Origin of the sequence: Mycolicibacterium nivoides (assembly GCF_003855255.1) — a bacterium.
GTDB classification, from domain to species: Bacteria; Actinomycetota; Actinomycetes; order Mycobacteriales; family Mycobacteriaceae; genus Mycobacterium; species Mycobacterium nivoides.
In genome coordinates, this window is sequence record NZ_CP034072.1 from 5,980,956 (window position 1) to 6,038,626 (window position 57,671).

The 57,671-nt window shown below is 63.6% G+C and carries 53 protein-coding genes (2 of these 53 cut by a window edge); 14 read left to right on the forward strand and 39 right to left on the reverse strand.

The annotated features are described in order from the left end of the window. The 9 genes from EH231_RS29235 to EH231_RS29275 all read right to left on the reverse strand — a co-directional run. Positions 1-1,552 carry the 5' portion of an AMP-dependent synthetase/ligase gene (locus EH231_RS29235; protein WP_241177828.1) on the reverse strand. Its footprint begins 296 nt before the window's first position, so only the first 1,552 of its 1,848 coding nucleotides appear in the window; the start codon lies at positions 1,550-1,552; the stop codon falls past the left edge of the window. A gap of 62 nt (positions 1,553-1,614) precedes the next feature. Continuing rightward, positions 1,615-2,835, reverse strand: coding sequence for an ABC transporter substrate-binding protein (locus EH231_RS29240; protein ID WP_164481060.1), 1,221 nt, complete (start codon positions 2,833-2,835; stop codon positions 1,615-1,617). Between the two features lie 67 nt (positions 2,836-2,902). Continuing rightward, complete coding sequence (locus tag EH231_RS29245; protein WP_164481061.1) at positions 2,903-3,622, reverse strand: ABC transporter ATP-binding protein; 720 nt, start codon at positions 3,620-3,622, stop codon at positions 2,903-2,905. Next, positions 3,609-4,391 carry an ABC transporter ATP-binding protein gene (locus EH231_RS29250; protein ID WP_164481062.1) on the reverse strand — a complete coding sequence of 261 codons (783 nt, stop codon included), beginning with the start codon at positions 4,389-4,391 and terminating at the stop codon, positions 3,609-3,611. The genes EH231_RS29245 and EH231_RS29250 overlap by 14 nt, the downstream gene beginning before the upstream one ends. Continuing rightward, complete coding sequence (locus EH231_RS29255; RefSeq protein WP_124713859.1) at positions 4,391-5,380, reverse strand: branched-chain amino acid ABC transporter permease; 990 nt, start codon at positions 5,378-5,380, stop codon at positions 4,391-4,393. The genes EH231_RS29250 and EH231_RS29255 overlap by 1 nt, the downstream gene beginning before the upstream one ends. Further along, positions 5,377-6,243 carry a branched-chain amino acid ABC transporter permease gene (locus tag EH231_RS29260; RefSeq protein WP_164481063.1) on the reverse strand — a complete coding sequence of 289 codons (867 nt, stop codon included), beginning with the start codon at positions 6,241-6,243 and terminating at the stop codon, positions 5,377-5,379. The genes EH231_RS29255 and EH231_RS29260 overlap by 4 nt, the downstream gene beginning before the upstream one ends. After that, positions 6,237-7,043, reverse strand: a complete 807-nt coding sequence (locus EH231_RS29265; RefSeq protein WP_090423860.1) for an enoyl-CoA hydratase/isomerase family protein — start codon at positions 7,041-7,043, stop codon at positions 6,237-6,239. Before EH231_RS29265 ends, EH231_RS29260 begins: the two co-directional genes overlap by 7 nt. A gap of 3 nt (positions 7,044-7,046) precedes the next feature. Then, positions 7,047-7,910, reverse strand: coding sequence for an enoyl-CoA hydratase/isomerase family protein (locus EH231_RS29270; protein ID WP_090423859.1), 864 nt, complete (start codon positions 7,908-7,910; stop codon positions 7,047-7,049). Further along, positions 7,907-9,106 carry an LLM class flavin-dependent oxidoreductase gene (locus EH231_RS29275; RefSeq protein ID WP_124713860.1) on the reverse strand — a complete coding sequence of 400 codons (1,200 nt, stop codon included), beginning with the start codon at positions 9,104-9,106 and terminating at the stop codon, positions 7,907-7,909. The genes EH231_RS29270 and EH231_RS29275 overlap by 4 nt, the downstream gene beginning before the upstream one ends. Before the next feature lie 331 nt (positions 9,107-9,437). On the opposite strand from EH231_RS29275, the gene EH231_RS29280 reads away from it, so the two are divergent. After that, positions 9,438-10,037 (forward strand): TetR/AcrR family transcriptional regulator, encoded by a 600-nt coding sequence (locus EH231_RS29280; RefSeq protein WP_124713861.1) that lies wholly within the window; start codon positions 9,438-9,440, stop codon positions 10,035-10,037. 91 nt (positions 10,038-10,128) lie between these two features. Here EH231_RS29280 and EH231_RS29285 read toward each other — a convergent pair whose 3' ends face one another. Then, the gene (locus EH231_RS29285; protein ID WP_124713862.1) at positions 10,129-10,878 is read right to left on the reverse strand and encodes a sulfite exporter TauE/SafE family protein; all 750 of its coding nucleotides are present in this window, start codon (positions 10,876-10,878) and stop codon (positions 10,129-10,131) included. An 83-nt stretch (positions 10,879-10,961) separates the two neighbouring features. Here EH231_RS29285 and EH231_RS29290 point away from each other — a divergent pair, with 83 nt between their 5' ends. Then, positions 10,962-11,759, forward strand: coding sequence for an AraC family transcriptional regulator (locus EH231_RS29290; protein ID WP_124713863.1), 798 nt, complete (start codon positions 10,962-10,964; stop codon positions 11,757-11,759). 34 nt (positions 11,760-11,793) lie between these two features. Here EH231_RS29290 and EH231_RS29295 read toward each other — a convergent pair whose 3' ends face one another. Further along, positions 11,794-12,525, reverse strand: a complete 732-nt coding sequence (locus EH231_RS29295) for a helix-turn-helix domain-containing protein (RefSeq protein WP_124713864.1) — start codon at positions 12,523-12,525, stop codon at positions 11,794-11,796. 69 nt (positions 12,526-12,594) lie between these two features. On the opposite strand from EH231_RS29295, the gene EH231_RS29300 reads away from it, so the two are divergent. Both EH231_RS29300 and EH231_RS29305 read left to right on the forward strand, forming a co-directional pair. Beyond that, positions 12,595-14,481, forward strand: a complete 1,887-nt coding sequence (locus tag EH231_RS29300; RefSeq protein WP_124713865.1) for a S9 family peptidase — start codon at positions 12,595-12,597, stop codon at positions 14,479-14,481. After that, positions 14,478-15,164: a DUF3159 domain-containing protein gene (locus EH231_RS29305; RefSeq protein ID WP_241177829.1), complete on the forward strand. Its 687-nt coding sequence runs from the start codon at positions 14,478-14,480 to the stop codon at positions 15,162-15,164. The genes EH231_RS29300 and EH231_RS29305 overlap by 4 nt, the downstream gene beginning before the upstream one ends. Before the next feature lie 726 nt (positions 15,165-15,890). On the opposite strand, the gene EH231_RS29310 is transcribed toward EH231_RS29305, so the two are convergent. Genes EH231_RS29310 through EH231_RS29330 form a run of 5 tightly spaced genes read right to left on the reverse strand, consistent with a single transcriptional unit; the run spans position 15,891 to position 19,832 of the window. Then, positions 15,891-16,091, reverse strand: coding sequence for an alanine racemase C-terminal domain-containing protein (locus tag EH231_RS29310; protein WP_090423851.1), 201 nt, complete (start codon positions 16,089-16,091; stop codon positions 15,891-15,893). Between the two features lie 40 nt (positions 16,092-16,131). Further along, complete coding sequence (locus EH231_RS29315; RefSeq protein WP_090423850.1) at positions 16,132-16,932, reverse strand: ABC transporter ATP-binding protein; 801 nt, start codon at positions 16,930-16,932, stop codon at positions 16,132-16,134. Beyond that, positions 16,925-17,953, reverse strand: a complete 1,029-nt coding sequence (locus EH231_RS29320) for an ABC transporter ATP-binding protein (protein ID WP_164481064.1) — start codon at positions 17,951-17,953, stop codon at positions 16,925-16,927. Before EH231_RS29320 ends, EH231_RS29315 begins: the two co-directional genes overlap by 8 nt. Further along, positions 17,950-18,831 carry an ABC transporter permease gene (locus EH231_RS29325; protein WP_090423848.1) on the reverse strand — a complete coding sequence of 294 codons (882 nt, stop codon included), beginning with the start codon at positions 18,829-18,831 and terminating at the stop codon, positions 17,950-17,952. The genes EH231_RS29320 and EH231_RS29325 overlap by 4 nt, the downstream gene beginning before the upstream one ends. After that, entirely contained in the window at positions 18,828-19,832 is a 1,005-nt protein-coding gene (locus tag EH231_RS29330) for an ABC transporter permease (RefSeq protein ID WP_124713867.1), read from the reverse strand. Before EH231_RS29330 ends, EH231_RS29325 begins: the two co-directional genes overlap by 4 nt. Before the next feature lie 609 nt (positions 19,833-20,441). Between EH231_RS29330 and EH231_RS29335 the strand changes: the two genes are divergently transcribed. After that, positions 20,442-21,536 (forward strand): type III PLP-dependent enzyme domain-containing protein, encoded by a 1,095-nt coding sequence (locus EH231_RS29335; RefSeq protein WP_164481066.1) that lies wholly within the window; start codon positions 20,442-20,444, stop codon positions 21,534-21,536. Between the two features lie 82 nt (positions 21,537-21,618). Here EH231_RS29335 and EH231_RS29340 read toward each other — a convergent pair whose 3' ends face one another. From EH231_RS29340 to EH231_RS29365, 6 genes are all read right to left on the reverse strand, one after another. Beyond that, entirely contained in the window at positions 21,619-23,193 is a 1,575-nt protein-coding gene (locus EH231_RS29340) for an ABC transporter substrate-binding protein (protein ID WP_124713869.1), read from the reverse strand. Positions 23,194-23,278: 85 nt separating this feature from the next. Beyond that, the gene (locus tag EH231_RS29345) at positions 23,279-24,694 is read right to left on the reverse strand and encodes a serine hydrolase domain-containing protein (protein WP_124713870.1); all 1,416 of its coding nucleotides are present in this window, start codon (positions 24,692-24,694) and stop codon (positions 23,279-23,281) included. A 9-nt stretch (positions 24,695-24,703) separates the two neighbouring features. Further along, positions 24,704-26,167, reverse strand: coding sequence for an aldehyde dehydrogenase family protein (locus tag EH231_RS29350; protein ID WP_164481067.1), 1,464 nt, complete (start codon positions 26,165-26,167; stop codon positions 24,704-24,706). Between the two features lie 49 nt (positions 26,168-26,216). Next, entirely contained in the window at positions 26,217-27,125 is a 909-nt protein-coding gene (locus EH231_RS29355) for an SMP-30/gluconolactonase/LRE family protein (protein ID WP_124713872.1), read from the reverse strand. Next, positions 27,122-28,084: a U32 family peptidase gene (locus tag EH231_RS29360; protein ID WP_205265409.1), complete on the reverse strand. Its 963-nt coding sequence runs from the start codon at positions 28,082-28,084 to the stop codon at positions 27,122-27,124. The genes EH231_RS29355 and EH231_RS29360 overlap by 4 nt, the downstream gene beginning before the upstream one ends. A 2-nt stretch (positions 28,085-28,086) precedes the next feature. After that, positions 28,087-28,839: an SDR family NAD(P)-dependent oxidoreductase gene (locus EH231_RS29365; RefSeq protein WP_124713873.1), complete on the reverse strand. Its 753-nt coding sequence runs from the start codon at positions 28,837-28,839 to the stop codon at positions 28,087-28,089. Positions 28,840-28,938: 99 nt separating this feature from the next. On the opposite strand from EH231_RS29365, the gene EH231_RS29370 reads away from it, so the two are divergent. Both EH231_RS29370 and EH231_RS29375 read left to right on the forward strand, forming a co-directional pair. After that, entirely contained in the window at positions 28,939-30,207 is a 1,269-nt protein-coding gene (locus EH231_RS29370; protein ID WP_124713874.1) for an alanine racemase, read from the forward strand. A 28-nt stretch (positions 30,208-30,235) separates the two neighbouring features. Then, complete coding sequence (locus tag EH231_RS29375) at positions 30,236-30,610, forward strand: RidA family protein (RefSeq protein ID WP_124713875.1); 375 nt, start codon at positions 30,236-30,238, stop codon at positions 30,608-30,610. 37 nt (positions 30,611-30,647) lie between these two features. Here EH231_RS29375 and EH231_RS29380 read toward each other — a convergent pair whose 3' ends face one another. Next, positions 30,648-31,463: a FadR/GntR family transcriptional regulator gene (locus EH231_RS29380; protein WP_090423838.1), complete on the reverse strand. Its 816-nt coding sequence runs from the start codon at positions 31,461-31,463 to the stop codon at positions 30,648-30,650. A 44-nt stretch (positions 31,464-31,507) separates the two neighbouring features. On the opposite strand from EH231_RS29380, the gene EH231_RS29385 reads away from it, so the two are divergent. Further along, positions 31,508-32,272, forward strand: a complete 765-nt coding sequence (locus EH231_RS29385) for an SDR family NAD(P)-dependent oxidoreductase (RefSeq protein WP_124713876.1) — start codon at positions 31,508-31,510, stop codon at positions 32,270-32,272. A 611-nt stretch (positions 32,273-32,883) separates the two neighbouring features. Here the strand turns inward: EH231_RS29385 and EH231_RS34670 are convergent. The 4 genes from EH231_RS34670 to EH231_RS29405 all read right to left on the reverse strand — a co-directional run bounded on the left by EH231_RS34670 (position 32,884) and on the right by EH231_RS29405 (position 38,334). After that, positions 32,884-35,121, reverse strand: coding sequence for a carboxymuconolactone decarboxylase family protein (locus EH231_RS34670; protein ID WP_124713877.1), 2,238 nt, complete (start codon positions 35,119-35,121; stop codon positions 32,884-32,886). 860 nt (positions 35,122-35,981) lie between these two features. After that, positions 35,982-36,521 (reverse strand): DoxX family protein, encoded by a 540-nt coding sequence (locus EH231_RS29395; RefSeq protein ID WP_090423835.1) that lies wholly within the window; start codon positions 36,519-36,521, stop codon positions 35,982-35,984. Positions 36,522-36,533: 12 nt separating this feature from the next. Further along, complete coding sequence (locus EH231_RS29400) at positions 36,534-36,833, reverse strand: hypothetical protein (protein WP_090423834.1); 300 nt, start codon at positions 36,831-36,833, stop codon at positions 36,534-36,536. A 166-nt stretch (positions 36,834-36,999) separates the two neighbouring features. Next, positions 37,000-38,334 carry a mandelate racemase/muconate lactonizing enzyme family protein gene (locus EH231_RS29405; RefSeq protein WP_124713878.1) on the reverse strand — a complete coding sequence of 445 codons (1,335 nt, stop codon included), beginning with the start codon at positions 38,332-38,334 and terminating at the stop codon, positions 37,000-37,002. A gap of 139 nt (positions 38,335-38,473) precedes the next feature. Between EH231_RS29405 and EH231_RS29410 the strand changes: the two genes are divergently transcribed. Further along, positions 38,474-39,931 carry an aldehyde dehydrogenase gene (locus tag EH231_RS29410; RefSeq protein ID WP_090423832.1) on the forward strand — a complete coding sequence of 486 codons (1,458 nt, stop codon included), beginning with the start codon at positions 38,474-38,476 and terminating at the stop codon, positions 39,929-39,931. A 52-nt stretch (positions 39,932-39,983) separates the two neighbouring features. Then, on the forward strand, positions 39,984-41,249 hold the full coding sequence (locus EH231_RS29415) for an amidohydrolase family protein (protein ID WP_090423831.1): 1,266 nt from the start codon (positions 39,984-39,986) through the stop codon (positions 41,247-41,249). A gap of 88 nt (positions 41,250-41,337) precedes the next feature. On the opposite strand, the gene EH231_RS29420 is transcribed toward EH231_RS29415, so the two are convergent. From EH231_RS29420 to EH231_RS29440, 5 genes are all read right to left on the reverse strand, one after another. Further along, entirely contained in the window at positions 41,338-41,904 is a 567-nt protein-coding gene (locus tag EH231_RS29420; protein ID WP_241177830.1) for an NADPH-dependent FMN reductase, read from the reverse strand. A gap of 97 nt (positions 41,905-42,001) precedes the next feature. Beyond that, positions 42,002-42,487 (reverse strand): cupin domain-containing protein, encoded by a 486-nt coding sequence (locus EH231_RS29425; protein WP_090423829.1) that lies wholly within the window; start codon positions 42,485-42,487, stop codon positions 42,002-42,004. A 107-nt stretch (positions 42,488-42,594) separates the two neighbouring features. Beyond that, positions 42,595-43,683 carry a zinc-binding dehydrogenase gene (locus tag EH231_RS29430; RefSeq protein ID WP_164481069.1) on the reverse strand — a complete coding sequence of 363 codons (1,089 nt, stop codon included), beginning with the start codon at positions 43,681-43,683 and terminating at the stop codon, positions 42,595-42,597. After that, complete coding sequence (locus EH231_RS29435; protein WP_090423827.1) at positions 43,683-44,909, reverse strand: cytochrome P450; 1,227 nt, start codon at positions 44,907-44,909, stop codon at positions 43,683-43,685. The genes EH231_RS29430 and EH231_RS29435 overlap by 1 nt, the downstream gene beginning before the upstream one ends. A 43-nt stretch (positions 44,910-44,952) precedes the next feature. After that, positions 44,953-46,137, reverse strand: a complete 1,185-nt coding sequence (locus EH231_RS29440; protein WP_124713879.1) for an amidohydrolase family protein — start codon at positions 46,135-46,137, stop codon at positions 44,953-44,955. A gap of 163 nt (positions 46,138-46,300) precedes the next feature. Here EH231_RS29440 and EH231_RS29445 point away from each other — a divergent pair, with 163 nt between their 5' ends. Next, positions 46,301-47,923, forward strand: coding sequence for a thiamine pyrophosphate-binding protein (locus EH231_RS29445; RefSeq protein WP_090423825.1), 1,623 nt, complete (start codon positions 46,301-46,303; stop codon positions 47,921-47,923). A 42-nt stretch (positions 47,924-47,965) separates the two neighbouring features. Here EH231_RS29445 and EH231_RS29450 read toward each other — a convergent pair whose 3' ends face one another. Genes EH231_RS29450 through EH231_RS29475 form a run of 6 tightly spaced genes read right to left on the reverse strand, consistent with a single transcriptional unit; the run spans position 47,966 to position 54,491 of the window. Next, complete coding sequence (locus tag EH231_RS29450) at positions 47,966-49,588, reverse strand: AMP-binding protein (protein WP_090424758.1); 1,623 nt, start codon at positions 49,586-49,588, stop codon at positions 47,966-47,968. Beyond that, positions 49,581-50,360 carry an enoyl-CoA hydratase/isomerase family protein gene (locus tag EH231_RS29455; protein ID WP_164481070.1) on the reverse strand — a complete coding sequence of 260 codons (780 nt, stop codon included), beginning with the start codon at positions 50,358-50,360 and terminating at the stop codon, positions 49,581-49,583. Before EH231_RS29455 ends, EH231_RS29450 begins: the two co-directional genes overlap by 8 nt. Beyond that, positions 50,360-51,514: an acyl-CoA dehydrogenase family protein gene (locus EH231_RS29460; protein ID WP_124713880.1), complete on the reverse strand. Its 1,155-nt coding sequence runs from the start codon at positions 51,512-51,514 to the stop codon at positions 50,360-50,362. The genes EH231_RS29455 and EH231_RS29460 overlap by 1 nt, the downstream gene beginning before the upstream one ends. Positions 51,515-51,526: 12 nt before the next feature. Continuing rightward, positions 51,527-52,405, reverse strand: coding sequence for a TIGR03619 family F420-dependent LLM class oxidoreductase (locus tag EH231_RS29465; protein ID WP_090423822.1), 879 nt, complete (start codon positions 52,403-52,405; stop codon positions 51,527-51,529). Positions 52,406-52,425: 20 nt separating this feature from the next. After that, a complete protein-coding gene (locus EH231_RS29470; protein WP_090423821.1) occupies positions 52,426-53,652 on the reverse strand; it encodes an amidohydrolase family protein in 1,227 nt (408 codons plus the stop codon). Positions 53,653-53,678: 26 nt separating this feature from the next. Beyond that, positions 53,679-54,491 (reverse strand): enoyl-CoA hydratase/isomerase family protein, encoded by an 813-nt coding sequence (locus EH231_RS29475; protein ID WP_090423820.1) that lies wholly within the window; start codon positions 54,489-54,491, stop codon positions 53,679-53,681. 281 nt (positions 54,492-54,772) lie between these two features. Here EH231_RS29475 and EH231_RS29480 point away from each other — a divergent pair, with 281 nt between their 5' ends. Both EH231_RS29480 and EH231_RS29485 read left to right on the forward strand, forming a co-directional pair. Beyond that, positions 54,773-55,939, forward strand: a complete 1,167-nt coding sequence (locus EH231_RS29480; protein WP_124713881.1) for a thiolase family protein — start codon at positions 54,773-54,775, stop codon at positions 55,937-55,939. Positions 55,940-56,007: 68 nt separating this feature from the next. After that, positions 56,008-56,199: a ferredoxin gene (locus EH231_RS29485; protein ID WP_064934066.1), complete on the forward strand. Its 192-nt coding sequence runs from the start codon at positions 56,008-56,010 to the stop codon at positions 56,197-56,199. 20 nt (positions 56,200-56,219) lie between these two features. Here the strand turns inward: EH231_RS29485 and EH231_RS29490 are convergent, their stop codons facing one another. Then, positions 56,220-56,840: a TetR/AcrR family transcriptional regulator gene (locus EH231_RS29490; RefSeq protein WP_090423818.1), complete on the reverse strand. Its 621-nt coding sequence runs from the start codon at positions 56,838-56,840 to the stop codon at positions 56,220-56,222. A gap of 264 nt (positions 56,841-57,104) precedes the next feature. Between EH231_RS29490 and EH231_RS29495 the strand changes: the two genes are divergently transcribed. Continuing rightward, on the forward strand, positions 57,105-57,671 hold the 5' portion of the coding sequence (locus EH231_RS29495; RefSeq protein ID WP_164481071.1) for a helix-turn-helix transcriptional regulator. Its footprint extends 357 nt past the window's final position; the window shows 567 of its 924 coding nt (coding positions 1-567); its start codon is at positions 57,105-57,107; its stop codon lies off the right edge, out of view.

Below are 57,671 nucleotides of genomic sequence, written 5' to 3' on the forward strand. Positions count from 1 at the left end.
CGGTCAGATACTTGCGTCCTTCACCGACGACAATCGCCTCATCAATGAGTGGGCTGGCCTTGAGTCGGAGCTCGATCGGCTGAGGGCTGACAGTTTTTCCGCCGCTGGTCTTGAGGACATCTTTGATTCTGCCGATGATCCGCACTTCCCCATCGGAGTCCACCTCCACCAGATCGCCTGTGCGATACCAGCCGTGGTCCATCGCAGCGGCCGTCGCCTCAGAGTCGTCGAGGTAACCGCTGAAGAGGCAGGGGCTGCGCAGCTGCAGCTCCCCCTCTCCAGACACGCGCGCCTTCCACCGTGGGTCGGGCATGGTTTTCCCGATTGTTCCGGGCGGCGGGAATGCGCGATCCCACTGGGCAAGAACCGATCCGCAGGTTTCTGTCGTTCCGTAAAGCTCACGAAGGTCGAGTCCCCACATCTGCCACAGCGCTGTCACCTCGGGGGACATGCTGCCTGAGGCAGTCCAGGCGACCCTGATGCGGTCCATGCCAACTTTTGCGCGCAGGGGAAGGAACACCCGACGGAGGCACACGTTGTACAGATAGTTGAAATACCACGGGGCGTCCTGATCTCTCCAGCGCATCTCGCTTACTTTGCGAGCAATCCGCATCGCTATCGCGTACCGCAGTCGGAAGGCGGCGCCAGACTCCGAAAGCTGCTGTAACACCTCGCCGGCCAACTTCTCGTGCATTCGTGGTGGCCACAGGACCGCTGTCGGTCGCACGCCGACGAGCGCGTCCAGACGTTGATCCATGGTGCAGTAGGTAATGACGAGGCGAGTCATGATCGGGGTGAATACGCCGATCAGCGCGGGTGCAACATGCGAGAGGCCGAGAAATGCAACGAGGTCGTGCCTGATTCTACCGACCTCTGGGTACGACATGACGAAGGCGAGCACCGAGTACTGCAGGGTGCGGTGCGTGTGGATCACACCTTTCGGCGCACCGGTCGATCCCGACGTGTAGAACAGTGCTGCGGGCTGATCGATATCGCCCTCCTCAACCAGCGTCGCAAACAGCTCGGGTTCGGTCACCCCGCGGGATCGACCGCGATGGCGCAGTTCTCCCCAGTGCACCGCGCGCACAGAATCCGAAAAGCCCTGCGGTTTGGTGTCGAACCCGATCGTTGCACGCAGTCGTGGCAGCTCGGCCGATACCGCGGCAACTTTCGCGACATCTGCCACGTTCTCCGCGAAAACGACTGTGGCCTCGGAACTCTCCAGTGCCTGTTTGACTTCGGCGACCGAGCTCGTGGGGTACACGCCCACGGGAACACCGCCGAGACTGAGTATCGCCAGTGCGGCCACGACCCACTCGTGGCGAGTAGACGACACGATGGCTACCCGGTCGCCTGGCACGGCACCCAGATCATGCAGACCGAGCGCAACCTCCCGGACCTGCTCAAGATATTCGCTCCACGTGGTCGGGTGGGCTGCCCCGTTCCTCCAGCTGCAATACGCGATCACGTCGGGTTCACGCTCAGCGCGGTCGCAGAGCATCTGAGCGAAAGTTCGATTTACGGCATCGAACTCCGTCAGGGTGCCCAACACCGGCACCTCCGCACATCCCGTCGACGACGAGGTCGCTGCCCGTGTGTTCTGCCTCTTCATGGTCAGTCCAGTTCCTCAGCCAAGTCGTAGAGTTCGGTCCCCGCGTAACGCTCCATGACCTTCCACTTGCCATCGACCACCTGGAAGATGCCGTAGTCAGGCGTCGCTGTGTTCGTCGGCGTGTAGTCGACGGGACCAGATGCTCCCTGGTAATCGATTTTCTCACCTTTGCCCAATAGCTCCAGTCCTTCATCGAGCGTGTAGACCGGCTTTCCGCCAGGATCTGTTACTTTGTGCAAGTTTTCGGCGATCGCGACTCCTGTCGCTTGTCCCCCGGCCGCCATCGCCAGAACAGCCGAGACGATCGCGTCGTAGGTCAGGCCGGCGGTGGGCTGTTCAGCGATCTCATTGCCGTTCTGCTCTCCGTACGCCTCGGTCAGAAGCTTCCGCATGCCCGCGATGGCCGGGGAATCAGCGGCCATGGCGGACTGACCATATGCGCCTTCGAGGTACTGAGCGCCAACTTCCTTGAGCAAGACCGGATAAGACAGCTCGGCGATGAGAGACCATTTGCCGGGCAGACCCAATCGCGCCCACTCGCGCAAGATCGGCACAGCCGGCTCAACAGAGCCGGCGAGGAAAACGATGTCGGGCTCGGGCTCGAAGGCGCTGCGGACCTCTGGGAGATAAGAAGTTTGACCGCCGTTGAACGCGACCTTCGCCACGACCTCGCCGCCGAGCTTTGTGTAGAAGCTGTCGACCCAGTTGGACGTACTGCGCGCGGAGTCCACGTTCTCGTACAGGATGGACACGGTCTTGAAGCCTCGGTCCCAGAGGTTCTTCGCCACCGTCAAACCGTCGAAAGTATCTGGCCCGACAGTGCGGAAGGTGTAGGGATTGGATCGGGCGTCGAATTCCACCATGCCCGCGTACGGCGATGCAATCGCCACTTCGTTGCGCTCGGCCTGGTTGAGCGTCGCCATGAAGGTCGCCGATGTCGGACCGACGATAAACTGTGCGTTGTCGCTGTTGATGAGCTTGGTCACCGCACGGACTCCGTCCTCGGCGTTGAACTTCTCATCCTCGCTCACCACTTTGAGCTTGGTTCCGTTGATGCCGCCAAGCTTGTTGACGTGCTCCACAACCGCGCGGGTCATCGAATCGACCGGGCCACCCCATACCGCGGCTTCTCCGGACAACGGTGCGGCAACACCGATGACTGCCGCTCCGTCGCCGTCGCCGCACCCCATCAGGGCTGTCCCGGAAGCCACGACGACGGCCATCACCGATAGCTTTCGCGCCGAAATCCCGACTCTGTCCATCTCTCAAATCTCCTGTACCAGAACCAATTCAGGCGGTCGGAATCCGGGCGCCCAGGAATATCTCGGTGAAATTCGGGTCGGCCAGCAGCTCCGGCCCGCTCGCCTCGTGTCGCATCTGACCCGAGTCCATAAGAAACACTCGCTCGCACAAGGGAAGAATCTGCTTAGGGTGCTCCTCGATGACCCAGAGCACGCCGGTCCCCCCGCGTTCGATGCGGCAGATCTGTTCGATGAGCGAATCGACGATCTGGGGAGCGAGACCCGTCGTGGGCTCGTCGAGGATCAACATCTTTGGTCTCATCAGTAAGGACGAGGCAATCGCGAGCTGCTGGCGCTGACCACCCGAAAGAGTTCCCGCTCGTTGCTTGCGTCGCTCGGCAAGGATCGGAAAAGTGTCGAAGGCCTCGTCGAGGCGTTCGCGCGGCAGTCCCATCGCGCGGGTGACGACCTCGAGGTTGTCCTCTACTGACAATGCCCCAAAGACGTTGCGCAACTGCGGTGTATAGCCCAGTCCGCGGCGTGCCCGGTCACGCGCCGGCAGCTGTTCGAGCATCTCTCCGTCGAGTTTGACCGTCCCACCACGTGCATTGACTACGCCCGCGATGGTCTGGACGAGTGTCGTCTTACCGGCCCCGTTCGGGCCGATGATGGCGGTGATGGACCCGTGCCCGGCAGTGAGGGTGACGCCTCGGATGATGTTGTTGCGACCATAGCCACTGGTCACATTGTCCACCTCAAGCAGTGCCATGGTGCGCCCCCAGATAGGTCTCGACAACGACAGGATTGCTGATGACCTGGGCCGGTGGACCGTTCGCGATGACTCGGCCGTCGTACATGACATACAGCGCATCGGAGATCGCGTTGATGAACGACATGTTGTGCTCGATCACCAGGACGGTCATGTTCTCTGTGGTGCACAGATCCCGCACCGTCAACGACAGCCGATGCTGGTCCTCAGGGTTGAGCCCAGACGACGGCTCATCCAGCATCAGCAACGACGGCGGCTCCATGAGCAGACGTGCGATCTGGAGCAAACGTCCTTGCCCGATCGATAGATCTGCTGCGCGGGTATTCGCCAGCTCAGTCAGCGCCATCCGATCCAGCAACTGCCAGGCGCGATCGATAAGGGCACGTTCCCCGACTGCCACGTCGCGTGGTGACGTGAACAGGCGCCAGAGGCGCTCACCGGGCGCCGAGCGGGCCGAGGTCAGCAGATTCTGCAGAACTGACATGTCGGTGAAATCGGCAGTGTTCTGGAAAGTCCGCTTGAGTCCCATCCGCGCGAGCTGATGCGTCGGCATGCCCGTGATGTCACGGCCGTGGAACATCACCGCCCCTGTGTCAGGTCGGAGGAACCCGGAGATCGCGTTGAACAGCGTCGTTTTCCCGGAGCCGTTTGGTCCGATCAGGCCGGTAACCGCGCTGGGGCTGATCTTCATCGCCACACTGTCGAGGGCCCGTAACTGGCCGAAAGCTTTTACCAGCCCGACTACTTCGAGCGCCGGCTGCGTGGCCATCATCGGTCTCCTGCCGCGACCGTGGCCAGCACAGGATGGGAGAGGTTCGCCGTGCCGGGTCTCGGATAGCTGGCCAATCGCGGCCGGAACAGACCCCCGGGCCAGAACAGCAGTATCACGATCAAGACGAGGCCTTGCAGGGCATCTTGCAGACTGGCCATTACTTCAGAGGTGAGAAAGTCCGCCTCGATATAGGTGAGCCCTTCCCGTAGGCCGAGAAGCACCACCGCACCGAGCACTGCACCCGTATTGCTGCCGATCCCCCCGATGATCAACGCGATGAAGACGGTGAAGGTGATGTTCACGTTGAAGAAGGACGGAGTCAATATCGACAGATACCAGACGTACATGACCCCAGCCAGGCCCATGAAGAACGACGCGAACACAAAGGCTTTGAGTTTGACCGTGTAGACGTTGACCCCCAGCGAGCGAGCAACGGCCTCGTTCTGGTTCACCGCAAGCAGACTTCGGCCGTACGCCGACCGCGTCACGCGACGGAAGACCAGGAAGCTAATTCCTAATACCACCAACACAAGTGCCGCGACATACAGCGACTGGGCTCGTCCCGGGATGCCGTCAAGTTCCGGCACCGGCGCGTCCAGGAGGCCGCGCGCGCCATTGGCGATCGCCGGCTGGTTGATGAAGAGCTGACGTATCACCTCGGCCAACGCCAGGGCCACCACCGCCAGGTACTCCCCGCTGACCCTCAGCAGACCGCATCCCACCAGCAGGGCGAGAAGTGCGGCAGACAGGCCGCCTATGATGGTGCCGGCCCACCACGGCAGGCCCAGCCCGAGAATGTAGGTGTACGAGCCGGACTGGGCCGGCATCACAGCGAGCGCGTAGGAGTACGCTCCGATTCCGAAAAACGCTGCGACACCGAAATTGACCATGCCTCCAACACCGAACTGCAGGTTCAACGCCAGGGCCGCGACGGCGTAGATGCCCATCAGGATGGCCAGTCCACCGGCAATCAGCAGAGTGCTCATGCCACACGCTCCTTCGGACCGCTGAAGAGACCCTCAGGGCGGACAAAGACGACCAGCGCGATGACGGCGAAAACCACCATCTGGGTGTATTCGGAAGGAATCGCCAAGGTGGCCAGGCTCGATGTGAGCCCGACAACGACCGCCGCGACCATCACGCCGTAGATACTCCCGAGCCCACCGATGATCGCAGCGGCGGAGATGACCAGCACTTGATCCCAGCCAAGCTCGGGATAGATCCGCGCCGTGAGCGCGATCAGAGTTCCCGCCAGTGCCGCCAGTGCGCTGGCCACCGCCCAGGTGAGGTACTGCAGATGCGAGGTGTTGACCCCCCGAATCTGGGCAAGCGCCGGGTTGTTCGACATCGCTCGCAACGCCCTGCCGCTGTACGACCTGGCGAGCCAAAAGTGCAATGCCACGACGACCAAGGCAGCCGTGCCGATGACGGCGATCTGGTCGGCGCCCGCGACCGCGACCCCGCCGATGCTGATGGTCTTCTGCAACGGCACATCCAGCGTCTTCACGCCGAACCCCGTGAAGAGCTCGATCATCGCGTGCAGGAAGAAGGCGAGTCCCACGGACGCGATCATCGGAATGTAATGGGGGCGCTGGCGCATCGGCCAGAAGATCATTCTCGCGCTCACCAGTCCGACCAGCGTCGTGACGACGATGGCCAGGACACACGACACGATCCAGTGCAACCCGACCAACACGTTGAACCCGTATGCGCTGAACCCGCTGAGCACGATGAGCTGTGGATGCGCGATGTTCAGGAAACCTTCGACGCGGCGTAGGAGTTCGAAGCCCACTGTCGCGAGCAGCAGAACGGCGCCGCTGACCAATCCGGCGACAACGACGGTCAACACGACTGCGCCTTGGCCGCGGGAGCCTTCCTGCCACTCCACCGTTGCCGCAACTCTCGTGCGGCCGGGTCGTCGAAATAGTCGGCAGCGGCCTTCAGCGTGCGTTGCAGGGACGCCTCATCGTGCACGTCGTCCGCAGCGTTGACGCTGCCCTTCAAGGCACCATAGAGCACCGGAGCCTTCGAGCCGGCGGCGCGCGCCGTTGCGACGGCCGCGGGGATCAGCTCCTTGGGACCGGAGACGAGTTCGTCGATTAGGCCGATGTCGAGAGCGTGCTGCGCGTCGAAAAGCTGACCCGACAGGATGATTCGCCGGGTAACGCGCACCCCGAGCACCCGGTTGGCTCGTTGGATTCCCTTGTCCGCCGGTAGCAGTCCGTGATTGATCTCGGGAAACCCGAACCGCGCCGAATTGACTGCCAACACACTGTCCGAAAAGAGCGCGACCTCCATACCGCCGCCAACACAGTGCCCATTGATCGCGCTGACCACCGGACGCGGGTAGCGATCCATCGCCACGAGTAGTGCGTGGAATTCCCGCATTCGGATCTCTATCTCGCCGGCGAGCGCACCCTCCAGCTCCTTGATGTCGCCTCCGCCGCTGAAGAACCGCTCTCCCTTACCGGTGAGGACGATCGGTGGTGCGTCCGGCCTGGCGCGGAGCTGCTCGAACAGGCCGGCAAGATCGTGGATGAGCTGGCGGTTCATCGCATTTGCCGGTGGCCTGTCCAGCGCGACCACCAGAACGCCATCGTGGTCAGCGGTGTCGAGAGTGGCGGACTGGCCGGTCGCGAGTGCGCTCATAGGTCACCTGGCTACGTTCGCCGGTTGCGGTCCCAGGACAGAGCGCCCTTCGCCGCGTGCGGACGGATACTCCGGCGGACGGCCTTCTCGGAAGGCCTGTCGGGCCTCGAAGTAGTCTGCACTCGCGAATCCGATGACCTCCAGTGCCGCGGAAAGCTCGTGCTGCGGAAGGGCATTGGTGAGCCATCCGGTGTTCAGGGACCGCTTTGTCCAGCGGATCGCCTGCTGCGAGCCCTGCGCAAGTTCGTCGGCGATCTCGAGGGCGCGATCCAGCACATTCTCCCTCGGTACAGCGAGACTCACCAAGCCGATTCGTTCAGCTTCGATGCCGGTCATACTCGCCGAAGTCAACTGGTAGTACTTTGTCTTGGCCATCCCCACGAGCAACGGCCAGATGAGCGAGGAATGGTCACCGGCGACCACACCGACACGGGTGTGCCCGTCTCGAAGCAGTGCGTCCTCGGCAGCGACGCTGATGTCAGCCAGAAGCGCCATCGACAACCCCCAGCCAACCGCGGGACCGTTGATCGCCGAGATGAGCGGCTTGTCCATGTTGAGGATGGCCGTAATCCGCTTGCGCTCGCCCTCCATGAGCGCCACCGCTTCGTCCAGCGTGGGCTCTGGCTGGCGTACGTCCATGCCCGTGCAGAAGCCACGGCCTGCGCCGGTGATGACGGCAACTCGCGTTTCCGGGTCTCGGTCGACGTCCACCCAGATGTCCGAAAGATGATCGAACATCGGCATCGTCAAGGCATTGAGCCGGTCGGGTCTGTTGATCGTGATGAGCAGAACACCATTGGGCCTGCGTTCGATCAGGATCTCCTCGGGGTAGCGGCTGAAGATGTCATCAGCGGCCAATTTGCTCATCGTGTCTCTCCTACCTTGACAACATTCCTATGGGAATTCGACTGGGATTTAGACTCTTCGAACGCTTCGAGCTCCGCATAATGCGCGGGCCGGGCCGTGCGGATGTCGGCCAGAATCGCGTCAGCGGGGCGCACCACGGCCCGTGGGTTCTTGAACCTGGGGATGACGTACTTGCCGAAGAGCTCGATCGACTTCATCAGCTCTCTGTGTGGGAGTCCATCGATTCTCATGACGATGGCGTCTGCGCCAAGGTCGGCGAATCGCTGCACTTGTGCCGCACAGTCATCCGGATCGCCCACGATGAATCCGGACGATTCCTCGAACATGTATCGCTCATCGTTGAAGTCGACGTTCCGTACCGCGCCCATGTACTGATAGTCGGCCGACAACTTGGACAGGCGCTCATACGCGTCAGTCGAAAGAGCCACCGTCTCTTTCAGATTCCGCGCCCACTTGAGGGCTTCCTCACGGGTCTCGGCACAGTGCATTCCGCCTCCGACCGCGACGAGCTTCTGCGCTTGGAGCGGATAGGCATGCGTAGCTCCGTCGAGGGCATCGTCGTAGATGCGCAACATGCTCTCGACAAACTCGAAGCCGAGGTAAAACCCACCGACGATAGCCCCGATGCCGAGCTCGGCGGCCTTGCGAACCGAATCAGGACTGCCGGCGGCCATCGAGATGGGGGGATATGGCTGTTGAATTGCCTTGGGCACCAGGCTTCGCGGCGGAATCTTGTAGTGCTCGCCAACATAGGAGAACACGTCATTGTGCAGAGCCCGGCGGATGACCTCCAGCCCTTCTATCAGCTGAGCCTTGTTCTCGCTTGGTTCAACTTCGAAGGCGCGCAGCGCAAGTGTCGTGTTCCCGCGCCCAACTCCGAGTTCCACGCGGCCGCTGGACAGGATGTCCTCGGTTGCCAACCGTTCGGCAACGCGAAGGGCATGGTTGATGCGCGTGGGCAAGAGAGTGACCAAGTGCATGAACCGGATGCGCTTGGTCAGCGCCATCAGGTACGGATAGATGACCTCAGGTGCGGAGGTTGTCGCCGTGCCGATCGCGACGTGCTGCTCGGACGTTCCGAACGCGTCGAACCCGACCTCCTCCGCCAGTAGGACCTCGTCCACGAGCTCGCGGTAGCGGTGCTCATGGGTATGCCCCGGGACCGTCTCGCCTTCGCTCATGAAAATGAACCGCATATTCACACCACTTTCCACTAGGTGAACGATCCTTAACGTAAGACGCGGCGCCTTCGTTGTCAACGCGGAACTTCGATCGAGTTTCAAGTCTGTCCCAGGCGGCCATTGAAACCCTGTTTAACTGGTCATATGAGGTGACCTGGCGGCGCGGCCACGGTTCTGTGGGCCCATAACGCCTAGCCGACGCTAGTTACGAGATATTAATGCTTGTTAATTTCGCCCTGCCCAGCCGTCCGGCCAGCGGAGGTGCAACGCGGCATCAACCTCGTGCGCGCCCCTCGATCGCTCCCGGACTCGGCGGCGCCTGGCACCGTGGCTATCGTTGTTTGCCATGACCACTGACGCTGCCGCGCACGAGCCGTCCACCGGCACTTCACGCCGAGATGTCTTGCTCAAGGTGGCCGCCGACCTGTTCTTGCGAAACTCCTACGACGGAGTGACTGTGGACATGATCTGCACAGCGGCCGGAATTTCCGGGCCGGGCCTCTACAACCACTTCGAGAACAAGCAGGCCCTCTTGATCGCCGTCGTGGAGAGTCCCTTGGCGGCTCTGCACCGGTTCGCCAGGGAAACGGCGGAAGCGGAGCCCGATCCGCGGGCGGCACTGGCGATCTTGGTCGACTTCCACATCAGGAGCGTGGTGACCTCAGCTCCGACGACACTTGTCTTCATGAAGAACGAACACGCCTTACCGGAGAAGGACCGGCGGCGAATCCGGCGCGAGATGAATCTCTATGCCGAGGAATGGATTTCCATCGTCGCAGCATTGCGGCCTGACCTGTCCGAGCCAGAGGTTCGGCTACTCACCCATGCGGTGTTCTCAATGCTCAATTCAGTGGCAACTCTCAACAAGGGCCTGGACCAGGAATCCATCGTCAAGACGATGTCGACCGCAGCGATCAAGGCACTCACCTCGCCTCGCGACGAATGACACGCTGGGCGGGCCCAGCCAGATACTCGCGTAGGGATTCCACTTCGGCACCGTCAGGGATGGCTCACGGAACCGTTCGACTCTTGGTGCGTTAGTACAGCGCAGCCAGTGTCATCGCTACGCATACTGTGCCGATCAGCCCAACATAGGCACGGGCGTGGACGATGTCGGGGATCGTGATCCCATAGCGCCGCAGCACAACCACCACGGGTGTCGCACCCAACAGCAGCGCGGCCGCAGAGGTGACATCCACCGATGCGATCAGCGGCACAACGGCGGGTGCCGTGATGGCCAGCGTCATCGGATTCGCAAGAGCTGTCGCCGATTCCATGGAATGGCCGGCTCGACGCAGCAACGGGACGGTAAGCACGCTGCCACCCACTCCGAGGAACGCGGCAACAGCGCCAACCGGGAGCCCGAATCCGGCTCGAATAGTGCGGCGTTGAGTGGCCACCCCGACGGGGCGGACGAAACCCGGCCGGACGACGGCATCCATGAGGGTTATACCCAGGTACGCCACGAACGCCCACTGCCCGAGTTCGGCCGGCGCGAATCGCGCGGCCAGGCCGCCCACTATCCCGCCCATCGCCAGCAGTGCCAGCAGGGCACGCTTCCCGCGCAGGCTCGCAAGGATCTCGCGGCGGGTCGACGCGGTGGCAATAGCTGAAGCGGCGAAGACTACGACGGCCGATGTGGCCACTGCGGTTCGCATCGCTTCAGCGCCGAGTTCGGCGTCCGCCCACACGATCACCGGGACGGTGACGAACCCGCCGCCAAAACCGAACAACACCGTCGTGACGCCCGAAAGCGCACCAATTACGACCAGGATCTCGAAGGTCACGCTCTCATCGAATCGTCCCTGGGGGTCTGCCGACAAGCGAAAGCCGGACGACTATCTTCGCGTTTCGGACATAGGATGGGCAGGTGCGCAATGTCGCGGCAGATGACTTCGACGAGGTACCGCGGGTGGTATTGCCCGTAGGAACCGACTATCCCGACGGCTTCGTACTGGACTGGCATTCGCACCGACGTGCGCAATTTCTGCACAGCTTGACCGGAGTGATGGTGGTCGAAACGCGCGACGGCACCTGGACAGTTCCCACGGACCTCGCGGTACTGATCCCGCCGGGCGTTCAGCACCTGATGCGAACTCAGGAGGTGAGCACTCGCAGCCTCTACATAGAACCCCAGGCCGTGCCCTGGTGGCCCCACCGCTGCATCGTGGTGGAAGTGACCCCGCTGCTGCGTGAACTCCTGCTTGTCGCAGTAGATTTCGACGCCGACTACGATCCGTCCGGTCGCGAGGGCGCAGTTACTACGTTGCTGTTGCATGAGATCGCCGCGCTGACTCCCGTGTCACTTCATGTCGCACTGCCCAGCGCCTCGGACCTAGGCGCACTATGTCGCGACTACCTCACCGAACCGGACGTTCGAATTGATAACGCGCAGTGGGCCGCCCGGGTGAACCTCGGCGAGAGAGCATTCAGCCGCCGGTTCCGCGCCGAAATGGGCGTCAGCCCGGCCGCATGGCGTCGCCGCGCGCGACTGCTCGCCTCAGTTCCACTCCTACGCCACGCCACTGTCACCGAGGTGGCAGGCCGCCTCGGGTACGCAAGCCCGGCTGCGTTCACGGCCGCCTTCTCCGCCGAGTTCGGAACATCGCCATCGCGTATGACGGGCGCCCCGGGCAGGCTGACAGGCCGAGCACATCCTGATCGGTAGCCAGCACCACTTCGTGCGGCGCACATGGGATTACCTAGGTGGCCAGCCGCCGCACAATCTGACCGGCCCGGCGCAGCACGTCCATCTGCGCCGGGTTGTACAGATCGGCCATCGCGTCATCGATAGCCTTCTCGGCAAAGTTCGCACCGCGCGGGGCGTCGGCGCGGGCCTCGGTGAGTCCGGGATGGGCCTGCCGGACCGACCAGATGTAGGGCGCCAGCCGCTCGGCGAGGTCCTGGCGTGTCGCCTCGTCGGCGTCGGCGGAAAGTGTGTCCAGCTCCGATGCGGCCGGATCCTCGCGGGTGTCCCTGATCAGGTCGGCATAGACCTGTCGGCCGCGGGGGCCCAGCACCCGGCTCAGGACCACCATCAGTTTGCGATCCGCGTCGGTCATCTTGGCGACGGCGTCCACGGGCGCGAACTCGGGCGGCAGATCCGTCGGCGCGGAGTTCTCCAGCAGCTCACCGAGCTCCTCGCGGGCCCGTTGCAGCCGATCGATGGTCGCCGCCAGCTCGGCGTCCAGTTCCCGCAACGCCTGTTCGGGATGCTCGTCGGTGTCACCCAACGCCGCGATCTGCGGGAGCGAGAACCCCAGGTCGACGAGCCGTTTGATGCGGACCAACCGGACCAGGTGCGCCACGCCGTACTGCTTGTACCCATTTGACCGGCGTTCAGGCTCCGGGAGCAGGCCGACCTGGTGGTAATGGCGGACGGCTCGCAGACTGGTTCCGGCCAGTTCGGCGATCTCCCGAGTACTCCACGCCACCCGTCCATCATGCCCATGCCCATGCCCGGGACTTGACTGTGCCGCTACGTCCGAGTGTGCGATGGAGGCATGCCAACACCCGAGTTGCTCTCCGTCGACGATCTGTTCGCGCCGCCCGCCCGCGCGCAGGCATCGATCTCACCCGACGGCACCCGTATCGCCTACCTCGCGCCGTGGCGTGACCGCCTCAACATCTGGATCCAGGACGTGGACAACCTCGACGGCGAGCCGCAGCGCGTTACCGCCGACAGCACCCGCAGCATCATTCACTACGAGTGGACCAGGGACTCCCGCTGGCTGCTCTACCTGCAGGACACCGGCGGCGACGAGAACTGGCACGTCTTCCGAGCCGACCCGCAGGACCCCGAGTCCGGTGGGGTCGATCTGACCCCGTTCCCGGGAGCGATGGCCGCCCACGAACTGCTCGGCGACCCGGCCAAGGCGATGGTGTACTCCAACAAGCGCACACCGACCCTGATGGACGCCTATGAGCTGGACATCGCCACCGGTGAACTCACCATGGTGGCGGAGAACCCCGGCAAGGGAGCAGGCTGGCGGGCCAGTAGCAACGGCGACTTGTTCTCCACCGCACTGACTGCCGACGGTGACGTGGAGCTGTTGCAGTGGGAGCCGCGGACCGAGACGCTGCGCTCCATCGTCACCTTCGACGGCCGTGACTACACGATGGGGCTGTACCCGATCACCGTCACCCCGGACGGCACCGGCATCTGGATCGGCTCCAACGAGGGCACCGACCGGACCCGCATCGTGCGCGTCGACGTCATCACCGGCGAGCAGACCCACGTCGACAGCCATCCCGTCTACGACGTGGACACCCGGGCCAGCGTGTTCACCACACTGGCCGAGCCGCTGATCCTGGACCGGCGCACCGGCGATCTGCTCGGGGTGCGGTACCTGTTGGAGCGTCAGGTGATTCAGCCGCTGGATCCGCACTTCGCCGCGGTGCTGGCGAACCTGGAGAAGCTGTCCGACGGCGACGTGAACGCCCTGAGCTCCGACCTGACCGGCCGACGCTGGGTGGTCAACTTCACCCATGACCGCGAAGCGGGGATGACCTACCTCTACGACCACGACACCGGGGACAGTCGGCTGCTGTTCGGCTCGCATCCGCAGCTGGATCCCGAGATCCTGGCATCGATGGAGCCGGTCACCATCCGCTCGCGCGACGGGCTGGATCTGCACGGGTATCTGACTCTGCCGGTCGGGTTGCCGGCGAACAATCTGCCGATGGTGCTGCTGGTGCACGGCGGGCCGTGGACGCGGGACGGTTGGATGTTCACCCCACCGGTGCAACTGCTGGCCAACCGCGGATATGCGGTGCTGCAAGTCAACTTCCGCGGGTCGGCGGGCTTCGGCAAGGCCTTCACCAAGGCCGCGGTCGGTGAGTTCGCCGGCAAGATGCATGACGATCTGATCGACAGTGTGGACTGGGCCGTCGAGCAGGGATATGCGGATCCGAAGCGGATCGCCATCTTCGGCGGCTCCTACGGCGGCTACGCGACGCTGGTTGGTATCACCTTCACACCCGATGTGTTCGCCGCCGCAGTCGATTACGTCGGTATCTCCGATCTGAGCAACTTCATGCGGACGCTGCCTGAGATCGCACGCCCGCACCTGGCCAACAACTGGCACCTGTTCGTCGGCGACCCCGACGACCCAGACCAGTTGGCCGATATGCTGTCGCGTTCACCGATCACGAAGGTTGACCAGATCCGCACGCCGCTGCTGGTCATCCAGGGCGCCAACGATGTTCGCGTGGTGCAGGCCGAATCCGACAACCTGGTCGAGGCGTTGCGCGACCGCGGAGTCAAGGTGGAGTACATGATCAAACACGACGAGGGGCACGGATTCATCAATCCGGACAACGTGATCGACATGTACAAAACGGTCGACCGCTTCCTCGCCGAGCATCTCGGTGATGGAAGGAAATCGTGACCGACAAACTGGAGCAGGGACATTCACCAACCTTGCTCGAACGCACGGGCGGGGTGTCCGGTCTGGTGTACGCCAGCCTGCCCACGTTTGCCTACGTCATCACGAACGCGATAGCGGGCCTGAACGCGGCAGTCGTGATATCTATGGGCTTCAGCGTCGGTCTGATCGTGATCCGACTGTCGCGCAAGCAACCCATTCAGCCGGCGGTATCAGGACTGCTCGGGGTCGTCGTCGCCGCGCTGATCGCCTACTACACCGGGTCGGCCGAAGACTACTTCCTGCCTGGAATCTGGCTCAGTCTGGCGATGGCGACCGTGTTCTCCGTATCCCTCTTGGTACGGCGCCCTTTGGTCGGAGTGATATGGAACCTGCTGCGTAGTACCGGGCCCGATCGATCATGGCGCACCGACACCGTGGCGCTGCACGCGTTCGACGTCGCCACGCTGGCATTCGTGGCGTTGTTCTCCGCGCGATTCGTTGTGCAGCAATGGCTTTACGATGGTGGCTTCACCGGCTGGCTAGCGTTCGCCCGGATCGCCATGGGCTATCCACTGCTCGGCGCGGTGTCCGTGATCGTGTACTGGGCGATCCGCCGGGCAAACCGACGAATAGACCCAGATACCCATCGGCTCAGCACCGGGACCGATGCGAGCGACTCTCCCGAGCCCGCTGCTCGCGCCTGATTCGCTGCCGGGGCAGCTCCCGGCTACACCCGGGTCGGATAGCAGGGCGCGGCGGCATTGTCGAGATCCCGACATCCACGCGGCATCAACTTGAGAATTCCGACGCGGAGACCTGAAAACGACGGCACTGCCGGTTGCCATTCTCGATGGCGGACGGCACCTTTCTGCCCTGCATGTTTTCTCGACGTTGCCACGGCGCTGGCGGATTCTGTTGCCATATAGATGGCAGATCCTGAAACGAGACGATTGTGCAGAACTGCAGAAAGCGTTTCTGGGACTCGTTCGTTGATTTCTCGGGCGGCTTTGTGAGGTTGCACCGGCGGGCAGATGTGCCCCGGTATCTCGGTTGTCGTTGAGCGCCTTTGGTCACGGCGTTGCGCTGGTAAGGGATTCGCGCTCAGCTTCCAGGCCGGACACCGCTCGAATAGCGCTGATGGTCGGCGGTGCAAGGAACTGTTTACACGCGACTACAGGCCATGTTCGCTTCGGAATACCTCATATGTGGCGGCGATGATTTCGCAGGTTGCCTCCGGATGATCCGCGGCGACGCGCGCGATGGCGGCTCGTGTGAACGGTCCAAGGTCGGTGGCGCCACCCAAGTCTTTTCCTTGGGTGAGAGCAGCGTTGAAAGTCGTTCGGAACTGTTCGGGTAGATGCCTTTCGCATAGCTTATCGATGACCGCAGTGTGCGCGGAAATCCTAGCGGCAGAACGGTGCAACGGGTTGTCAGTCGGCATTGGTGTCTCCCTGGTCGTGGCAGCGAGGCATCCGCGTGCCTATTCCGGTGAGGATCTCGCAGGCGATAGTGCCGGGGGCGCCGGCGAGATCGGTGGCGCTGGGTACAGCGGTAGCGGGGTCACCGAAGATAGTCACGGTATCCGCCACTTCGATGCCCAGGCCGGTGACGTCGACGACGAATTGGTCCATGCACCCCTATGCATCCGCCGGTGAAGCCACGAACCCGCTCCTAGGTGTCAGTCGTACTGCATGCATCGCCGTCAGCCGTCCCGCTGGGCCCTTTTCCGGGGATGGAGTCCAGCAGCAGCTGGGTGTAGGGGTGGCGCGGATGTGTGAAGAGATCGTTGCTGGGTCCGTGCTCGACGATGACGCCACCGTGCATGACCGCGGCACGTTCGGTCATGTAGCGGACGACGGCGAGATCGTGGCTGATCAGCAGCATGGACAGTCCGCGCTCCTCCTTGAGGGTTAGGAGCAGGTTGAGGATCTGTGCTTGCACGGAAACGTCCAGTGAGGATGTTGGCTCGTCGGCAACCAGGAGATCAGGCCCACAGGCCAGGGCCCGCGCGATACCGACCCGTTGGCATTGGCCGCCGCTCAGGCGTGCAGTTCGCGAGCCGAGCGCCCGGGAGGGTAAGCCGACCTCCTCCAGGAGCTTGCGCGCCTGGTCGATGGCATTGCGCCGAGACCCGGCGTTCCAGCGGTGGAATGAGTCGGCGACGATTTCCTCGGCGCTGAGCTTCGGGTTGAGCGCACCATAGGGGTCTTGGAAGACCATCTGGACTCTGCGGCGCATCGCGTCCTTGGCCGGCCGCTTACCCCAAGCTTGTCCGCAGATAAGGACCGTACCCGCCTGCGGGGCCACCAAACCGATGATCACCTTTGCCAAAGTGGTTTTCCCGCAGCCACTCTCACCGACAAGACCGACGGATTCACCAGCTTCGACAGCGAGGGAAACCCCCTTGAGCGTGAGTTCGCGGGCATCGTATCCCGCAGTCACGCCCGACACTTCGACCAGTAGTTCAGACATCGAATTCCTCTTCAGCACGTATACACCGGACGAAATGCCCTGCTTCGACCTCGTCGACCGGCGGGGGGCTGCTCCTGCATTGGTCCACGGCGAGCGGACAGCGGTCTGCGAATCGGCAACCCGATGGCCAGGCACCCACCGCAGGTGGGCGCCCCGGCAAGCCTTTCAACCGTGCCCCCAAATCGTCGGTCATCGATGGACGCGCTTGCATCAGCGCGGCCGTGTAGGGATGCCGAGACCTCCCGAAAATTGTTTCGGTGCTGCCTGATTCCATTGACTGCCCGGCATACATCACCAGGACGCTGTCGCAGACATCGCTGACAACGCCGAGATCGTGTGTCACCAGAATGAGTGCCATGCCGGTCGAAGTACACAGCTCGGTCAACAATTCCAGAAGCCGACGTTGCACAGTCACATCTAGAGCTGTGGTCGGCTCGTCTGCGACCAACAGTCGCGGCTCGCCGGCAATACCGAGTGCGAACATGACACGCTGGCGCATGCCACCGGACAGCTCGTGCGGATACTTGGTGAGTACTCCTTTGGGGTCGGGCATATGCACCGCTGCCATCAGCTCCTCGGCGCGCCGCGTTGCGTTCTTCTTGCTCACCCCGAAATGCCGAACCGCCTCGGTAAGCTGTTGGCCGATCTTCATTACGGGGTTCAGCGAGTTCAGCGAACTCTGTGGGATGAAACCGATTTCGCTTCCCCGGATCTGCCGCCACTGCCGGTCGTCCAAGGTAAGCAGATCCATATCGCGATACCGTAACTCGCCGGAGGCCTCCAAGCCCCTCCGCTGCAGGGCACCGAGCACCGCTCGACAGGTGATCGATTTGCCGGATCCGGTCTCCCCCACGATGCCCAGGCGTTCGCCCTGGGAGAGCGTGAAACTCACTGAGTCCACGATAGGTACCTGACCGGCGCGGACGACAAGGTCCCGGGCGCTCAGGAGGATGTCGTGGGAATCAGCGGCGGCCGCAGCTGGCATGTTGATCTCCAGAGTTGCTGGGGCGTGGGTGCTCATTTGTCCCCCTCGGACAGGACTCGGGACCCCTGCCCCATGAGCCGGACTGCGATACCGGTGCACACGATGAACAGACCGGGACCTAGGCATACCCAAGGTGCCTCGCTCAGAACTGAACGGCCGTCGTAGATGATGCTGCCCCACTCGGGAGTCGGTGGTTGCACGCCGGCACCCAGGAACGGCAGGGCGGCAATCACGCCGATCACCAACACCGCGTCGGACAACCCATACGTGAGTGTGGCGGGCAGAACATTGGGGAAGATGTGGCGACGCACGGTCGTCCACCAACTGAGGCCGCTGACGCGCGCTGCTACCAGGAAGTCGCGCTGACGCAGCGAGAGCGTCTCGCCCCGCGCAATACGCGCGTAGACGCTCCAGCTGGTCAGGAACAGCGCGACCAGAATTCCGGGAACGCCGGGCGGCAGGATCCAGAATGTGGTCGATTGTCCGATCACTACGGCAAGGGCAAGGATCAGGATGTTGAAGGGAAACGCGAGAATCGCGTCGACGGTACGCATGATGACCCGGTCCAGCAGCGAGCCAGCGACCAGTCCTGACGCGATCCCGACCACTGTGCCGACAAGCAGCGGCACGACAACTCCGATGAAGGCGACGCCGAGGTCCAGTCGACCACCGATGAGGGTGCGGATGAAGACATCGCGCCCGAACGCGTCCGTACCGAATGGGTGGGCCAGGCTCGGACCGGTGAGTGGTATGCCCACGAAGTCGGTGGTCGAGGTGGTGACGAACAACGGCACCAGGACGCACAGCGCAACAATGGTGCCGAACAGTCCCGCGCCGGCAGCAAAGGTTCCGTTGACGCGAGTCGACGCTAGCCGTGCGCGCGCTGCGACGGCGATCGGTGCAAGTGAGGTCATGAGCGTGCCCTTGGGTCGACGGCAGCATGGAGGAGATCGGCGACGAGATTGCCCGCAAGGACGATGAGTGCGGTGATCACGGCGGCTCCCTGGATGGTCGGATAGTCACGCTGGGAAACGGCATTCACCAATTGGGTTCCGATTCCCGGCAGGTCGAAGACCGCCTCGATGACGGCGGCGCCGCCGATCAGAGTCCCTATGTTCATACCCACGACCGAGATGGTCGGCATCAGACTGTTCGGCAGCACATGACGCAACGCCACCCGGGTCGGGCTGTGGCCGCGCAGGATGGCGGCCTCAACGAAGTCCTCGTTCATGATCTGGCGGGCACTCGTCCACACCGCGCGATGCACCAGTGCGCCGAGGTAGGCGCTGAGTGCCAACGCCGGCAACCACACGAATTGCCCATTGGCAGGCCAACTCCCGGCCCATCCCCCGGCCGGCGCCAATCCCCAGCGCACGGCTACGAAGACCAGCATGATGAGTCCGAGAAGGAAAGGCGGGGTCGCCAGCGATGAGGTGGACAGCACCTCGAGGGTGTTGCGCACCAAGCCCGATTTCGACAATGCGGCCACCAGACCGCTCAGCGATCCGAACAGCACCGAGATGACCACCGTCGTGGCGATGACCGACAGGGTCACCGCCAGAGGCGGAAATAGCAGGCTTTCCACTGATTGCCCCGGGTGCGCCACCGACTGCCCGAAATCACCTTGCACGACGTCACCTACATAGGTGAGGAACTGGTTCAGGAGTGGCCTATCAAGCCCGAGAGCTTCCCGCAGTGCGGCAACCTTTTCCGGCGATGCGTGGATCCCCAGGATGGTGCGTGCTGGATCGCCGGGAACCAGATGCACCAACAGGAAACTCAGCGCCACCACGATCAATGTGACGACGATCGAATCGAGGAGGCGCTTTCCCGCGGCGATCGCCAGGCGGGCTGCGGGAGCGTTACGCCAGCGCATACGGGTCTCTGGTGGTGCGCCGTTCGGGCGAGTCGGCACCTTCTGTTCACTGTCCGCAATCACCGTCACAAGCCCAGACCCGATCCGTCGGCGCGGGTGCGATCGGGCTGACCGACTGCCACCGCAATCTCCCAAAGCGACCGTTGTGAGACCCAAGCCATCGCGGCGGCACGGCCACAGTTCCGCGTAGCTGATTCTGGCGGAGAAATCACGACATCGGACCGGTCGACTGAGGGCATGCCGGGGAGGCCACCCCTTCCTCGGTCATGGGTCTCACAGGTCATACGCATATCCCGTCATCTACTGATAGTATGTCTTTAGTGAAGCGCACCACAGAAGCAGTGTCAATACGCGAATGCCGCGCCCATCGTCCGCCACCTCGCCAAGCAGTTCGGTGCGGCCGGCGCGCGCGTACCACAGTTCGCAAGCCGCCCCGGCTGGAGCAGCACGATGCCAGGTGACACCCCCGTAAAGCCGGTGCTGCCAGCGTGGACGGCGACGGAACCCGCCGACCGAGCGGACTGCATCAGCCAACAACAGTGGAAGGGAACATCCCTGCAGGACAGCATGTTTGATCCGGCAGGGAACAGCGTTCCGATTGTCCAGTCCGGTTTGATGTGGCCAATGGCCTGCGTACGTTTGTCTTCGATGCACCACAACGCCGCGGTCGTACGCGACGTGTGCCAGGCGCACGGGGTGCAGCTGGCACCGCACATGAAGGCCAGTATGTCGCCGGAGGTCGCAGCGCTGCAGACCCACGGGTCTCCGTGGGCGCTCAGCGTGGCATCGGCGGCACAGCTGATGGCCGTGCGTTCCTGGGGCGCCGGGCGGGTGCTGTTGGCCAATGAGACCAGCGACCCAACGTTGTTGTCTTGGCTGCGTGCCGAACTCGTCCGCGATCCTGGGTTCGAGTGCTACTTCTATGTGGATTCGGCAGCCGGTGCCGCCCTGGCAGGGAAGTATCTGGCCGAGGCGCCGTCGGCGTACACCCTCATCGAATGCGGCTACCCCGGCGGACGGGCTGGCGCACGTCGGTACAACCAGGTCGCCGAAGTTGCCTATGTGGCTCGCGATTGTGGGCTGCGTGTGGTCGGCGTTGCGGGTTACGAAGGCATGCTCGCCGAGGATCGTTCGGATCGCTCCATTCGACGTGTGAGGTCCTTCGGGCTGTTGTTGCGGCGCTGGCTTGGCCAACTCGACGAGGACGGACTTCTCGACTCCGCGTGCGAAGAGTTCGTGATCAGCTGCGGGGGCAGCATGTTCTTCGATGTGCTCGCACGGGAACTCGGGGCGCCGTGGGCGTTGGCGCGCCCGGTGGTTCCGGTGCTTCGAGCGGGTTCGTTCATTCTTCACGACCACGGCCACTACGCGGGAGCCGGGCGACCTGGTCGTGACCTGGGTTTGCGGCCGGCGCTAGAGATCTGGGCGCAGGTTCTGTCGCGCCCGGAATCTGACTTGGTGATCCTTGGTGCCGGTCGTCGCGATATCGGTTCCGATCTGGGATTGCCCGTCGTCGTGCGCAGCGTCGCTCCGGCTGCACCACTGCATCGCGCCGAAGCAGAGGTGTTCGATATGCACGACCAACATTTGTTGGTCAAAGTTCCTCCCACACACCGCGTTAACGTCGGCGATGTGGTGGTTCTCGGCGTTTCGCATCCGTCAATCACCATGGACAAATGGCCCGCGTTAGCAGTGCTCGATGACGATGACCGCATCATTGGCCGCATCTCGACCTATTACTGATGAAATCCAACAGCTTCAGGCCCGGCCTTGAGGGGCCGGGCCTGAACTCTGCGTAGGGAGATGTCGTGCCGACGTGAAAGGTCTATTGACCCGGGCCGGTTTCGGCGGTCCCGACCTGGAACACACCTGCCGGCGTCAACGCCACTACCCGCGGCGACAACGACGATGCCCAGATCGAGGCAAAATCAGTTAGTGGGACAAACGGCAGATCGCGAGCGAACCGGTCGTTGATCTTGGTGAGAATGCCTGTGCGTGCCGTCCGATCGGCGGCCGCTGATAGTTGAACCACCAGGTCGGTCATCTCCGGTGAGTTGTACGACGAAAACAGGGAGTTGATCCCGCCATCGGGGGTGAGGCCCAGCGGCAGCATCGTCAGCTCGGGCGCGTTCGCCAAGTCGTAGAGGCTACTGACCTCCATCTGAAAATTGCCGTTTTGCTCGTTGGTGTTGATGGTGGACTGGTCTACCGTCTGCAGAGCGACGGTGATTCCGACATCGGCGAGGTTCTGCTGAATGATGGTGGAGATGGAGTCGAAGGGCGCAAACCCTGACCGCACCATGATGTTGAGGTTGCACCCGCCCTGGCAGGCCGTCCCCTTCAGGAGTTCTTTGGCCTTCTCGATGTCACGGTCGGTGGATACCGAGGAGTCATGACCCTCCATCGTCGACGGCAAGAAACTGCCGAGAACCTTGTTCTGGCCCAAGTAGGCGATGTCGTTGATCTGGTCGCGGTCGATCGCAGCCGAAATCGCCTGCCTCACTTTCGGTTCGTCGAGCGGTTTGCTGAGGTTGTTCATGAACAGATATACGCCGCCGTACTGTGGAGTGGCGTAGGCCTTGGCCGGCGACTTCACCTGCTTGGCTAGAGCTGCCGACAGCTGGCCGGCGACGTCGATCTGACCGGTATTCAGTTGGGCTAGACGGGTGTTGGCGTCAACGACGACTTTGAACTCGACATTGGGCACTACGGGCTGTAACTCAGCGGGGTAGTTCTCGTTGCGTTTGAACACCACGTCGTTTGGATTGTTCGCCACCAAAGCGTACGGACCTGCCGAGACGGGGTGCTGCCAGAATTGCGGATCTGTCGCGGCTGCGGCAGGAAAGACGCCGACCGGCGCTTCGGTCAGGGCAAGCGGGAAGCTCGCGGCCGGGTGCTTCAGGGTGAAGATGACTTCGGTGGTGCTGGGCGCCGTCACCGAGGCCAGGGACCCGATGATGCCGGCATTGGCGTTGGCGGGGTCGTGGAGGGCACGTTCGAATGTCGCCACAACATCCGCGCCGGTCAGCGGACTTCCGTCGGAGAACATCAAGCCATTCCGCAGCGTGCACGTGTAGTTGAGCTGCGAGTCGTCGAATTGACAACCCGTCGCCAAACCCGGCGCTGCCTTGCCTTCCCGCTGCACCATCAGGGTTCCGGAGATCAGCCCGAGCGCCATCACGTCGACCTCCTGTGTCGCCTGATTGGGATCGATTGAGACGATCGAGGCTCCAACGCCGACGCGGATCGTGTCAGGAATGACAGCGGGTAGGTCGCCGGTTGTTTCCGCGACGCCGGCGGTGGACATCGGCTGTTCTCCCGCCGTCCCGCAAGCAGTCAGCAATCCACCACTGATCGCCACGATCGCGACCGCCGCGAGCGACCTACATTGTGTCTTCATAGTCTCATCCTGTCAGTCACTCATACTATTTGTTGTGGAACGGCCGGGATCGCCTGCTCAATCGCTACCGAACGGGCCTGCACGGTCATCGACGGTCCTCGGCAGGAAACGTGATGGACTGGACCTTCGGGGGATTCAGCGACGTCAGGGTCACAGCGCAGCGCAGCTGTCCGCGCTGACCGCGCACTGCCCATTCCAAGTGGGCGGGCGAGGTGCTCACGGGCTCGCATAGCTCGAGCGGTTGCTGTCGGCAATCGTCCGTGAAGTCGACGGCTGCTGCGGCGGAGGCGAACTGGGCCCGCCGCTGGAGTCGAGGCAGGTCCAAGTCAAGGTTGTCGGCGAATATCCGGTCCGCCACAGCGTCGTCCCACCGCGCAAGCAGTTGTTCGATGTCATTACGTGCGTTCAGCGTCACGGGCCATAGGTCGGTGCGTGCAGGCCGGGCGTCGGCGGCCAGCACATGTTGCAAGGCGGCGATTGCCGGCGATTGGGCGTAGGAGGCGTTCTCCAGAACGACGACTCCCAGTTGTGTTGCCGGGTGCCAGGCCATCTGCGCGCTGAAACCCGGGTAACCGCCGCGATGGGAGACGATGATGCCTTCGTCGTGGAGTTCGACTTCCAGGCCATAGCCGTAGCCGGCCGCCCGGATCGGTTGATGCATGCGTAACGGGTCGAGTTGGTGGATCTGCTGCATTTCGCGCCGACTGCTGGCCGCAAGAGTGCGGTCACCGGACGCGCCCAGCGGGTACCCGGCTGCCAGCCACCTACACCAGGACGTGAGGTCGTTGGCGGTCATGTACAGGCCCCCGATGGGTGAGAATGCGCCTGGACTGGTGACGGGAGCGGGTTGCCAGCGTCCGTGGACGTTGACGAAGCCGTCAGCGATGCCGTCGCAGGCGGTGGCCGTAGATGTGTCGAAAGCGGTCTGCTGTAGGTCGAGCGGGCGCAACAACCGGCTGGTGACGAATTCACGGTAGCCAATACCACTGGCCCGCTGGATGATTCGTCCGAGTAGGGCATATCCGAGGTTGGAGTATTCGTAGCGAGTGCCAGGCCTGCTAGCGAGCGTGAAGCCGCGCCGGCACAGGTCGGTGAAGTCGGCGTCGGACATAGACTCTTGCCGATCGGCCCACGGGTTGTCGGTGGCCAAGCCTCCTGACATGCTCAGCAGGGCGCCGACCGTGGACAACGGTGGTGGCTCAGATCCGGGCAGCTCCCAGACGCCGATATCAACGAAGTCAGATATCGAGTCCTCAAGGGTGAGCACTCCGGCATCGCGCAGTTGCAGGATCGCTGCTGCGGTGAAGCTCTTGGTGCATGAGGCGACGCGGAACGCGGTGTCTACGCTGGGAGGGCGGCCGTCGGCGGCGGCAGTTCCGTAGGCACCGCTGAAACCCACGCCGTTCGCAGTGAATACGGTATAGACGGCGCCAGGCACGATGCCGGCAGTGACCCGTTGACCGATCAAGGCGTGTATCGCTGATTGTGCGTCCGCGAGCATCGTCAGCTCCTACCGTTGCACCTCGGCAGGCACCAACGCCGGCGGAAGCCCTTGGAAGGCGACCGGTCGCAGGAAGCGCATGATGGCATCTGGCCCCACCGAGGTGAACAGCGGATTCGAGGTGGCTGGGAACGGTCCGCCGTGGTGCTGACCGGTCACTACGGCTACACCAGTTGGCCAGGAATTCCACACCACCCGACCTGAGATTCGTGCAGCCACGCGGATCACGTGGCGCAGCAGCGCGCACTCGTCGCGGCCGTGAATCGAGCTCACCAGGCAACCCTGCAGCGTGCAACAGAGGGCCATAAGTTGGTCGTCGTCGTCGTATTCCACCAACAAGCCGGCAGGCCCGAAGTACTCGCGGTCGATCAATGAGCGGTTCTGCAATGCCATGTCGGCGCTGAGGCTGAAAACCACTGGCCGTACGTGGAATCCGCTCGCAGGAAGGGACGCAGTCGATTCGTAGATTGCGACGCCGGACCGCCCTTTCAGTTGCTCCACCCCAGCGACGAACTCTGATTGGATGCCCCGGTGCAGCAGCGCCGCGGCGGGTCGGGCCAGGATCTGTTCAGCAATCGCCGCCGACAGGTTGACGCGTCGTGGAGCGATCAGCAACCCGGGATTCGTGCAGAACTGGCCGCCGCCCAGAGTCAACGAATCAAGGTAGTCGCCGATGAAACTGTGGACGTCGGTGATGGCATCAGGTAGGACGAAAACAGGGTTGACACTGCCGAACTCGCCGTAGAACGGGATGGGGTCTGGCCTGCTGGCGGCCACGCCTGCCAGGGCGCGCCCACCCGCGAAGGAGCCGGTGAATGCGGCGGCGCGGACCGTGGGGTCGCTCACAAGTCGTATGCCTTCGTCTATACCGGAGACGAGTGCGAACACACCAGGATCCACTCCGACTTCCGACAGCGCGTCGTCGATGATGCGCGCGGTGAGCAGCGACAGCTGCGGGTGTGCCGGGTGCGCCTTGACTATGACGGGGCAGCCGGCAGCCAGCGCGGAGGCGGTGTCTCCCCCGGCGACGCTGAAGGCGAAGGGGAAATTGCTGGCGGCGAAAACTGCGACGGTTCCGAGGGGCAGGTGGTACCGGTGAAGGTCAGGGCCACCTGGCGGGGTCCCGGTGTCGCCGGGGATTGTTACACCGGCGTGGGCGAGGTGCGCACCATGAGCGATGACCTCGGCGAACATCCGCAGCTGTGTGGTCGTACGGGCGACTTCGCTTGTCAGCCGAGGTGTTCCGAGCCCTGTTTCGTCGTCGGCGATCGCGACTAGGTCCCGGCTCGCATGGGCTAGCGCATCGGCGATGCGGCGCAGCGCTGCAGCACGGACTGGTCCTGGCGTTGCGGCCCAGCCGGGGCCGGCTTGCGCTGCGCGCTGCACGATCTCGTTGTGCTCGTGTGCTGAAGTCTCGGCGAAGCCGATCGCGCCTGACGCTCCGGAGCTGGGATTGGTCGATGTCGACGTCATCTGGAATGCCTTTGTGGTCGGAAGTTGGTTTTCTTTCGGGTCTAGTGATCTAGCCGCCATAGCGGTGTGGCGCGATGCCACGCCCTGCCCCGAACCAGGCCAAAACGTGACCGGCCCAAGGTTCTTCATCCTCAATGGCGGTAGCGACCCGAGCTGACGTTACGAACAAGGTGTCCAGAGCGGCCCCGCCGAACGCCGGACACGTGGGGTGGCTGACCGGCAGAGCGAAGATGTCTCGCAACCGTCCGTTTGGGGAATAGCGGCGTAGATGGCCGCCCTCCCAGACTGCTACCCACACGTCGCCGGAGCGGTCGACGGTGAGCCCGTCGAGGTACCCCAACGCGGGATCTATGGTGGCGAATTCTTGGCGCTGTCCGAGCCCGCCGGTGTGCAGGTCGTATTCGTAGACGTACACCACAGGTTGGCCGGAGTCGATGAAGTACATCCTGCGTCCGTCGGGTGACCAGCCGATGCCGTTGGATTCGGTGAGATCCCCCAGCAGTCTCCTCGCGTGGCCGTCAACGGATACGGAGAACAGCTCCCCCAAACCGACGACGTTTCCACCGGTCGTTCCGACCAGCAGCCGGCCGGCGGGATCGCAGGAGCCGTCGTTGAACCGCACCCTCGCGATATCGATCGGAAGGTAGATCGGTCCACGGTCGGGGCGGCCGTCGCCGTCGAGCAGCACGATGTGCTGGCCGGTGGCCACAGCGAGGCCGCCGTTGGCACGCAGCAACGTGACTCCGATGGGCAGCCCCTCGGGCTGCGACCAGATCACCGTGTCATCGCACCCGCCACTGGAATGCACCTTGCCAGTGACGCAGTCAGTCCAGATCAGCCTGTTCGAGCGGACGTCCCACAAAGGGTGCTCACCGAGCTCAGCGCCCGCTTGCACCGCAACATGCCACTGAGCGGTCTCGCCGTCGAGCGTGCGAACGGGCGGAACGGGCTCGTTCACCGCACGGGGATTCCGAGATCGGCAGCCCTACCGACGGTCTGCCTGAACCCACCGCCGCATCGGTCGACCCACTCCAGAGCGACGCTGGCGCGGCGCACCTTCTCCCGGGCGATTACCGTCGCCTGGTCGACCAAGTGCAGACCACTCGGATACAACCCAGCAGAATTCCGCAGCCCGAACTTCGCATACAGCGGCCTGGCGATGGTGATCAGGTCGGCCAGCTGCTCGCCTCGCACCACGCCTCCCATGGAGTCAGGGGCCTCTACGTATAGGTCGAGCGGAGCCCTCGTCACCGAACGCATCTCGGCAAGTTCGTGAATCGACATATCCGTCGGCAGGTTGACCGTGGCGGCGCCGAGACGTTCCAGGAGTGCGAGGCTGGCGGGGTTCGACGGTGCACACAGCACGGATCCTTTCCACACCACGTCAGCTGGAATGTGGCCGGACCGCTGGGCTCTGACCAGTAGATCCAGCAGGCCGAGATCGGCGATCAGGAAACTACGGATACCGCAGTCGATCGATCGGTGCACATCTTCGACCGCATAGCGCAATTGGCGCATGCCGCGCACCGAACCGTGCAGGAACCCGCCGTCGTCGGCGCGTGACATGGCGGCGATACCCCACTCTTCGCGAGGCCCGGTGAACAGACAGACCTCCACGGCCCGATCCGCGCCGATGTTCGCCATCTCCTTCTGCTCAGCCAGCGTCAACGTCATTGCGCCGCTGCCTTGAGAGACCCGGTTGACGGTCACGCCTCGGCTGTCGGCCTCGTCGAGGACCGCTCGTAGCACCTCCGGCCCCTCAACCGAGGGAATCTCGATACGGAAGTCGGCGCCATCGGCGAATCGAGCCTGGCTCCCGCCGGGGACGAGTTCCGCCGGCATACCCGCCTCGCTTAGGAGCGCGTCGGCCAGCAGGGGCACCGGATCGGACAGTGAAACAGCTTGCTGTGCTGTCATCTTCAGCCTTCCTGGTGAACCGGATTGAGGTCGGATTCGCCGCGCAGGCTGATACCGCCGTCGACAGAGATCAACTGGCCGGTGATCCACGCTGCGTCGGTGGACAGGAGCATGCGTACCGCTGAGCCGATATCGGAGGCATGGCCGATGCGGCCCAACGGTGTCCGCCGGACGATCTCACGCATCTCGTCGGCATCCTGGAGCGCTTCGTGAGTCATCGGAGTGTCAGTCTCGCCCGGCGCCACGATGTTCACTCGGATGTCGTGCTCGCCCAATTCGGACGCGGCCGTTTTACCCAACATCGTCACCGCCGCCTTGGAGGCGCAGTACTGGCTGATGCTCCGGCATGGCCAGAAAGCGTTGTTCGAGGCGATCAAGATCGCCGATCCGCCTCCCCCAGCGGCAATCCTGTTGCGCGCGAACGCACGCAGAGCCCGAACCGAGCCCATCAGATTGATGTCGAGCACCGTGTTCCAGTCCTCGTCACTGGAATCCACCAAGTACTCACCAGCGCAGATGCCCGCCGAGTTGACCAGCGCCACCGCGTCGGGATGTGAATTCACCCATGCGTCGACTGCAGCAGTGTCACGTACATCAACGACAGTGCCCACCCCACCCACTTGCGCGGCCACCTGCTCCACTGCGACGTCCCGGTCGGCAAGAGCCAGCCGCCAACCTGCCTGCGCGAGGGCCTTCGCGGCCGCTCGACCGATTCCTGAAGCGGCGCCCGTGATGAGCGCGAGTTGACCGGTCATGAATGAGAACTCCTTTGATCGCGATGGACAACCAGAGAGATACTATATGATGATGATAATGAAAGCTACTGTGACTATGCATAGAAGGCGAGGCCAAAAATGGCACTGAAGTCCTTGGCCAACAACGGAACAGGCGCGGGAGCCGCCCCGCCGGACAACTTGTTCAAAGGCCTGCCATCCGGCTCGACACTGAAAAACCCGCTGCCCGTATGCGCGCTCTCAGCGGGATTCATGTGGCCGATGGCCGTTATCAGCGATCCGGCACTGCGCAACAACGCCGCCCTGATGTCCGAAGTTTGCGCTCGCTACGGCGTGCAGCACGCGCCGCACCTCAAGACCTCGATGTCACCCGAACTGGCGGAATTGCAGGCAGATGAGGGCGCATGGGGTTTCACTGTCGGGTCGAGTTCGCAGGTCCGTACCGCCAGGTCGTGGGGTTGGCGACGCATCGTTTTGGCGGCTGAGTGCGTCGACGCGCAGTTCCTGCGCTGGCTGGGCTGCGAACTCGAAGCAGACCCAACATTCGAGTTCTACCTGTTCATCGACTCGGTGGCGGGCGCCCAAGTGGCCGCACAGTACCTCGGCAACGTCGGAGTACGTGCTGGAATCCTTCTCGACGTGGGCCATTCAGGCGGGCGCACCGGCGTCCGCGATGATGATTCCGCCCTGGCGGTGGCCCGCGCGATCGCAGATCTCGAGCTTTCCCTCGCGGGGATCGCGGGCTACGAAGGGACCGTCGGCGCCGAACGCACACCTGCGGTCACGTCGGCAGTGTCGGCCTACCTCCGCCGCTTACGTACCACCGCAGAACTGCTGGACCGCAATGGCATGTTCGACCCGCGACGGGAGTCGTTCATCGTCAGCTGCGGCGGCAGCACGTTTTTCGACCTCGTCGTCGACGAGCTCAGCCGATACTGGACGCTCACCCGTCCCGTGACGACGGTTCTGCGCAGCGGCTGCTATCTGCTGCATGATCACGACTTCTACGCGTCTAGCGCGCCGACCTTTCCGTGGGGCGGGCGGCTTCAACCGGCCCTAGAGGTGTGGGCCCAGGTGATTTCGCGTCCCGAGCCCGGTTTGGCCATCCTCAACTCGGGCAGGCGCGACATCGGCTTCGACCTCGGCCTGCCCATTCCGCTGCGCATCATCGATCCCAGCTCGACAGTTCACAGCATTACGGCAGGAACCATCACCGAACTCAACGATCAACACGCCTACCTGACAATCCCTGCAGCACAACAGCTCTCGGTCGGCGACTTGGTCGCACTCGGCCTGTCACACCCCTGCACCACCATGGACAAGTGGCGCGCGATACCCGTCATCGATGACGAGCTTCAAGTCATCGACTACGTACGAACTCACTTCTAGACACACCCACCACACAGAAAGGCTCGACATGAAATTGATCAGCACCGACCGCGCCCCGCATCCCGCTGGCGCCTACGGCCAGGCCGTCGTGGCATCGGGGTTCGTCTTCACCGCGGGAATGGCACCGGTGGATCCGGTCACCGGCAAGGTGATCGGAGAAGGCATCCGCGAACAAACCCGCCGTACTCTCGACAATCTGGAAGCCGTCTTGGAGAGCGCCGGATCGAGTCTGAGTCAGGTCGTCAAGGTGACCGTCCATCTCGAAGACGTCGAGCGCGACTGGCCCGAATTCGACGCCGTATTCGGCGAGCGGTTCGAAGGACACCGGCCGGCGCGTACCGCAGTGGGGTCCCGCCTCGGCGACATCCTGGTCGAGATCGACGCAATCGCCCTCGCACCCTGACCGCACGGAACAGCCCCGGAAGCGATGTGCCTGAAACTCAGCGCTTTCGGGGCTTCTTCGTAGTCGGCCAGTCAGGCTTCCACCGATGGTCCACCTCGTCGAGTTGCTCATCGCTCAGCGCCCGTCGAAGAGTGGTCCCCACCGACCAATCGAGGTGCCGCGCCATCTCACGACGGGCTCCTACGACATCTCGGTTACGCAATGCCTTTGCGATTTCGAGGTGCGCATCATGCACGTCGCGGACTTCACTTGCGTCGAGCTGATCCACCGCCCACGTCGGGACCAGCTCGCGTCTGATGTCCGCAACCAACCGGGTGAGCACCAAATTGCCGGAACCCTCAGCTATCGCTCCGTGAAAAGCGAGATCGTCGGTGACCCGACCACGCACATCAAGAGGCTCGTCGTCTTTGTCCGCAGCATCATCGTGCATGCGCTGTGCCATTTGCACGATCTGATCGAGCTGCTCATCACTCGCCCGGACTGCGCACATCTCGGTCGCTGCGATCTCCACCAGTCGCCGGACCTCGTAGAGGTCGGCGGCTAGAGAGCCAGCCAGCTGCTCGCGCGAAATGGCGTGCTGCACCAGGTCTTCGAGAAAGCGCCAGTCTTTGGCCGCCGTGACGGTCGACTTGCGTCCGTGCTTGACATCGATCAGGCCGGCCGAGGACAACGCCTGCAACACTTCACGGCCCACGGTTCGGGATACCGCGAATTTCTTCGCGATCACTTCGGCGGGCGGCACGATGTCCCCCTCCCGCAACCGTCCCGCCACAATGTCGCGGGCCAACCTCCTCGCCACCCGCTCATGCAACCGTTCCTGTTCAATCACGTCGTCGTCCCAGGAAATCGACATTCGCCCTCCGAACCGGAAATCCGGCCATCAGATAGTATGAGTATATGTTCTTCAGTGAGGATTATAACGGAGCTTCATGCCCTGAACGGGCAGACATTGCCCTCGTGACGGGTTCGGCGGGCGGAATCGGGTCTGCGATCGTCGCTGAACTCAAACGTCGCGGGATGATCGTCATTGGCGCCGACCGCACCCCTGCGGGCAGTGGCAGCGAAGACCACTTCCTCTCAACAGATCTCGCAGAAGTCGAAGCCGACAGCTTGATCACGGCCTCCACCGACGCGTGCGGGACGGCGCCCCACGTGCTGGTCAACTGCGCCGGAGTGAGCATCGATGCTCCGGCCGAGACATTGAATCGGCAGCAACTCGAACGCGTTCTGGCCATCAATCTGATCGCGCCCATCGAACTCTCGATCGCCGCCGGCCGCCGGATGCTCGAAGACGGCTACGGCCGCATCGTGAACATAACGTCGATACACGGTCGCGCCGGAGCCATCGGATGCCTTCCTTACGACGCTTCCAAGGCCGGACTCGACAATGCCACGCGCACCCTTGCCGCCGAGTGGTCACGCCGCGGTGTTCTCGTGAATGCCGTCGCGCCAGGCTTCGTCCGCACCGCGATGTGCACCGACGAGCGGCTCTCACAGCCGTGGTTCACCGAAGGCTACGTCGCGAATGGCCGCCTGCCGTTGGGCCGCGCAGCACAGCCAGAAGAGATCGCAAAACCCGTCGCATGGCTATCAAGTCGCGAAAATACCTATGTCACAGGACAAGTGATCTACGCCGATGGTGGCCTATACAGCACATTCTGACCCAGTGTCCCGAGTCGTTGATTCGCTCTCATTTGTATCGCGAGGCACGGCGCCTCGACGTCTCACTGCAGCTCAGATCTGTGGCGAAACATTGAACGGGCGGCCACCTCGGTTTTCGCCGAGCACCTAGAATTGCTGTGCAGGTGACCATTTCGGAAACCCTGTCGACCCTGCCACGAGGCGATATCCGCCAAACACGGCTAGCCTCGACGCAGTCAGTTCTCGTCCTCAAGCCATTCGGCCGGAACGAGGCGGATGGCTCTGCGCCAGCGGTGTCTTACAGCCTCCCGGAACCACTACTCGTCTACGAGGTCAGGGTGGTCGCTCAGAATGATCTGTTGTCGTTTCCGGAACTGCGCCGGCAATGATGCTTCCCCTGACCTGCGGGTAATGCAAGTTCCATTTGATGTTGTGAGCGGATTCTTCCAATTGAAGACTGGCAAGATCGAAACCGCACAGATGTTCAGGGCACCGACAGAAGACCGACATACGACCGGGATCGGCTGGGGCGCAAGGCAAGCCTCCCTGGGTGTGCGTAAGGATCCGACTGCCCCGAACGGGGCGCCTCCGCTGTAGTGGAGAGACACCCCGCCGAGAGCGGGCACGAGGGTCTATACGGTGACGGGCGACTCCTGCGGAACCGGAATCTCGAAGGCGTTCAGCACCGCCGAGGCGCCGAGGTACGTGCTGGCCAGATTGACCAGATCGACGAGCCCCTCCCGTCCGAACGCGGCTTCGGCCGCGTAGTACAGCTCATCGCTGACTCGGTAGGTCGACACCAGTTCCTGTACGAACTGGGCGGCAATCAGCTCATCGCCACTGAGCCCGACCGGAGCCTGACCGCTGCCCAGCGAAACGATTGCCTCCTCCGGCAGGCCCGCGAGCCGGGCCACCTTCGAATGCGACCAGACCTCATAGTCCGAACCCCAGAGCCCGCCGACCGACAGGATGACAACCTCTTTCACCCGGGCGGACAGCGTCGAAGATGCGAACGTGTTGCCCACATCGAACTGCGCTCCGCCAATGACGGGGTTATACAGATAGGCGTTCAACGGACCGATCAAATGCCCATCTGGTGTCACCAGCTCGATACCCGTCGCCTGCTGGATCGGTAATGCGAGGGCCTTGATCCGCGCCGCAAGCTCGAGCTGGGCCGGTGTGGCGGTAGCCAGATCCAGCAACGGCAACCTGCCGCCCAACCCGTTCGGGCCGTCCGGTGACGGCGGCGTGGCGGGCGCCGGCGTCGGCAGCACCGCGGGCGCCGCCGGATTCGGTCCACGTACGTTGAAAGCGTTCAGTGTCGCCGACACACCGAGGTAGGTACTCGCCAAAGTGACCATGTCGACGACACCGGCCCGACCGAACGCCGCCTCGGCTGCTTGGTAGGTTGCCTCGCTCACCCGATAGGTCGAAATGAGCTCCTGCACGAACTGCGCAGCAACCAGTTCGTCTCCGGTCAGACCGACCGGAGGCTGACCACTGGCCAGCGACACGACGGCGTCCTCGGGCACACCAACCATGCGGGCGACGAGTTCATGAGCGTACAGCTCATAGGACGACCCCCACTTGCCTCCGACCGAGAGGATCACGATCTCCTTGACCCGAGGGGACAAGACCGACGAGGAGAATGTATTGCCGACATTGAAGATCGCCTCACCGACGACCGGGTTGTACAGGTAAGCGTTCAGCGGGCCCAACAACAGCCCGTTGACATCCTCCAACTGAATTCCGGTCGCCTGCTGAATCGGCAGCCCCAGCCGCTTCATCAATGCTGCCAGCGCCGCCTGTGCGGGAGTGGCGGAGTTCAGGTCGATCAACGGCAACCGTCCGCCGAGTCCGCCGTTTCCGCCCAGACCACCACCGGCGCCGGCCAACGCACTCGCACCGTTGGCTCCGTTTGAGCCGACGCGGCCGAACATGCTGCGCGTGCCACCAACGCCACCGAGCCCCGCAAAACCGGCCGCACCGCCGAAGCCGCCGGTGCCACCGACACCGGCACTGTCGGTGAGTTGGCCGCCGGCCAGCGTGACCACGGTGGCTCCCCCGGTGCCACCGAATCCACCGGCACCACCGATACCGGCCGCACCACCGGAGCCGCCGTTACCACCGTCACCGGCCAACAGACCGGCGTTTCCGCCGGAACCACCGGCACCCCCCGTGCCTCCGCTACCGCCGTCACCACCTGGACCACCGTCCTCTTCAACGCTCGACGCAGTGATGCCGTGCGCTCCGGCACCACCAGCACCCCCGGCACCGCCGTCCCCTCCTCGTCCACCCCAACCGAACAACAGGCCGGCACGGCCACCGGAACCGCCATCACCACCGACTCCGCCGTTACCACCGCGGCCATTGTTCGTACCGGACTCGCCCGCAACTCCTGTGAGCCCGCTGCCACCGTCGCCGCCTCGACCGCCGTTACCGCCCAAGAGTCCAGCGTTGCCGCCGCGTCCTCCCCCTGCACCGAGACCACCAGCACCACCATCACCGCCGTTGCCCCACAACAACCCTCCGGCGCCGCCCCGTCCGCCGTCCACACCCGCGACGGTGCTCGACCAACCGGCGCCACCGTTGCCCAGCAGCCAGCCGCCGCCGACACCGTTCGGGTTGGCCTGTGTCCCAGCGGCTCCGTTACAGATCAGGCCGCAACGCCCACCAAACGCCGCCGACCACGGCACCGCCCCCCGTGCGGTCAACGATTCGTCGGCTGCTCGCGCCGCGCCGAACACGAAGGCAGGTGCGCCGGCCGGTGGCGTGATCGGTAGCGCCGGATCCGACCCAGCCGAATCCGCTGCCGATTGCGAAGTCGCACGCGCGATGCTCAGCTCGACCGGCCCCTGCTGCGCAGACACTCTCGCCGCGGCGGGCTCTGCGCGCGAGACCTTGTCATCGCTCTCATTACTGACTTCGCGCTTGTTATCAACTCGCTTGTTGTCAACGCGCTTGCCGTCAACGCGCTTGCTGACACCCCGCTTCTTCTCAGCGCCCTTGTCGCCACTGCTCTTTTCACTATCGTCAGCGGTTCGATCTCGGTCCGCGCGGTCACCGGTTGCCACGCTGCGGCGGCCGCGACCGGTGTCGTCAGAACGGTCGCCACGATCGGTACCGGATGTTGGTCGCGACGAATCAGATTGGGATGAACCACGACCCGACGACGAACCACCCGACGAATCCGACCGAGAAGACCCACGACCCGACGACGAACCACCCGACGAATCCGACCCACCCGACGACGTGTCCGCCGCGGCGATGCCGTGCCCGGTCGTCAGGGCGAGGCCCATTCCCGCGGCGACCACACCGACACGCAGCCATTGACTCCAGGTTTCAGGTATCAGAAGCCAAGTTCTGGATGTCGACGCAAGCGGTCTGCTCGCCGGACTGCGAACCACCGAGGAGGCCGGGTGATCTCCGCCGGGATGCTCACACAAGTGGCGGGATTGGTGCCCGTTCCGCGTGGAATCGCATTGATCCAGCTCACTCGTGGGCCCAGGATTCGTAGACATGGCTCTCAACTCCTTGCTGGAACAACACCCTCATTGGTGTTGTGCGCGTCACAATTGACGGCTCTGCCGTTTATAGCCAACGGTTTCGGAGAGGGTCAAGGTCCTGCAGAGGTTACGAACGGGTACCGGTTGTGCCAGTCTCGGCATCCTCGTCCGACCGAAACACCCTCATGTCCAGAGGATTCCAGATGAATCGAGCGACGACCCGATCACGAGGAAGCGCGCGGAGGCGGCCGGAAGAAGACGGCCAGCTGGACAAAGCTGCCGACAATTCCCAGTGTCGCCGCAATCGCTAGGGCCGCCCATCCATGCAGCAGCGACCACAAGGCGGTATCGCGAAACACCATATAGTCCAGGCTGAGTCGGCCGGCCCCAGTACCTGCTACGGACAAAGCGCCGACCGCCAGCACCAGGTTGTACTCCCAGCCATCCTTGGTGACGAAGAATCCGTTGCCACGGTGGACGGTCCACACCGCCACCACCATCAACGACACGAATCCGGCAGCCGCCAGCGGCATCAGGAATCCGACCGCCAGGCACACCCCGGCGGCGATCTCGGCGCCCGCGGCGACTCGCGCATGAAAAGCACCGGGCGACATGCCGATGCTGTCGAACCACCGGGCGGTGCCCGCAATGCCACCGGGACCGAAGAGCTTGTTACAGCCGTGCGCGGCCATCGTTAGCCCGAGAACCGCCCGCAGTAGCAAGAGCGCCACCTCGTAGCCGGACACATCACCAGAAACGGTCATATGCATGTCCTTTCACGCGGAACGTTGCTCGACGGAAGTCGGGACTGGCAGCTTCAGCGACGAGGCCATCGACTCCAGCTCACGCTTGACTGCAGCCTCAACTTTGGCTCGATTCACAGCCGAAAGCAGCGCCAAGTCCTCGGATCGCAATGAGTCCCGCTGGGCTTCCATCTTTTTGACGATCCGGTTGAAACGCCGGTTCAATTGAGGCAGGCTCATCCCGAAGCGCGGCAGCACCTCATCCTCAGGCGGTCCACCGAATGGCTGCCAGCGCAGCATGTATTGCACGATCCTCCGGTCGAACCAGTCCATAGTCACGCCTACCCTCCGTCGCTCGATCTCAATCCCGCGCATTGCACCAAAAGCACCAATTATGTTGGTAATTAAGATTTCACGGCTACGACGACGAACAGTCAACAGGCCGGACGGGTAGGTCTGACACCATCACTCGGCCGACGGGTCGCCCGCCTCCGGTCCCTCACCGATCAATTCGGCGCCAGGGGCCCGAGGCAAGGCGGTCCAGCGCATCGGGACATGGTGTGAACCCGGCGCCGGGACCGGAATCTACATGGATTGTCCCGTCAGCGGAGAACGACAGCTGCTGGGATACCAGCTGATCGAACCAGGGCACGTACTCCAGCCACACGTCATCCTGACGAAGCGTCGCCAGCAGCTGTGCCGATACATGCGGATACAGATGTGGCAGCATCGTGGCGCCGGATTCACGGACTTTCTCAGCGATGTGGAGCCATGCCCATAGTCCCCCGAGACGTTCGGGTTCTCCGACGATGTAGGGCACGCCGGCGCCGACGAGTTGATCGACATCGGCCGGGGCGAACAAAGTCTCGCCGCTGGCGATGGGGATGGGGCACCGCTCCGCGAGATCACGGTAACCAGCCATGTCGCCGTGCGGTAGTGGATCCTCGATCCAGTTGATTACGAACGGCTCGAAACGTTCGGCGGCACGCAGCGCGGTTTCCGCGTTGTCCCACCGTTGCAGGGCATCGACCATGATCACCGCATCCGCAGGAAGACAGTCTCGGACCGCATGAATCCGGTCCACATCCTCGTCGAGGTCCGGCTTGCCGACCAGCATCTTCATTGCGCGGACACCGCGCGCGCACATGCTTGTCGCTTCTGCCACCAACTCGTCGATGCTCGATTGCAGCATCAGCCCCGTCTGGTACAGCTGCACCCGATCACGCCGTCGCCCGATCAGGTCGGCTAAACCGACACCGCGACGCCGGCAGACCAGGTCCTCGGCGGCCATCCGAAGGCCGGAAGATGCGAACGCCATCACACCGTGCTCCCCGATGAATCTCGTCGCAGCCCGGATACCAGCGTCGAGTTCCGCCAGATTGGACCCAGGTGCCACCTCTGCGCACAGATGGCTCAGCCCGACCCCGACCAGCGCGGCCTGGGCTTGCTGCTGAAACCAGAGTAGTGAAAAGCCCTGGAAGCCTTCACGGTCGGTCAACCTGAGCACCACGACCGGCATGTCCGTCGGCGTCAGCCGGCCGTTCGGTAGTCGAAACGGACGAATACCGGTGGGAATACCCAGGTATCGCACCTCGACGCACTCGATACAGATATCTGTCATGTTGGCGGTGGCAAGCACATCGAGCGCGTCCACCTCAGCTGCCACCCATCGGTCGATCATCTGCGCGGGGTGCCTCCGTTCTTCATGTCCTGCACCTTCACCTACCGCAGAAGCTAGTCCGACCGGATAAACAATGGGTGGTTGCATTGACACCCCCGCACAAAACAGGGCACTGTCACCACCACTTAGCCTCCTTGACCGTCCCGGCGGCAACGATGAAGCTTGGGATACACCGCCGCAGCTGCCTGAATCATCTGTTCTGACAATGGGAAATTGTTAGCGCCCAGGATGTTTCGGAGACGAATGACTAGCGGTGCTCACGTCACAACGTCGACTTGTAAGGCGGTCAGCAATGTCAGCTCGTGGACAAGCACTGGGTTCCCGTCAGCGCGACACGATCTACATCGGCGGCCAGTGGGTGGCATCGACCGGCACCCGCCGGGACATCGTCTCACCGGCCACCGTCGAGGTCATCGGATACGCGCCGGACGGGACAGCCGCCGATATGGATCGTGCGGTCACGACCGCACGCAAGACCTTCGACGACGGTGGATGGTCGGGGCTACCGATCACCGATCGCGCCCGCTATCTGCGCCGTGCCGGTGAGATCTACGCCGAGCATTCCAACGAGATCGCCGAGCTCATCACCGCAGAGATGGGCAGTCCGATCACCTTCTCGCGTAATGCTCAAGGCCCCATAGCGCAACATGTTCTCGCGTATTTCACCGCACTGGGTGACCGCTTCGAGGTCGAACAGCAACGCACGGAGCTCAGCGCCCCGGTATCGGTGATCCATGATCCGTCCGGTGTGGTGGCCGCCATCGCTCCCTGGAACTATCCGCAGGCATTGTTGCTGATGAAGATCGCGCCCGCCTTGGTAGCCGGCTGCACGGTGGTGGCCAAGCCATCTCCCGAAACCGCACTCGACGGATTGCTGCTGGCCCAGATCTTCGACGAGGCCGGGCTGCCGCCGGGGGTGCTCAACGTCGTGCCCGCAGACCGAGAGGCCGGCGAACACCTGATCAGCCATCCAGGTGTGGATCGGGTGGCCTTCACCGGATCCACCGAGGCGGGTCGACGCGTCGCCGAGATCTGTGGTCGCGACCTGCGGCGCTGCACGCTGGAGCTGGGCGGTAAGTCCGCCGCGTTGGTTCTCGACGACGCCGATATCGCCCTCACAGTCGCGGGCCTGCGCGATGCAGCCTTTCGGAACAGCGGCCAGACCTGCACAAATCAGACCCGAATTCTGGTTCCACACAGTCGAATCGACGAGTTCACCGACGCCTTCTGCGACATGGTGTCGTCGATGGTGGTCGGCGATCCGACCGATCCAGCCACCGAGATCGGCCCACTCGTGTCGCAGCGTCAGCGCGAGCGCGTTGAGGGTTATGTCGCCATCGGGCAGGCGGAGGGCGCCAAGCTGGTTCTGGGCGGTGGCCGGCCGGCCGGCCTCGACACCGGTTGGTACGTGGAGCCGGCTGTGTTCACCGGGGCCGATAACGGTATGCGCATCGCCAGGGAGGAGGTCTTCGGCCCCGTGGTCTGCCTCATCCCCTATACCGATGATGAGGAGGGACTGGCCATCGCCAACGACTCCGAATACGGCCTAGCCGGAAGCATCTGGGGTACCGACGTCGACCGCGCGACTGCGCTGGCCAAGCGCGTGCGGGCCGGCATGATCCTCGTCAATGGCGCCGGCGCCAGCTTCGACGGGCCGTTCGGCGGGTTCGGTCAGAGCGGTATCGGCCGGGAATGCGGTATCGAAGGCCTGCTGGCCTACACCGAACCCAAACAAGTTCCCCTGTTCTAATCCCTTCCAAATTCGGTGATTGCCGCTCCGGCGGCGGAAAGGTACGGATTTCATGCCCAGTGATCTGGAGGATTCGCTTTCGGATTCCAGCATCTTCACGATCGGCCGCGACCACGAGTTGTCGTTCCTGCCCGAGCCCGAGCCCAAACCCGTTTGGTGCCCTGTCATCTCGGTCGATGACCACTCTTTCGAGCCATCGACACTCTTCGACACCGTGCCGGCCAAGTTTCGCGATGACGTTCCGCGGCTGGTCGATGTCGACGGCCGTCCGGCGTGGCAGATCGCCGATAAGCAGTTCTTCTTCAGCGGGATGGACGGTGCGGCCGGGCGGCCCATCACCGAGTGGCGGTCCATGCAGATGCGACTCCAGGACTATCGCGCGTCGGTCTACGACACCGACGCGCGAGTCCGCGACATGGATATCGCGGGTGTCTGGGGTTCGCTGTGTTTCCCCTCCATCACGTGGGGGTTTGCCGGCACCACGCTGTCGCGGATGCCGGACAAGGAGTTGGGTTTCGCGTGTGTGCAGGCCTACAACGACTGGGCGGTCGAACAGTGGGCGGGTTCGCATCCCGATCGTTTCATCCCGTGCGCACTGAGCTACCTGGCCGACGCAGAACTGGCCGCCAAGGAGATCTACCGCAACGCGGAGCGCGGTGTACACGCGGTCAGCTTCACCGAGAATCCGGCCCAGCTCGGATTCCCCAGCGTGCATTCCGATCACTGGGAGCCGTTCTGGCGGGCCTGCGCCGAGACCGAGACCGCGATCAATCTGCACATCGGGTCGTCCGGGCGGATCAGCTGCCCCTCGCCCGATACCCCGGTACCGGCCCAGGTCGCGTTGTTCCCACTCAACGGCATCGAAACCGTCGTCGACTGGATATTCTCTGGAATTGCGCAGCGTTACAACGATATTCACATCGTGTTGTCGGAGGCCGGTATCTCCTGGGTGCCGATGGTCGTGGAGCGCCTGCACCGCGCCTACCGCCAGCGGGAAGCCGAACCCGAGGTCTGGGCAGGTTCGACAATTCACCCTGTCGACGTTCTGCACCGCAACTTCTGGTTCACCTCCATCGAGGATCCGTCCGCATTCCAGCGCCTCGATGTGATCAGCGAAGACCGGATGATGCTCGAAGTGGACTTCCCGCACACCGACAGCTCCTGGCCGGACAGCCAAGAACTGTTCCGCGCCGAGCTGGAAACACTGCCGACCGAGACCATCAAGAAGATCTGTTACGGCAATGCCGCGGCGCTGTATCACCACCCGGAGCCACCGCAGTCCATGCTCGACGAATCGGTACTGTTTGCACCGAGATAGCGCAACGGCGCGCACACCTCGATGCGGTATGACGCGATGGGGGCGGGTAGCTTCGGCTACCCGCCCCCATCGTGCATGCTCCGGTGTATCACACGGTGTCGGTGGATTGGTCGAGGAGTTGCGCGGCAAGACAGTCGATCTGACCGATGACGGACTCGTCCTGGATCGAGCCGTCCGGACCCCATGTCGCCGTCGCGGAGTTGATCGCCACACCCAAGGGAGTCGGCCACGCACGCAGTGCGTGGCCAATCGTTCGCAACTGCCCGAGCGTTCCGACTGCGGCCTGCCACCCGTACGCGCATGCGATGGCGCCCCAACGGATGTCAGCTAGATAGGTACGCCCGTCAGCACGGAGATCCTCGGCGTAGTCCAAGGCGTTCTTCACCAGTCCCGAGACCGCGCCGTGGTACCCAGGCGAGGCGACGACCACCGCATCGGCGGCCCGCAAACCTGCCACCAGAGCGGTCGCCTTGGCAGTCCGCATGGTGCCGTAGGGGTTGTACATCGGCAGGTCCAGGTCGTCACCGCAGAACAACTTCGTGTCGGCACCCAGGCGCTCGACGGAGGCCAGGCAGTGCCGTAACACCCGTTCGGTGGATGAGTCGGCACGCAAGGTGCCGCCGATACCGACCACCAGGGGCTTCTTTGTTTGCACAGGACCGTCACCTTCTATGTCTGGTGTTCATGGGACATGCGACCAGCGCCGGACGAGCTGATGCTCACGTCCGGCGCTGGATTTGCTGGGTATGCGATTACACCGCTGGAGCGTTGGAGCTTCCCTGCAGCCGCGAGAGCGCCTCGTTCACTCGGCCGGCGACATCGCCGGCGACCTCGTCGTCGGCATCACCGATAGGCAACATTCCCTTTGCGGCGGAGAAGATCTCGACCGACAGGCAACCCTGTTCACCAGCAACGTGCGGACCGTAGTACTCGCGGGGATCGGAGGTCATGATGTCCCCGGACCGCAGAATGTCGCCGTCGGGCAGCGTGATCGAGCCCGATATGACGACCTCGACCCGGTAGCAGTCGTGCGCATGACGCGGAAGCGTGTCTCCCGGGGCGATGCGCAGCATGGAGACGACCGCATTGTCTGGATCGGTGCTGCTCTCCCCCATCACGATTGCACCTAGATCCCACCCCGGCATCACCTCACGCGTCGCTGCCCCCGCGAACCTCAGCTCGGGCGGGGTGATGGCATCGAAGAAGCCGGGATCGCTGACCTTGTAGTACTTCGGCATGGACGACCTTTCTATCCTTGGGCTGTTTGTGACGTTAGGGAGCGCTGGGGCGGCGGCCAAGAGGCCCGGTCATGCTAGTGCCGTTACCACCACCTTGCGGGCGGCGATCAGAAGGTGGTGATGACGCTGCGAACCACGTCCCCGGACAGCATCGCCTGCATCGCGTCATTGATGCCGTCCAAGGCCACCTCGTGGGACACCATGTCATCGGTCCTGAGTCGACCGTGTTCGATGAGATCGATGAATTTCTGGAAATCCCGGCGTATCTGGGCCGATCCGGCCACGCAGCCCTTCACCATCTTCTCCTGAGACTGCAGGTCGAATGCCGGCAGTCGCAGTTCACTGTCGATCGGACCATAGCCGACCAGTACGATCACTCCGCCCTTGTCGAGCATGGCGTAGGTCGATGCGAACGTTACCGGTCCACCGACGACATCGAAGGCGAAATCGACACCACGTCCGCGGGTCATCTCCCGCACCTGCTCGGCTGCCGGGTGTGCCGACGGGTCGATGACATCGGTGGCCCCAATCCGCAGTGCAAGTTCACGTTTCGATGCGACTGGGTCGATCGCGATGATCCGAGCTGCCCCGGCGACCACCGCCCCCTGGATGACCGACAGTCCCACCCCGCCGCACCCGACGACAGCCACCGTCGTACCCGGCCTGACATGCGCGGTGAACAGGGCCGCGCCGACCCCGGTCGTCATGCCGCAGCCGAGCAGCGCCAGGTGCGCGTCGGGCAGGTCCGTCCGCACCGGTACCACCGATGCTTCGTCACAGGTGAGGAACTGACTGAAAGTACCGATACCGCTCATCGTGTTGACGCGCGTGTGGTCACTTCGCACCGCGCGCGGGCGCTGCATCAACGAGGCCAGCGAGTCACACAGGTGGGTGCGGCCGTCGGTGCAGTACGTGCACGTGCCGCACGCGGGCCGGAAGGAGGTGACCACCCGATCCCCGACTGCCACGCGGGACACCTGTGAGCCGACGTCGAGGACGATGCCTGCGCCTTCGTGTCCACCGATCATCGGGCCCGAGAACATCGTAGGGAACAGGCCATTGCGCATGGACAGATCGGTGTGACAGATACCGCTGGCCCGGACCTCCACGATGACATCCCGCGGGCCCGGCGGCAACGGGGTGACGGTCTCGACCGAGAGGTTGGCTCCAAGTTCATGCAGAACCGCGGACCTCATCAGCATGGCCCTTCCTGGAAACGCACCGGCAGGTAATCGATGCCCATCATCTGGCCCATCATGAGATGCGGATTGTGTCTCGGTTCACCCACCAGTTCCAGCGGCGGCCGGTTCAGGAGAGCCTTCATCAGGACATGAATCTCCGCGCGCGCCAAAGTCGCTCCCGCGCAGTAGTGCGGTCCGATGCCGAACGTCACGTGTTGTCTGGGATTGACGCGGTTCGGACAGAACGACTCGGCATCCTCGAACTGTGCGGGGTCGCGGTTGGCAACCGCGTAGAGCAGAACCAGCCGCTCACCGGTGGACAGGTCGCTGCCGTTGAGCGTGGTCGGTGAGGTCGTGGTGCGGAACATGGTCTGCACGGGCGGCAGCATCCGCAGACCTTCCTCCACGACACCCTCCAACGGAATGGCACCCGAGCGCATGCCGGCCTGCAGGTCCGGATCGCTGACCACATGATGCACCAGACTTCCGATGGCATGAGCCGTGGTTTCGAACCCGGCGAACACGAACGTCCGGAAGATGTTCTTCAGCTCGTCGTCGGTGAGCTTGCGACCGCCGAAGTCCATGTGTACCAGTCGACTCAGATAGTCGTCACCGGGATTGTCCCGTCTCTCACCGAAGTACCGGGCGGCCTCTACATCGAGCTCCTGCAGGGCCTCCACCATGGCCGGTGTGCCGGCGTTCTCCAGGATCTTTGTAGCGAAGGCCTGGATCATCTCATTGGCATCCTCGCCGAGACCGAGCAGATGTCCCACGGCGCGCACCGGGATTTGCACCGCGACATTCTGCACGAAATCGGTCTCATCCCCGGCGGCGAACCCGTCGAGCATGCGTTCGGTGAGGCCCTCCAGGTAGGGCAGGAGCTTACGCACCCGGGGTGCGCTGAGTACCTCCATGAACAGTTTCCGGTAGGCGATGTGCTCAGCCCCATCGAATTCGATCGGGATGCTGGGAGGGCGGCCCTCATGCGGAGGATGCAGCACGCCACTGGCCGACGAGAACGTCTTGGCGTCCTTTTCGACCTCGATCACATCGTCGTATCGGGTCACCAGCGCGTAACCACCATGGGCGGCGGTCTTCGGTACCGGACAACCCGAGTTGAGGCCACGGTAAACCTGTTGCAGTCTTTCGTAGTTGAGCTCCGGGTCGAGGTGGTCGAATGTCGTCACCGCACCTGCGGCGTCGTCGGATTCGAGGCCGTGACCGGATTGCGTCTGTGTCATGGTTACCTTGCGTTTCGGATGTCCGGGCGGGGAAAGGTGCGGCTCACGCCGGCAGCAGTAACTCGCCGTTGGTGTTGAAGAACTGTTCGACCGCCGATTGCGGTGCCGACGACAGTGCCTTGGTCAACACCGTCCGGGAATCTTTACCGCCTTCGACATGGGGGAAATCGGTGGCGTAGCAGTACATTGGCCACACATTGGTGTGTTGCTCGTAATAACGCCCCAGTGGCTCGAAATAGAACGGAGTGACGCGCACGTTGCGGGCGAGATACTCGGAGGGCCGCAACGAGAGCGTGTCCTTGAGTCGTGACTTGAACATCGTGTCAGCCCAGATATCCAGCCGGTCGGCGAGTGGACCTGCCCAGCCGGCGGCCAGCTCGATGGCTCCGAATCGCAGCGCCGGGTGCCGCTCGAAGACTCCGCCGAGAACCATTGTGGAGACCATGTTCTCCGCGCAGTAGTGAATGTTGGTGGCTCGATACGGCTCGATCGGCAGTTCGATGCTCGATTTGTCGGACGGATGGAAGATCTCGACACCCTGCGACCACGCCGACGAGCTGATGAATCCGCTGTCGGTACCGAGATGGATGGTCACCGGAACGTCTGCCTCGGCCGCGAGCCGCCAGAACGGATCCAGCTGGGGATGGGCCGGCGACGCACCCGCTGGGGGTACGTTCGCCGGGATCATCAGGGCGCGGATACCCTGGTCGATCGCCCACTTGGCCTGCTCGACAATCGATTCCGCGGGTGCGTCGGTCATCACGATGCCGACCGGCCGTACCCGATTCGATGTCGACCGGGTGATCTCAGCGGCCCACTCGTTATGGGCATCGACCGCTTGACGGCCAATCGCGCGGCCATCGAACTTCTGCGCATCGAATCCGAGCCAGGCAGGTGCGTTCGGGTCGTTCACCAGGATCAGCGCGAACAGGCCGAAGGTCGGGAAAACGAGCTGACGAGAGATCTCCATCTCGTCGAGAACCGCCGGACGGCGACGCAGGTCGATGGCCGACGGGGCGGTCGCGCCCTTGAGTTGCCACACCGATTCCTGGTTGATCGCAGTGGTGTCACCTTCCAGCCCCGGCACCGATAGCGAATTGGCCCGGGTTCGGGTCAGGATGTCGAATCCGACCTCATTGATGCGGCGGGCGATCTCTTCGCCGAACACCTCACCCCAAAGCTCCAGCGGCGCCATCTCGTGGCTATCGACGTCGAGAACCGTTGACACGTCTTCCTCCTTGGGGATTTTCTAACCTTCACCGTGATGCTGCGCTGGTCAACACTGGGGCACAAGTCGGTGCTGGTGCTGGTATCAGCTCAACCCCCGTAAGAGTTGAACTACGGCTTGGCAGAGGCGATTCCGATGATCGGTGCATGGTTCTATAACCAGAATGTCCCACAAAATCTCCGGCCATACGGCCCTTGCTCAGGCATTCGTCGATCAGCGCGTCACAACCGCCTTCGGGGTGATCGGGGAAGGCAACATCCAGGTGCTCGCCCAGCTGCGGGACAACCATGGCGTCGACTACGTGAAGGCCGCCCGTGAGGACGGTGCGGTGCTGATGGCCGGTGGGTACGCCGCGGTCACCGGTGCGGTCGGCTTCGCCTCGGTGACGCACGGTCCCGGCCTGACCAACGCGGTCACCGCCCTGACCCACCTGGCCCGCCGTCGGATTCCGGTGGTGGTTTTCGCGGGCGACACCGACCCTTTGCTACCGCACGGTCGCCAGCGCGTCGACCAGGCCGGTATCGTCGCGCCGACCGGCGCAGGCTTTCAGCAGGTGTACTCCGCCGACGCCATTTCCGACGATGTGGCGCACGCCTTCGGCCGCGCCCGCGACGAACGTCGACCCATCGTGCTCAACGTGACGGTCGACGTCCAACGCCGTTCGACCACCTATCAACCCACTCAGGTCAATATCGCTGCGTTACAGGCCATTGCGCCAGACCCGGCGGCCCTGGACCTGGCCGCCGGAGCGATCGCCGATGCCCGTCGTCCGGTCATCCTGGCCGGGCGTGGGGCGGTGCTGGCGGAGGCTCGTACCCAGCTGACAGCCCTGGCCGCGCGGATCGGAGCCCCGCTCGCCACCACTGTGTGCGCCAAGGATTACTTCCGCGGTGAGCCATTCGATCTGGGGATCTGCGGCAGCCTCTCCCACCAGATCGCCACCGATACCATCCTGGCGGCCGATTGCCTGATCGTCTTTGGGGCCAGCCTGAATACGGATACCACGGCGGAAGGGTCCCTGCTGGAGGGCAAACGCATCGTGCAGGTGGACCTGGAATCCGCGCACCTTGGCCGGCATGCTCCGGTCGCTGCCGCCGTCCACGCCGACGCCGCTCAGACTGCGGTCACCTTGGTGGACTGGTTCGATGAGGTGAATCTGCCGCGATCTGGCACATTATGCACTCCGGAACTCGCGGAGCGACTGGCCCAATACGACCCGCGTACGGAATTCACCGCGCAGCGAAGCGATATGGTCGATCACCGCGAACTGACACTACTGCTGGATGCGGTGTTCGAGCGCGAGCGCACCTATGTCTGCGATTCAGGTTTGTTCATGCTGCCGGGTTACTCGTGGCTGCACGTGACCGAGCCTTCGGCCTTCATCGAGACGGTGGCGTTCGGATCGATCGGCCTCGGGCTGGCGACGGCAGTCGGTGCAGCGGTGGGCAGGCCCGACCGGCCGACGCTGGTGACCGTCGGAGACGGCGGCCTGACCATGGGCGTCGCCGAGCTGCTGACCGCCGCGCGCTACGGACTGGACATGGTTGTGGTGGTGTACAACGACGGCGCCTATGGCGCCGAACTCGCGATCACCGACCGTATCGGCATGGGCCATGATCTGCCGCTGCTCGGGGATGTGAACTTCGCCGCCGTCGCCGAGGCAATGGGCGTACCGGCGGTGCGCATCGAGGGCCCCGATCAACTTGACCGAATCGCCACTGCGCTCGCGGGTCGCACGGGTCCGCTCCTCATCGACGTCAGAACCGGGACTCCCCCAGCACACTGAACAACCGTGTGGCCCCGCCCAAATCCGGACGGGGCCACACGACTATCGCCTGTCCCAGCTGACGTTCGCTTTCTCCCGGTCCCAGGTAGCCGTGGTGGCACCCTCGTCGCGCAGTTGATACTTGTGCACCCGGCCGACCGCACTGACCGGTAGTGCTGCACGGAATTCGATATAGCGGGGCAGCGCAAAGTACGGCATCCGGTCCTTGAGCCATTCGAACAGCTCGATCTCGCTGAGCTGCGCGCCGGCCTTGAGCACTGCGGTCACCTTGAGATCGTCCTCGGTCACCTCGGAGCGCACCGCATGCACGGCCACCTCGGCGACCGCGATGTGACCGAGGATCACCTGCTCGACTTCCTGGCTGGAGATGTTCTCACCACGACGCCGCAGGTAGTCCTTCTTGCGGTCCTCGAAGTAGAAGAAGCCATCCTCGTCGAAGCGGCCGAGATCTCCGGTATGGAACCACAAGTTACCCATCGCAGCTGCGAATGCATCCGGGCGCTCCCAGTATCCTTCGAACATCACGCTCGGACGTTTGGGACGGCAGACGATCTCACCGATCACCCCGGGCTCCACCTCTCGGTCGCTGTCATCGAAGATCCGGACGTCGAAGCACTCGGTGTTGGCCTTGCCTGAGCTTCCCGGCGGTGCCGCGATGCCGGCGGGCAGAGTTGTCAGCGGAAATCCCTCGGTGAGCCCGTAGGCGTTGCCGCCGACCACCTGCACACCGAACCGTGAGCGCCAGATATCCTGCAGCTCAGCCGGAAACGGCGCACCGTGCACGACACGGATCTGGCCATGGCACGATGACATCTCCGGCGTGTCGTCCATCCGAGCGATCAGTGAACCCATCGACCCGAGCAGGTTCACCACCTGCGCGCCGCAGCGCTGCATCTCCGGCCAGAAACCCGAAACCGAGAACCGGCTGGCGATCGATGCAGGACTGCGCAGCAACATGCTGCCGACGACCGTGCCGCTGACCAGGTTGAAGTGATAGATCGGCAGCGGGCTCCAGTTGAGCTCGCCCTCTTTGCGCCCGCACTGCTCGATGAACCCACGGGCGGAGTTGAACACGTACCCATTGGAGATCACGCATCCTTTCGAGGGACCCGTCGTTCCTCCGGTGTAGATGATCAGCGCGGTATCACGCGCACCCCGCACCACATGGGCGGCTTCGTCGGGCTCGAGTAGGTAGTCGGCCAATGGTTCCACCGAGACCGCACCGATCGAGGTGCACGCTGTGGCGCCGCGTACCAGAATACGTTCCAACTGAGGAAGATTCGCGATCTCGGTACGAAACCGGTCGACGAAGTCCGCCTCACAGACTACGACCCGGGCACCGGAATCCGCGACGACATGTGCCAAGAAGCTGCCCTTGAGGGCCGTGTTCACCGGCACCCAGATCCCGCCGCGCAGGTTGGTGGCGAACCACAGCGACACTGCGTCGACGTTGTTGTCCAGCATCGTGGCCACCGTCTGGTCCGGCATCAGCCCGGCCTTGCCCAGCCCTGCCGCGAACGCAGCGGCACGCTCGAAGATCTGGCGATACGTGTACTCCTGGCCGCTGAAGTCGAGAAACAGCTCATCGCCCACCTCATCGACACGTTCCCGAAGCAACCCGACGACGCTGGGCTCATCCCGCGGTCCGTACCACACATCAGACATCTGTTTGAGCACTCTCGCTTCCTGTGTGCCGCGGCGACCAGACCGGTGGCCGGCGTTGGACATATGCGGTGAATCCTTCGTGCGCCTCCGCGGTCCTGATCGAGGCACCCACACTGCGATCATCGACCAACGGAATATGTTGGTGTGCGGCAGCTTTCCAGGCTGCGCGGGCCGCAGGACCGGCCTCGCGGAGATCGGAGGCGATACGTTCGGTCGCATCTTCGAGGTCGTTATGCGGCACCACCCTGCCGATAAGGCCCATCGAAAGCGCCTCGTCGGCCGAGAACGAGCGTGCGGTCAGGGCGAGTTCTTTGGCACGCGCCAGGCCCACCACGGCGGGCAGTATCGCCGAACTCCACGGCGCGGCGACGCCGAGGCGCAGTTCCGGCAGCCGGAACCGGGCCCGGTCGCTGGCCACCGCCACATCGGCAAGCACAGCAAACCACACGCCACTGGCCTGGCAGTGTCCGTTGATCGCGGCGATGACGGCAACCCCGCTGCGGTGCAATGTCGGGAACGGGAGTTCGACATCCTCACCATCTTCCCCGTCCTCGGTGTGCGCGGCCGGATCGCCACCGGCGATGAAGACATCACCGCTGCCCGTCACCACCAGTACGTCGAGGTCGGGATCGGCCTCGACCTTGTCGATGAGGCGGCCGAGGCCGGTGTACATGGCATCCGACATGGTGTGGGGCCGAAGGGGATTATCCACAGTGCACCACGCGGTACGGCCGCGACGCTCGACCCGCAGCCCGGTACTACTCAAATCCATCAGACACCCAGCATCCGGCGGCCGATGATGTCCTTCATGATCTCGTTTGTGCCTCCGTATATGGCCATCGCCCGGCCGTCGCGCCAGGCCCGCCCGACGGCACATTCCTCCATGTAACCGTAGGCGCCGTGCAATTGGACGCAGGTGTGCAGCACCCGGCTGTTGAGGTCGGTACACCACCACTTAGCCTGCGCCGCTTCCTCGCCGGTCAGCTCGCCGGTCAGATGCGCGGTCAGTTGAGCATCGACGAAGGCCTGTGCGACGTCTAGCTCCGTGCGCATGGTCGCCAGCTGGAACCTCGAATTCTGAAAGGACCCGATGGGTTGACCGAACGCGTGCCGGGTCTTGCAGTAGGCCAAGGTCTCGTCGAACGCGGCACGCGCGTGTGCCAGGGCCATCACCGCGATCGAAAGCCGTTCCTGCGGAAGCATGGTCATCAACTGGTAGAAGCCGCGGCCCTCCTCACCGAGCAGGTTGTCCGCCGGCAGGACCACGTTGTCGAAGAACAATTCCGCCGTATCGGCAGAGTGTTGGCCGACCTTGTCCAGATTGCGGCCACGGCTGAAGCCCGCGCGATCTGCCTCCACGACGAGCAGGCTCAAGTTTCGCTGCGCAGGTCCTTCGAACCCGGTACGGCACACCACGATGACGATATCTGCGTTGATCCCGTTGGATATGAATACCTTATTGCCGGTGAGCACATAGGAGTCTCCGTCGCGAACCGCGGAGCTGGAGATCGCCGCAAGGTCCGAGCCGGTATTGGGCTCCGTCATCGCGATGGCACCGACGAGCTCACCGGAGGCCAGCCCGGGCAACCACCGCTGCTGTTGTTCGGGGGTGCCGTACTTGATGAAGTACGGCACCACGACATCTGCATGGTTGGAGATGCCCAGCCCGGCATTCATCACACCTGCCCGGCACACCTCCTCAAGGAAGATGGCATTGAACCGGAAGTCCGAAAGGCCGCCGCCACCAAACTGTTCGGGGACGGCCACACCCAGTATTCCGGCGGCCCCGGCCTTGGTGAAGACCGCTTTGTCGATGATTCCTGCGTGCTCCCACTGCTCGAAGTTCTTGGTGAGCTCGCGCCCGATGAATGTTCTGGTGGAATCCCGGAACATCTCATGCTCGTCATCAAAGATGGTTCGCTTCAATTCGGAAAACTCCTATGTGTTCGTGATCATGTCGACCAAGTTCGGCAAGGCCTCGGCGATCGCGCCGATGTCGAGGCTGTGGATCGAAGGGCGCCGCTCCCCCACCTGCCAGGGCGCCAGCAGCAGTGAATCCACTCCCACATCCCGCAACGCCCGCACCGATTCCGGTGTCACGGCTCCGCGCAACCCGGTTCGCGTCGTGAACGGGCGCGACGGCGCGTTGAGGGCGGACCTTGCAGTCTCCAACCTTCCCATCATCGCTGCCACATCTTCGACGGTGTGGTTGGCACCGACCCAGCCATCGGCGACGGCAGCGCAGCGCCGAGCCGCCACCTCCGACGTCCCCCCGACAAAGATCGGAATCGGCCCTGGCGGCGTGGGGTTGACCGCGACGGCATCGAACGTGAAGAAGCGGCCCTCGTGCGCAACCGGGGCGCCGGTCCACAATTCCGGTATCAGCTCCAACATCTCATCCAACACAGCGCCTCGGGACGAGAACCACTCGTTGCCGAGCGCCTCGTATTCCTCACGGAGCCATCCGACACCCACACCCAGCTCGAACCGGCCGCCCGCCATTGCCGCAACGGTCGCGGACTCCTTGGCCAGCATCACCGGGTGACGCAGCGGCGCGAGCAGCACAGCAGTCATGAAGCGGATGCTCGAAGTACGTGCTGCCAGACCGGCGATCGCCACGATCGGATCTGGTAACAGGGTGTCGGTCGGCAAGCTGGCAGGTCGACCGCCTCCGTAGGGATACGGGGAAGAGAACTCCGCGGGCACCGCGGGGTGCTCGGAGAGCGCAACCCCGGTGACCCCGGACCGCTCAGCCGCGAGGGTGAGTGCAACCAGACCCTCCGCGGGAAGGAACGGCAGCGACAGCCACACGTCCATCCTGCGGGGGTGGCCCGCGGTCACTGCCGGGTCGCGGGAGGCTCGGGCAGTGCGAAGTTGAACACCCGCGATGCGTTGGTCTGCATGACCTTTCGCTTCACCTCATCGGAGAGCCCCGCCAGCTCCTTGTGCGCTACCTCGATGCAGTTGGGCCACGTTGAATCGGTATGCGGGTAGTCCGTCTCGATCATCACGTTGTCGACACCGATCTTCTCGATGGACGCCACCCCGAACGAATCCTCGATGAAGCAGCCGAAGATGTGCTTGCGGAACAGCTCCGAGGGCATGGCCGAGAGATCCAGTCCACCGGAGTTGCTCTCGTCGCCGCCCCAGCCCTTGAGATAGTCATCCGCACTGAAACCGTCCTTGGCCGCCCAGCCACGCTGAACCTCCACCACGTGGTCGCACCGCTCGATCACGTAGGGAATCCAGCCGATCCCGCCCTCGGACAGGCACAACTTGAGATTCTCATACTTCGGCAGCCAGGGGCTGAACAGCCAGTCGATGCAGGCCGCAGCGGTACTCGCCACCGGGGAGAGCGCGATCACGCCCAGCATGGGCATATCAGGAGATGTCGAGGGCAGCCGCGACGACGAGCCCAGGTGCATGCAGAGCGGCATCCCGGTGTCATTGGCGGCGGCGATCATCGGTTCCCAGTACCCGCTGCGATCATGAATGGACGGCAACCCGAGCTCATAGGCATTCTCGCTGAAGGCGATCGCCTTTGCACCCATCGCTGCGGTGCGTTCGATTTCCTTGGCGGCCAAGGCAGGATCCCACAGGGGCAGGATCACCATCGGAATCAGCCGGTCCGGAGCTGCCCCGCACCACTCCTCGATCATCCAGTCGTTGTAGGCCTGCACGCACAGCAGCCCGAGCTCACGGTCCTCGGCCTCGGTGAACTCCTGTCCACAGAACCGCGGGAATGACGGAAATGACAGCGAGGCAAGCACACCGGCGCGGTTCATGTCCTCGATTCGCGCGTTCGGCTCGTAGCACCCTGGCCGCATATCGGCGTAGGTAATGGGCAACGGACTGAAGTCCTCGCGCTTCTTCCCGGCCGCAGCGGAGAGTCCGGTGGTGGGCTTGCGCTTGCCTTCAAAGACCCACGCTTCGCCGTCAGCGTCATTCACTATGTGCGGGCCGGCCTCCTTGAACTTCGCCGGAAGCCGTTCCTGCCAGACGTGCGGCGGCTCCAGAACGTGGTCGTCGACGGAGACCAGCCAGTCCAATGAAATGTCCGTCATCTTCTCTCCTTCGATTGTTGGTCGCGTCACGACGACGCGGCGGCCCTTGAGTTACCGATGTTTCGCTCGGTGGTGTAGCTGTCCAGTTGTTCGCGGAATGTCGGCAGGGCAAACGTCTCGGCTTCCGCTGCGAACGCGAAGTCGATCACGTTGCCGACAGCGGCGGTCACGTGCATGTTGAGCGCGCGCTTGGTGTCCCGCAGCGCCTGTTTCGGTTGGTCGGCCAGCCTTCGGGCCAGGGCATGTGCACTGGGCAGCACCTCCTCGGCGGGCACGACGTGGTTCGCCATCCCCAGGCGCTCAGCCGTGGCGGCGTCGATGCGGTCGCCGGTGAGCAGATACTCCTTGGCACGCAACATGCTCATCACCAACGGCCAGGCCAGCGCACCGCCGTCGGCGGCCACGAGCCCGAGAGTCACGTGCGGGTCCGCCATGAACGCCCGCTCGCTCATGAACACCACATCGGACAGCACCGCAAGGCTGCAACCCAGGCCGACGGCCGGACCGTTGACGGCGGCGATGACGGGTTTGGGGAAGGCGATCAGTTCGGTGACGATGCGGCGTGCCTCGGCCATGGTCCGGTAGCGAAAGTCCGGATCGTTGGAGACGCGGTTGAGGAAATCCATGTCGCCGCCGGCCGAGAAACCCCTACCGGCTCCCGTCAGCACGACCGCGCCCACCTCGTCGTCATCGCGCAGTCCGGCCCAGACATCCGCCAGTTCCGAATGCAACTCCTCGTTGACCGCGTTCATCCAATCCGGCCGGTTCATCGTTACCGTCCGGACACTGCCGGTGCCTTCCACCAGAAGAACACCCGAATCGCGATTGTTGTCGTCCATATAACCTCCGTCAGTCCCGTTCAGTATTTCCAGCACCGGACCGCACGGAACAGATTGCGACCATGCCATTAGCAGCACTGCCACGCTGCGTCGTCGGTGGCACGGCCTGGCAGTCTCGGCACCACACTGACCGACGGCCCCCCGAGTAGCATCGCCACGCACATCGGTGCCGCACCCAGAGATGCCGTACCACAACGATATTGGCGGATCGCGACAATGGCGTCGCCGACCGCCGGACCGGCATCGGGATCCGTCGCGTCACAACTCAATTTGGAGGACACATGCACGAGGCCGTGATCATCGATGCGGTACGTACACCCATCGGCAAACGCAACGGGTCCCTCGCCGATATGCACCCCGCCGATCTGTCAGCCCACGTCTTGTGCGCGCTGGCCCAACGCACCGGTATCGACCCGGCGATGGTCGATGATGTGCTGTGGGGCTGCGTGAACCAGGTGGGCGATCAGGCCGCCCAGATCGGTCGCTACTCGGTCTTGGCCGCCGGTTGGCCGGAGGGCGTCGCCGCGATGACCGTCAACCGGGCTTGCGGTTCCAGCCAATCGACGTTCGATTTCGCTGCCGCCCTGGTCCGCTCGGGGCATTACGACATGGTGGTGGCCGGCGGCGTGGAGTCGATGAGCCGGGTGCCGCTGGGTGCCGGGCGCGATCTCGGCCGGCCGTTCGGCCCACGCGCACGGCAGCGGTATCAGACCGAGTTACGCGACGGGGGCTTCCCGAACGAGGATTTCAATCAGGGAGTGGGCGCGGAGTTGATCGCGCAGCGCTGGGCGCTGACCCGTAGGCGCCTCGACGAGTTCTCGGCCCGTTCGCACGAGCTGGCGGCCTCGGCGATCGACGCCGGGGCGTTCGACACCCAACTGGCCCCGCTGCCGGACAAGCCGGACTTCTCGGCCGACGAGGGGCTGCGCCGTGGCACCAGTCCCGAAACCCTGGCCAGCCTGAAACCGGCGTTCCAGGCCGACGGTGTCATCCACGCGGGCAATTCTTCACAGATCTCCGACGGCGCATCGGCCACGCTGATCTGTAGCGCCACCAAGGCCCGTGAACTCGGGCTGACACCCATCGCCCGCTACCACACCGGCGTCGTGGCCGGTTCAGACCCCGTACAGATGCTGACCGGACCGATCCCCGCAACCGAAAAGCTTTTGCGCAAAACGGGATTGAGCATCTCCGATATCGGCGTGTTCGAGGTCAACGAGGCGTTTGCCTGCGTACCACTGGCCTGGCAGCAGAACTTCGACGTACCCGAAGAACGCCTGAACCCGCTCGGAGGCGCCATCGCAGTGGGCCATCCGCTCGGGGCATCTGGCACTGTGCTGATGACGAGGATGATTCATCACATGCGCGACAAAGGAATTCGATACGGGCTCCAGACGATGTGCGAGGGCGGCGGGACGGCCAACGCCACCATCGTCGAACTCGCGTAAGTGGTGCTTTCGGTGCTCTCATCGCCTCGCTCTCGCTGCGCAGAGCCGATTTCGGCACGATTGCAGCCATGAGGATTTCGGTGAACTACGATCTGTGTGAGTCCAACGCCTTGTGCTGCTTCGCGGCACCGGAGATTTTCGAGGTGCGCGAGGACGAACTGCTGTATGTCCTCGACGACAACCCGCCGGAAACCATGCGCGCCGAGGTTTATGAGGCGATCAATGCGTGCCCGAAGCGAGCCATCACCATCGATGACTGATCGATGGTGATGGCTCACGCTCACGTGTAGGCCCGAATAAAGGCATCAACACCGTCGACGAGAATCGAGTCGATGACATCTCCGGCAGATGCGGCCGATGCGTCGACGGTGTCCTGCACGAGCAGGACCGTGAGTGCGATGAAGTGCTCGGCGGCCCGGAGCGGGGAATCGGTGCGGATCGCCCCTTCCTGGACGAACTGCGCCATCCGCTCGGTGAACAGCGCCATCGGCTTACTGTGGTCCAGTCCGAGTACGGGACTGCCGCCGGAGGCGGCGCTCAGCAGATTGCGGTATTTGAGGTAGTCGGTGGAGGGCAGCGCCTCCACCGCGATCCGCCGCACGAACGCCAGCAGCCCATCGCGCAGTTCGCATCCTGTCGGTAGCTCGTCGGCGAGCGCGGCCGCCACCGTCACCAGCACGCCGTCCGCCAGCCGTTCCACCACCGTGGACAGTATGGTCTCCTTGTCCCCGAAGTGGTCATAGACAGTCCGCTTGGACACATCGGCGCGGGCCGCGATCGCGTCAACGCTGGTCGACTTGAACCCCGCGGTGAGAAACAGCTCCTGAGCAGCGTCGAGAATCGCACGACGCTTGATCTCCGAGCGGCCGCGACGGCTCGAACCCGTGGTCCCGGTGGTCATGTGCTGAATCAACTCCAAAGTGTGACGAATATCAAACTAAACTAGTCGGTGTAGTGTAGTTTCGAATCTGTGAACAATGGTGTTCCAGGTGCAACACAAAATATGGATGCAACCGGATCGGTCATCTTGCAGGCCCCGCGGCGTACGCCCGGTGCCGTCAGTTCCTCGACACCATCGCGCCTTTCAGCGCGGCCCTGTTCGCGACCCCCTCACCGTCCGACCCCCTCGGACGGACCCAGCCCCCCGCGACGAGGAGACTGCCTCATGGACGACCGCACCCTGACTCTTCCCGGTCACGCACCGGCCCTCGGCACCGATCCAGGGGCGCCGCAACTGGTCACCGCGGTCGGCCGCAGCCGGACCACGGAGGACCAGGCCAGGCGCAACTCGCTGGCCGCGTTCCTGCGAGCCCGGCGGGAGTCGCTGCAGCCAGAGGACATCGGGATTCCGCGACGCGGACGCCGACGCGTGAAGGGACTGCGCCGGCACGAGGTCGCCGACACCGCAGCGGTGAGTGTCACCTGGTACACGTGGCTGGAGCAGGCACGAGATATCCACACCACCCCGCAGGTCATCGAAGCCTTGGCTCGCGCACTGCAACTCGATGACAGCGGGCACAGCTATCTGCGCCGACTCGCGGGAGTCACACCGCGCACCACCTATACCGACGCGCGCGATATAGGTTCGAGTATGAAGGCCCTTGTCGACAATCTGCTGCCCAACCCGGCGCACCTGATGCTCCCGGCCTCCGACCTGGTGACCTGGAACCGCTCCTATGCTCAGCTGTTCGTCGACCCCGCGACCTTGGCCCCGGAACACCGCAACGGTTTG

What these genes read in the sequence shown, in the direction of transcription:
- EH231_RS29240 (WP_164481060.1), bottom strand. Translation starts at nt 2,835, where the DNA reads ATGGCCGTCGTCGTGGCTTCCGGGACAGCCCTGATGGGGTGCGGCGAC.
- EH231_RS29245 (WP_164481061.1), bottom strand. Translation starts at nt 3,622, where the DNA reads ATGGCACTGCTTGAGGTGGACAATGTGACCAGTGGCTATGGTCGCAAC.
- EH231_RS29250 (WP_164481062.1), bottom strand. Translation starts at nt 4,391, where the DNA reads ATGGCCACGCAGCCGGCGCTCGAAGTAGTCGGGCTGGTAAAAGCTTTC.
- EH231_RS29255 (WP_124713859.1), bottom strand. Translation starts at nt 5,380, where the DNA reads ATGAGCACTCTGCTGATTGCCGGTGGACTGGCCATCCTGATGGGCATC.
- EH231_RS29265 (WP_090423860.1), bottom strand. Translation starts at nt 7,043, where the DNA reads ATGAGCGCACTCGCGACCGGCCAGTCCGCCACTCTCGACACCGCTGAC.
- EH231_RS29270 (WP_090423859.1), bottom strand. Translation starts at nt 7,910, where the DNA reads ATGAGCAAATTGGCCGCTGATGACATCTTCAGCCGCTACCCCGAGGAG.
- EH231_RS29275 (WP_124713860.1), bottom strand. Translation starts at nt 9,106, where the DNA reads ATGCGGTTCATTTTCATGAGCGAAGGCGAGACGGTCCCGGGGCATACC.
- EH231_RS29280 (WP_124713861.1), top strand. Translation starts at nt 9,438, where the DNA reads ATGACCACTGACGCTGCCGCGCACGAGCCGTCCACCGGCACTTCACGC.
- EH231_RS29300 (WP_124713865.1), top strand. Translation starts at nt 12,595, where the DNA reads ATGCCAACACCCGAGTTGCTCTCCGTCGACGATCTGTTCGCGCCGCCC.
- EH231_RS29310 (WP_090423851.1), bottom strand. Translation starts at nt 16,091, where the DNA reads ATGGACCAATTCGTCGTCGACGTCACCGGCCTGGGCATCGAAGTGGCG.
- EH231_RS29315 (WP_090423850.1), bottom strand. Translation starts at nt 16,932, where the DNA reads ATGTCTGAACTACTGGTCGAAGTGTCGGGCGTGACTGCGGGATACGAT.
- EH231_RS29320 (WP_164481064.1), bottom strand. Translation starts at nt 17,953, where the DNA reads ATGAGCACCCACGCCCCAGCAACTCTGGAGATCAACATGCCAGCTGCG.
- EH231_RS29325 (WP_090423848.1), bottom strand. Translation starts at nt 18,831, where the DNA reads ATGACCTCACTTGCACCGATCGCCGTCGCAGCGCGCGCACGGCTAGCG.
- EH231_RS29335 (WP_164481066.1), top strand. Translation starts at nt 20,442, where the DNA reads ATGCACCACAACGCCGCGGTCGTACGCGACGTGTGCCAGGCGCACGGG.
- EH231_RS29340 (WP_124713869.1), bottom strand. Translation starts at nt 23,193, where the DNA reads ATGAAGACACAATGTAGGTCGCTCGCGGCGGTCGCGATCGTGGCGATC.
- EH231_RS29345 (WP_124713870.1), bottom strand. Translation starts at nt 24,694, where the DNA reads ATGCTCGCGGACGCACAATCAGCGATACACGCCTTGATCGGTCAACGG.
- EH231_RS29350 (WP_164481067.1), bottom strand. Translation starts at nt 26,167, where the DNA reads ATGACGTCGACATCGACCAATCCCAGCTCCGGAGCGTCAGGCGCGATC.
- EH231_RS29360 (WP_205265409.1), bottom strand. Translation starts at nt 28,084, where the DNA reads ATGACAGCACAGCAAGCTGTTTCACTGTCCGATCCGGTGCCCCTGCTG.
- EH231_RS29365 (WP_124713873.1), bottom strand. Translation starts at nt 28,839, where the DNA reads ATGACCGGTCAACTCGCGCTCATCACGGGCGCCGCTTCAGGAATCGGT.
- EH231_RS29370 (WP_124713874.1), top strand. Translation starts at nt 28,939, where the DNA reads ATGGCACTGAAGTCCTTGGCCAACAACGGAACAGGCGCGGGAGCCGCC.
- EH231_RS29375 (WP_124713875.1), top strand. Translation starts at nt 30,236, where the DNA reads ATGAAATTGATCAGCACCGACCGCGCCCCGCATCCCGCTGGCGCCTAC.
- EH231_RS29380 (WP_090423838.1), bottom strand. Translation starts at nt 31,463, where the DNA reads ATGTCGATTTCCTGGGACGACGACGTGATTGAACAGGAACGGTTGCAT.
- EH231_RS29385 (WP_124713876.1), top strand. Translation starts at nt 31,508, where the DNA reads ATGTTCTTCAGTGAGGATTATAACGGAGCTTCATGCCCTGAACGGGCA.
- EH231_RS29395 (WP_090423835.1), bottom strand. Translation starts at nt 36,521, where the DNA reads ATGACCGTTTCTGGTGATGTGTCCGGCTACGAGGTGGCGCTCTTGCTA.
- EH231_RS29400 (WP_090423834.1), bottom strand. Translation starts at nt 36,833, where the DNA reads ATGGACTGGTTCGACCGGAGGATCGTGCAATACATGCTGCGCTGGCAG.
- EH231_RS29410 (WP_090423832.1), top strand. Translation starts at nt 38,474, where the DNA reads ATGTCAGCTCGTGGACAAGCACTGGGTTCCCGTCAGCGCGACACGATC.
- EH231_RS29415 (WP_090423831.1), top strand. Translation starts at nt 39,984, where the DNA reads ATGCCCAGTGATCTGGAGGATTCGCTTTCGGATTCCAGCATCTTCACG.
- EH231_RS29425 (WP_090423829.1), bottom strand. Translation starts at nt 42,487, where the DNA reads ATGCCGAAGTACTACAAGGTCAGCGATCCCGGCTTCTTCGATGCCATC.
- EH231_RS29430 (WP_164481069.1), bottom strand. Translation starts at nt 43,683, where the DNA reads ATGAGGTCCGCGGTTCTGCATGAACTTGGAGCCAACCTCTCGGTCGAG.
- EH231_RS29435 (WP_090423827.1), bottom strand. Translation starts at nt 44,909, where the DNA reads ATGACACAGACGCAATCCGGTCACGGCCTCGAATCCGACGACGCCGCA.
- EH231_RS29445 (WP_090423825.1), top strand. Translation starts at nt 46,301, where the DNA reads ATGTCCCACAAAATCTCCGGCCATACGGCCCTTGCTCAGGCATTCGTC.
- EH231_RS29450 (WP_090424758.1), bottom strand. Translation starts at nt 49,588, where the DNA reads ATGTCTGATGTGTGGTACGGACCGCGGGATGAGCCCAGCGTCGTCGGG.
- EH231_RS29455 (WP_164481070.1), bottom strand. Translation starts at nt 50,360, where the DNA reads ATGGATTTGAGTAGTACCGGGCTGCGGGTCGAGCGTCGCGGCCGTACC.
- EH231_RS29465 (WP_090423822.1), bottom strand. Translation starts at nt 52,405, where the DNA reads ATGGACGTGTGGCTGTCGCTGCCGTTCCTTCCCGCGGAGGGTCTGGTT.
- EH231_RS29470 (WP_090423821.1), bottom strand. Translation starts at nt 53,652, where the DNA reads ATGACGGACATTTCATTGGACTGGCTGGTCTCCGTCGACGACCACGTT.
- EH231_RS29475 (WP_090423820.1), bottom strand. Translation starts at nt 54,491, where the DNA reads ATGGACGACAACAATCGCGATTCGGGTGTTCTTCTGGTGGAAGGCACC.
- EH231_RS29480 (WP_124713881.1), top strand. Translation starts at nt 54,773, where the DNA reads ATGCACGAGGCCGTGATCATCGATGCGGTACGTACACCCATCGGCAAA.
- EH231_RS29485 (WP_064934066.1), top strand. Translation starts at nt 56,008, where the DNA reads ATGAGGATTTCGGTGAACTACGATCTGTGTGAGTCCAACGCCTTGTGC.
- EH231_RS29490 (WP_090423818.1), bottom strand. Translation starts at nt 56,840, where the DNA reads ATGACCACCGGGACCACGGGTTCGAGCCGTCGCGGCCGCTCGGAGATC.